The organism is Acidovorax sp. CCYZU-2555, assembly GCF_018413525.1.
Lineage (GTDB): Bacteria > Pseudomonadota > Gammaproteobacteria > Burkholderiales > Burkholderiaceae_C > Comamonas.
On sequence record NZ_JAHCDD010000008.1, the window covers coordinates 56,069 to 110,371 of the forward strand.

35 protein-coding genes and 1 pseudogene (1 of these 36 running past the window's edge) are annotated in these 54,303 nt (G+C 64.5%); 11 read left to right on the forward strand and 25 right to left on the reverse strand.

Annotation, left to right across the window (positions count from 1 at the left end; all coding sequences use genetic code 11):
- Together KHY18_RS04445 and KHY18_RS04450 are read right to left on the reverse strand one after the other, a co-directional pair.
- Window positions 1-1,321, reverse strand: the 5' portion of a protein-coding gene (locus tag KHY18_RS04445; protein WP_213294752.1) for an FAD-dependent oxidoreductase. It extends 35 nt beyond the left edge of the window; the window shows 1,321 of its 1,356 coding nt (coding positions 1-1,321); it begins with the start codon at window positions 1,319-1,321; its stop codon lies beyond the left edge, outside the window.
- Between the two features lie 13 nt (window positions 1,322-1,334).
- Window positions 1,335-2,264 (reverse strand): Bug family tripartite tricarboxylate transporter substrate binding protein, encoded by a 930-nt coding sequence (locus tag KHY18_RS04450; protein WP_213294754.1) that lies wholly within the window; start codon window positions 2,262-2,264, stop codon window positions 1,335-1,337.
- 167 nt (window positions 2,265-2,431) lie between these two features.
- Between KHY18_RS04450 and KHY18_RS04455 the strand changes: the two genes are divergently transcribed.
- A complete protein-coding gene (locus tag KHY18_RS04455; protein WP_249728908.1) occupies window positions 2,432-3,313 on the forward strand; it encodes a LysR family transcriptional regulator in 882 nt (293 codons plus the stop codon).
- Between the two features lie 108 nt (window positions 3,314-3,421).
- Here the strand turns inward: KHY18_RS04455 and KHY18_RS04460 are convergent, their stop codons facing one another.
- From KHY18_RS04460 to KHY18_RS04470, 3 genes are all read right to left on the reverse strand, one after another.
- Window positions 3,422-6,520 carry an efflux RND transporter permease subunit gene (locus tag KHY18_RS04460; RefSeq protein ID WP_213294758.1) on the reverse strand — a complete coding sequence of 1,033 codons (3,099 nt, stop codon included), beginning with the start codon at window positions 6,518-6,520 and terminating at the stop codon, window positions 3,422-3,424.
- Entirely contained in the window at window positions 6,513-7,628 is a 1,116-nt protein-coding gene (locus KHY18_RS04465) for an efflux RND transporter periplasmic adaptor subunit (RefSeq protein ID WP_213294760.1), read from the reverse strand. The genes KHY18_RS04460 and KHY18_RS04465 overlap by 8 nt, the downstream gene beginning before the upstream one ends.
- 73 nt (window positions 7,629-7,701) lie before the next feature.
- Window positions 7,702-8,319, reverse strand: a complete 618-nt coding sequence (locus KHY18_RS04470) for a TetR/AcrR family transcriptional regulator (protein ID WP_213294762.1) — start codon at window positions 8,317-8,319, stop codon at window positions 7,702-7,704.
- Between the two features lie 88 nt (window positions 8,320-8,407).
- Between KHY18_RS04470 and KHY18_RS04475 the strand changes: the two genes are divergently transcribed.
- The 3 genes from KHY18_RS04475 (at window position 8,408) to KHY18_RS04485 (ending at window position 11,777) form a co-directional block, all read left to right on the forward strand.
- Window positions 8,408-9,880 (forward strand): efflux transporter outer membrane subunit, encoded by a 1,473-nt coding sequence (locus tag KHY18_RS04475; RefSeq protein ID WP_213294764.1) that lies wholly within the window; start codon window positions 8,408-8,410, stop codon window positions 9,878-9,880.
- Window positions 9,881-9,997: 117 nt separating this feature from the next.
- Complete coding sequence (locus tag KHY18_RS04480) at window positions 9,998-10,327, forward strand: DUF4148 domain-containing protein (RefSeq protein ID WP_213294766.1); 330 nt, start codon at window positions 9,998-10,000, stop codon at window positions 10,325-10,327.
- A gap of 214 nt (window positions 10,328-10,541) precedes the next feature.
- Entirely contained in the window at window positions 10,542-11,777 is a 1,236-nt protein-coding gene (locus KHY18_RS04485) for a multidrug effflux MFS transporter (protein WP_213294768.1), read from the forward strand.
- Between the two features lie 102 nt (window positions 11,778-11,879).
- On the opposite strand, the gene KHY18_RS04490 is transcribed toward KHY18_RS04485, so the two are convergent.
- The 5 genes from KHY18_RS04490 to KHY18_RS04510 all read right to left on the reverse strand — a co-directional run bounded on the left by KHY18_RS04490 (window position 11,880) and on the right by KHY18_RS04510 (window position 18,605).
- Window positions 11,880-12,620 carry an ABC transporter ATP-binding protein gene (locus tag KHY18_RS04490; RefSeq protein ID WP_213294769.1) on the reverse strand — a complete coding sequence of 247 codons (741 nt, stop codon included), beginning with the start codon at window positions 12,618-12,620 and terminating at the stop codon, window positions 11,880-11,882.
- Entirely contained in the window at window positions 12,617-13,387 is a 771-nt protein-coding gene (locus KHY18_RS04495; RefSeq protein WP_213294770.1) for an ABC transporter ATP-binding protein, read from the reverse strand. The genes KHY18_RS04490 and KHY18_RS04495 overlap by 4 nt, the downstream gene beginning before the upstream one ends.
- Window positions 13,384-15,324: an ABC transporter permease gene (locus KHY18_RS04500; RefSeq protein WP_213294771.1), complete on the reverse strand. Its 1,941-nt coding sequence runs from the start codon at window positions 15,322-15,324 to the stop codon at window positions 13,384-13,386. Before KHY18_RS04500 ends, KHY18_RS04495 begins: the two co-directional genes overlap by 4 nt.
- 33 nt (window positions 15,325-15,357) lie before the next feature.
- Complete coding sequence (locus KHY18_RS04505; protein ID WP_213294772.1) at window positions 15,358-16,563, reverse strand: ABC transporter substrate-binding protein; 1,206 nt, start codon at window positions 16,561-16,563, stop codon at window positions 15,358-15,360.
- Window positions 16,564-16,892: 329 nt separating this feature from the next.
- Window positions 16,893-18,605 carry a tannase/feruloyl esterase family alpha/beta hydrolase gene (locus KHY18_RS04510; protein WP_213294773.1) on the reverse strand — a complete coding sequence of 571 codons (1,713 nt, stop codon included), beginning with the start codon at window positions 18,603-18,605 and terminating at the stop codon, window positions 16,893-16,895.
- A 455-nt stretch (window positions 18,606-19,060) separates the two neighbouring features.
- Between KHY18_RS04510 and KHY18_RS04515 the strand changes: the two genes are divergently transcribed.
- Window positions 19,061-19,963, forward strand: coding sequence for a tripartite tricarboxylate transporter substrate binding protein (locus tag KHY18_RS04515; RefSeq protein WP_249728915.1), 903 nt, complete (start codon window positions 19,061-19,063; stop codon window positions 19,961-19,963).
- 380 nt (window positions 19,964-20,343) lie between these two features.
- On the opposite strand, the gene KHY18_RS04520 is transcribed toward KHY18_RS04515, so the two are convergent.
- The 3 genes from KHY18_RS04520 to KHY18_RS04530 are packed head-to-tail and all read right to left on the reverse strand — an operon-like array spanning window position 20,344 to window position 22,056.
- Entirely contained in the window at window positions 20,344-20,766 is a 423-nt protein-coding gene (locus KHY18_RS04520; protein ID WP_213294777.1) for a hypothetical protein, read from the reverse strand.
- Window positions 20,732-20,938 carry a hypothetical protein gene (locus tag KHY18_RS04525; RefSeq protein WP_213294779.1) on the reverse strand — a complete coding sequence of 69 codons (207 nt, stop codon included), beginning with the start codon at window positions 20,936-20,938 and terminating at the stop codon, window positions 20,732-20,734. The genes KHY18_RS04520 and KHY18_RS04525 overlap by 35 nt, the downstream gene beginning before the upstream one ends.
- Window positions 20,935-22,056, reverse strand: a complete 1,122-nt coding sequence (locus tag KHY18_RS04530) for a helix-turn-helix domain-containing protein (protein ID WP_213294781.1) — start codon at window positions 22,054-22,056, stop codon at window positions 20,935-20,937. Before KHY18_RS04530 ends, KHY18_RS04525 begins: the two co-directional genes overlap by 4 nt.
- A gap of 219 nt (window positions 22,057-22,275) precedes the next feature.
- On the opposite strand from KHY18_RS04530, the pseudogene KHY18_RS04535 reads away from it, so the two are divergent.
- Window positions 22,276-23,780, forward strand: a pseudogene (locus KHY18_RS04535) (DASS family sodium-coupled anion symporter).
- 52 nt (window positions 23,781-23,832) lie between these two features.
- On the opposite strand, the gene KHY18_RS04540 reads toward KHY18_RS04535, so the two are convergent.
- The 3 genes from KHY18_RS04540 to KHY18_RS04550 all read right to left on the reverse strand — a co-directional run bounded on the left by KHY18_RS04540 (window position 23,833) and on the right by KHY18_RS04550 (window position 27,116).
- On the reverse strand, window positions 23,833-24,819 hold the full coding sequence (locus tag KHY18_RS04540; RefSeq protein ID WP_249728909.1) for a tripartite tricarboxylate transporter substrate binding protein: 987 nt from the start codon (window positions 24,817-24,819) through the stop codon (window positions 23,833-23,835).
- Window positions 24,820-24,956: 137 nt separating this feature from the next.
- Window positions 24,957-25,388 (reverse strand): peptidase dimerization domain-containing protein, encoded by a 432-nt coding sequence (locus tag KHY18_RS04545; protein ID WP_213294786.1) that lies wholly within the window; start codon window positions 25,386-25,388, stop codon window positions 24,957-24,959.
- Between the two features lie 21 nt (window positions 25,389-25,409).
- Complete coding sequence (locus KHY18_RS04550) at window positions 25,410-27,116, reverse strand: zinc-binding metallopeptidase family protein (protein WP_213294788.1); 1,707 nt, start codon at window positions 27,114-27,116, stop codon at window positions 25,410-25,412.
- 322 nt (window positions 27,117-27,438) lie between these two features.
- On the opposite strand from KHY18_RS04550, the gene KHY18_RS04555 reads away from it, so the two are divergent.
- Both KHY18_RS04555 and KHY18_RS04560 read left to right on the forward strand, forming a co-directional pair.
- On the forward strand, window positions 27,439-28,218 hold the full coding sequence (locus tag KHY18_RS04555; RefSeq protein ID WP_213294790.1) for an SDR family NAD(P)-dependent oxidoreductase: 780 nt from the start codon (window positions 27,439-27,441) through the stop codon (window positions 28,216-28,218).
- Between the two features lie 210 nt (window positions 28,219-28,428).
- Window positions 28,429-29,988: a sensor domain-containing diguanylate cyclase gene (locus KHY18_RS04560; RefSeq protein WP_213294793.1), complete on the forward strand. Its 1,560-nt coding sequence runs from the start codon at window positions 28,429-28,431 to the stop codon at window positions 29,986-29,988.
- A 111-nt stretch (window positions 29,989-30,099) separates the two neighbouring features.
- Here KHY18_RS04560 and metC read toward each other — a convergent pair whose 3' ends face one another.
- The 7 genes from metC to KHY18_RS04595 all read right to left on the reverse strand — a co-directional run bounded on the left by metC (window position 30,100) and on the right by KHY18_RS04595 (window position 37,606).
- The gene (metC, locus tag KHY18_RS04565; protein WP_213294795.1) at window positions 30,100-31,302 is read right to left on the reverse strand and encodes a cystathionine beta-lyase; all 1,203 of its coding nucleotides are present in this window, start codon (window positions 31,300-31,302) and stop codon (window positions 30,100-30,102) included.
- Window positions 31,303-31,307: 5 nt separating this feature from the next.
- Window positions 31,308-33,008: an alpha/beta fold hydrolase gene (locus KHY18_RS04570; protein ID WP_213294798.1), complete on the reverse strand. Its 1,701-nt coding sequence runs from the start codon at window positions 33,006-33,008 to the stop codon at window positions 31,308-31,310.
- Window positions 33,009-33,043: 35 nt separating this feature from the next.
- The gene (locus tag KHY18_RS04575) at window positions 33,044-33,649 is read right to left on the reverse strand and encodes a cysteine dioxygenase family protein (protein WP_213294801.1); all 606 of its coding nucleotides are present in this window, start codon (window positions 33,647-33,649) and stop codon (window positions 33,044-33,046) included.
- Between the two features lie 2 nt (window positions 33,650-33,651).
- A complete protein-coding gene (locus KHY18_RS04580; RefSeq protein ID WP_213294804.1) occupies window positions 33,652-34,647 on the reverse strand; it encodes a Bug family tripartite tricarboxylate transporter substrate binding protein in 996 nt (331 codons plus the stop codon).
- Between the two features lie 64 nt (window positions 34,648-34,711).
- Window positions 34,712-34,909: a RidA family protein gene (locus KHY18_RS04585; RefSeq protein WP_213294807.1), complete on the reverse strand. Its 198-nt coding sequence runs from the start codon at window positions 34,907-34,909 to the stop codon at window positions 34,712-34,714.
- Between the two features lie 24 nt (window positions 34,910-34,933).
- Window positions 34,934-36,544 (reverse strand): rhodanese-like domain-containing protein, encoded by a 1,611-nt coding sequence (locus KHY18_RS04590; RefSeq protein ID WP_213294809.1) that lies wholly within the window; start codon window positions 36,542-36,544, stop codon window positions 34,934-34,936.
- Window positions 36,545-36,631: 87 nt separating this feature from the next.
- Complete coding sequence (locus KHY18_RS04595; protein WP_213294811.1) at window positions 36,632-37,606, reverse strand: LysR family transcriptional regulator; 975 nt, start codon at window positions 37,604-37,606, stop codon at window positions 36,632-36,634.
- A gap of 266 nt (window positions 37,607-37,872) precedes the next feature.
- Here KHY18_RS04595 and KHY18_RS04600 point away from each other — a divergent pair, with 266 nt between their 5' ends.
- The gene (locus KHY18_RS04600) at window positions 37,873-39,477 is read left to right on the forward strand and encodes an amidohydrolase (RefSeq protein WP_213294812.1); all 1,605 of its coding nucleotides are present in this window, start codon (window positions 37,873-37,875) and stop codon (window positions 39,475-39,477) included.
- A 4-nt stretch (window positions 39,478-39,481) separates the two neighbouring features.
- Here the strand turns inward: KHY18_RS04600 and KHY18_RS04605 are convergent, their stop codons facing one another.
- Window positions 39,482-40,717, reverse strand: coding sequence for an MFS transporter (locus KHY18_RS04605; protein WP_249728910.1), 1,236 nt, complete (start codon window positions 40,715-40,717; stop codon window positions 39,482-39,484).
- Window positions 40,718-40,826: 109 nt separating this feature from the next.
- On the opposite strand from KHY18_RS04605, the gene KHY18_RS04610 reads away from it, so the two are divergent.
- Window positions 40,827-41,441 carry a TetR/AcrR family transcriptional regulator gene (locus tag KHY18_RS04610; protein WP_213294813.1) on the forward strand — a complete coding sequence of 205 codons (615 nt, stop codon included), beginning with the start codon at window positions 40,827-40,829 and terminating at the stop codon, window positions 41,439-41,441.
- Window positions 41,442-41,465: 24 nt separating this feature from the next.
- Here KHY18_RS04610 and KHY18_RS04615 read toward each other — a convergent pair whose 3' ends face one another.
- Window positions 41,466-51,656, reverse strand: coding sequence for an Ig-like domain-containing protein (locus KHY18_RS04615; protein ID WP_213294814.1), 10,191 nt, complete (start codon window positions 51,654-51,656; stop codon window positions 41,466-41,468).
- A 447-nt stretch (window positions 51,657-52,103) separates the two neighbouring features.
- Between KHY18_RS04615 and KHY18_RS04620 the strand changes: the two genes are divergently transcribed.
- Window positions 52,104-54,275 (forward strand): bifunctional 2',3'-cyclic-nucleotide 2'-phosphodiesterase/3'-nucleotidase, encoded by a 2,172-nt coding sequence (locus tag KHY18_RS04620; RefSeq protein ID WP_213294816.1) that lies wholly within the window; start codon window positions 52,104-52,106, stop codon window positions 54,273-54,275.
- The last annotated feature ends 28 nt before the right edge of the window (window positions 54,276-54,303 follow it).

A 54,303-nucleotide genomic window follows, 5' to 3' on the forward strand; every position in this document is an offset into this window, starting at 1 on the left:
CGCGCTGTATGCGCTGGGGGTCCAACTGCTGCACGGCCGAGCTGCCGGCCAGCGCAGCGGCCGTCCCCGCAGCCTGCCCCATGACAAAGCAGCCTCCGCTGGCACGCGCTGCGGACTGCCCTTCATGTGTCATGGAAGCACAGCGTCCGGCGACGAGCAGGTTTTCCACGCCCTGGGGAACAATCATGCGCCATGGCAGATCGTTGTAAGCGCGCTCGGGATCGGTTGGAAATCCCCAGGAAATGCCGCCTGCGCGGTGCAACTCCATCGGCCAGGCATTGATGCCTATGGTGTCGTCGAAGCGTGCCGATTGAAGAATGTCGTCGCCGGTGAGTGCATACAGTCCCCGGATGCGGCGCGTTTCGCGTATGCCGACCTGCGGCGCGATTTCGACGATGCGCGACTGCGCAAAGCCCGGCACCTGCTCGCTCAGGAAGCGGAAGTACGCGATGACCTGGCGCCGGCCCTCGATTTCGCCGGCGCTGAGTTCGGCCGCATCCACGGCGTTCATTGCCTGGCCTGCAGCATTCGCGATCTGCGTCACATTCGCGCGCCATTCCGAGGCATGGATCTGCGGCCGCACGATGGCGCCCTCGCGCGGAAATCGGTAGCGTCCAGGATGCTCCTTCTGCGCACGGTCCATGAAATCGTTGATCGCACTGAACTCGCCGATGGCCGCCGATGCCGCGTCGGCATCGACATGACCGATGCGGAACATGGTGGACGGATACAGGCCGCTGCCTTGCCCATCGCCCACTTCAAAGGGCACGCCGGCAAATGTCGCCACATCGGCATCGCCCGAGCAGTCGATGAACATGTTGGCGCGTATCGCCTGGCGCCCCGACTTGGTCTCCACCACCAGTGCAGAAATGCGTGCTCCGTCCATCAGCACCGACGAGGCCCTGGCATGGAACAGCAGGTTCACGCCGCTGGCCAGCATCCATTGGTCCGCGGCGCATTTGTAGAGGGATGTGTCGTAGGAGCGTACGCGAATGCGTCCGGCCATGCCGTCCTGCGGTTGGTTCAAGCCGCCCATGGCTTGCAGTCGTGCCAGAAGTTCATCGACGGCGCCGTGCACCAGCTGCCGCATCTCGCCCTTGTGGCGCCCATACAGACCGGCGAAATTGGTGACGCCGCCGGCCGTGCCCATGCCGCCCAGAAACCCGTAGGACTCCACGAGCAGGGTACGGGCGCCAAGCCGCGCGGCGCTGGCAGCCGCGGCCAGCCCTGCGGGGCCGCCGCCGATCACCACCACGTCATATTCGCCTTGCACCCGCAGATGGCGGGCGGGCTCGAGCATGATTTGTTGCGAGGATTTCATCATTGTTTTCCTGTCAATCCAGATTGATCTTGTTCTTTTCCACTACCGGTTTCCAGCGCGCAACGTCGGCTGCCAGCAACGCATTGAACTGCGCGGGCGTGTTGCCCACGGGGTCCATGTACTGCAGGCGCAGCTTTTCCCTGAGCTCCGGTTCGGCAAGCACCTGCACGATCTGCGCATGCAGGCTCCTGACGATGGCGGCCGGCGTCTTGGCGGGCGCGATGAAGCCGATCCAGGCGTCGCCCTTGACCTCAGGCAGCCCTGTCTCGCTCAGCGTGGGCAGGTCGGGAAGCGAGGCGGATCTGGCCGATGACGCCACCGCCAGCGCGCGCAGCTTCCCGGCCTTGACATGCGGCATCACTGCCGCCGCGGGCAGCAGCGCCATGTTCACCTCACCGGACAGCAGCGCCGTCACCGCGGCGCCCGAGCCGCGGTATGGCGCGTGCACCGCATCGCCACCGGCCTGCGCGACCAGCGCGGCCATGGCCAGATGGGAGATCGAGCCCGCACCTATGGATGCATAGCTGATGGGCGTTCTTTGCTTGAGCATGGCTGCCAGTTGCTTGGCAGTCGATATGGCAGAGCCGCCCCCGACGACCAGCACCGAGGGCTGCGATACGGCGACGCTCACCAGCGCGATGTCGCTGGCAACGTCATAGGGCATTTTTCTGAAGAGCAGGCCATTCACGCCCAGGGGCCCGGCGATGCTGACGCCGACGGTGCGGCCGTCGCCAGGGGCCTTGGCCACCATGTCCGTGCCGATGTTGCCCGAGGCACCGCTCTTGTTTTCCACCACGAAGGGCTGGTGCAGCCTGGTGGACAGGCGTTCGCCGATCAGGCGCGCCGCCAGGTCGGGCGTCGAGCCCGCGTCAAATGGCACCACGAGCTTCACGGGCGCGCTGGGCCAGTCCTGGGAAAAAGCCGGCGTGCCGGCAACCGACATTGCGGCCAAAAGAAGCGGGGCAAGCAGATGCGATTTCAAGTATGTCTCCAGATATCTTATGGTTGGAAAGCAGGTCGCCAAAGACCTTGCGCCCACTTTAGGCAGCCATCATCATGGAGTCGATCGATAATCGGTAATAGGCTCCAGCAGGAATTCGAATAATGGATATGAAGTTGCTCGCCGTCTTCGACGAGATCTACAAGACCCGCAGCGTGAGCCGCGCCGGCGAGAACCTGGGCATGGCCCAGACCTCGGTCAGCCTCGCCTTGGCGCGCCTGCGGCTTATCTTCGATGACCCGCTTTTCGTGCGCACCGGTGAAGGCATGCTGCCCACGCCCAGGGCAGCGGCACTGGTGCCGCAGCTGCGCGCGGCGCTGGAACTGCTGCAGACGGCGACCAGGCAGCAGCCAGCGTTCGATCCGGCATCGTCGTCCAGGACCCTGCGCATCGCCATGACGGACATCAGCCACCTGGAGTTTCTGCCGACGCTGGTGAACAAGGTGACGAACGCGGCCCCCGATGTCCACATTGAGGTGCTGCGCATCACGCCCGACACCGCGAAGCTGCTGGAGTCGGGGGAGGCCGATCTGGCGATCGGCTACATGCCGGAGTTGGAGAGCGGCTTCTACCAGCAAAAGCTCTTCGACGACGGGTTCGCCTGCGTGGTGGGCCAGCAGCACCCGCAGATCAAACAGCGGATGACGCAAAAGATGTTCAGCAATGCACGCCACGTCAGGCTGGCGGCACCGGGCACCGGCAACGAAATTGTCGAGCAGGAACTCAAGCGCAGAGGGGTGCGACGCAAGGTCGCACTGTCGCTGCCCACGCTGCCCGGCGTGGGCAATCTTCTGGCGAACACGGAACTCATCGCCACCGTGCCGCAGCGCGTGGCCCAGACCTTGGTGAAGATCGCCCATGTCAAGGCATTGGCCCCGCCCTATGCGTTCCCGGAGTTTTCCATCAAGCAGCATTGGCACGAGCGCTATCAGCACGACCCCGCGAACCGCTGGCTGCGCTCCACGGTGGCCGAGCTCTTTCTGGAAATCTGAGGGCTGGGCCGCCGCCAGCGCCATTGTCCAGGACCGTTGCCACCCCATCGGTCAGCGGCCGCGAGGCGAGTCCCGCAAGCGCGCTGCGCTGGAGGAACGCGCTCTGTTTCATGCGTGGATCAGCCTGGGGATGTCTTGCGGGGCAGCGCCGCTTCCAGGCCGGATGCGAAACCATATGGCGTACATGGCGGGCAGGAAGACCAGCGTCAGAACCGTGCCTGCCAGCGTGCCACCGATGAGGGTGTAGGCCAGCGTGCCCCAGAACACCGAATGGGTCAGCGGGATGAACGCCAGGATCGCCGCCAGGGCCGTCAGGATCACAGGCCGGGCGCGCTGCACGGTGGCTTCCACCACGGCCTGGAAGGGGTCCATTCCGTCCTGCTCGTTCTGCTGGATCTGCCCGATCAGAATCAGCGTATTGCGCATCAGAATGCCCGACAGCGCGATCAGCCCGACCAGGGCATTGATGCCGAATGGCTGCTGGAACAGCAACAGGGTCGGCACCACACCGATCAAGCCCAGGGGGCTGGTCAGGAACACCATGACCATGGCCGACATCGAGCGCACCTGCAAGATGATGATGATGAGCGTGATGGCGATCATGATGGGAAACAGCGGCGCCATGGCAGCCATGGCCTTGGCCGACTCCTCGATCGCGCCCGCCTGCTCGATGCGATAGCCCGGCGGCAGCGCGTCTTTTATCGGCTTGAGCAGGCGCGAGATTTCGGCCGAGACATCGGGCGGCTGAAGTTCCTCAGCGATGTCGCCGCGCACCGTGATGGTGGGCACGCGGTCGCGGCGGCGCATCACGGGCTCTTCCATGCGCACGCTGAATTCGCCCACTTGTGACAGCGCAATGCGCTGGCCGCTGGCGGTGGTCAACGTGAAATCGCCCACTTTGGCCAGGTCCAGGCGGCTGCCGCCTGCGGAGCGCGCCGTCACCTGCACGCTGCGTATATCTTCGCGCACAGTCGTCACCGGAACGCCGCTGAGCAGGAATTGCAGCTGCTGCGCCACCGCCGCGGACGTCAGCCCGACAGACTGCAGGCGGTCCTGCTGCAGCGTGAAGTGCATCACCGGCGTGCGCACGCCCCAGTCGGAGTTCACGGTGCGCATCATCGGGCTGTCCTGCATCACCTGCTGCACCTGGCTGGCAATCGCGCCCAGCTTGTCGGCATCCGGCCCCGAGACGCGGTAGGCCACGGGAAACGGCGAATACGGGCCAAACACCAGTTGCGTGACGCGCACCTGCGCTTCGGACGCCAGGCCTTGTGCGATGGCTTCACGCAGCCGCAGCTTGAGGGCCTCGCGCTCCTGCTGGCTGTCGGTGCGCACCACGATCTTGGCAAACGAGGGGTCGGGCAACTCGGGCGAGATGGCCAGATAGAAGCGCGGCGCGCCCTGGCCCACATACGCGGTGACGATCTTCGACTCGGCCTGCTGCGCCAGCCAGGCCTCGACCTTCTGCGTCGCCGCATCGGTACGGTCTATGGAAGTTCCATAGGGCATCTGCACTTCGACCAGCACCTCGGGGCGGTCGGAGATGGGGAAGAACTGCTTCTTCACCACCGCCATGCCCAGCACCGCCGCGGTCATGAGCCCGACGACCGCCGCCGCGACCAGCCACTTGCGCGCAATGATGCTGCCCAGCAGCGCGCGAAAGCGCTGGTAGCGCGGCGTGCCATACATGGCCGCATGGCCGCCTTCGACCTTCTTCATTTCCGGCAGCATCTTGACGCCGAGATAGGGGGTGAACACCACGGCAACGACCCAGGACACGATCAGCGCGATGCCCACGATCCAGAACATGTTGCCGGTGTACTCGCCGGCGGTCGAGCGCGCAAAGCCGTTGGGCATGAAGCCCACCGCCGTCACCAAGGTGCCGGAGAGCATAGGGGCGGCGGTGTGGCTCCAGGCGTAGGCCGAGGCAGACAGCCGGTCGTAGCCCTCTTCCATCTTCACCACCATCATCTCGATGGCGATGATGGCGTCGTCCACCAGCAGGCCCAGCGCCAGGATCAGCGAGCCCAGCGTGATGCGGTCGAAATTCTTGCCCGTGGCCGCCATGATCACGAACACCGCGGCCAGCGTCAACGGCACGGCGGCGGCGACCACCACGCCCACGCGCCAGCCCATGCTGACAAAGCACACCACCAGCACCACCACCAGCGCGGCAAAGAACTTGAGCATGAACTCGTCGACCGACGCGCTGATGTTGTCCGACTGGTCCGTGACCTTGGTCAGTCCCATGCCCAGCGGCATCTCGGCGTTGATCGCGCCGACTTCCTTGTCCAGCGCCTGGCCCAGATCGAGGCCGTTCCAGCCGTCGCGCATGATCACGCCCAGCAGCAAGGCCGGCTCGGCGCCGTTGCGAATGATGAAGGTCGACGGATCTTCGTAGCCGCGCGTGACGCTGGCGATGTCGGAGAGCTTGAGCGTGCGCCCCTGCGCCGCGATCGGCGTGTCGCGCATCTTCTGCAATTCATCAAACGCGCCGTCGATGCGGATGAAAACCCGCGGACCATCGGTTTCGACCGAGCCCGCGGGCGTCAGGGCGTTCTGCTGGTTCAATGCCGAGAAGATATCCTGCGGACTGATTCCCAGCGTGGCCAGGCGCTCGTGCGAGAACTCCACGTAGATGCGCTCGGACTGCTCGCCGACGATATTGACCTTCTTCACGCCGGGCACATGCAGCAGGCGCTGGCGCAGTGTCTCGGCGTCGCGCACCAGTTCGCGCTGCGCCTCGCCGCGGGCCTTGAGCGCATAGAGCGCAAAGGTGACGTCGGCATATTCGTCGTTCACCATGGGCCCGAGCACCCCCGCGGGAAGATTGACGGCCTCGTCGCCGAGCTTCTTGCGCGCCTGGTAGAACTCCGCCTGCACTTCCTGCGGCGGGGTCGAGTCCAGCAGCGTGAGCGTGGTGAACGCCAGACCCGGGCGCACGAAAGTCTCGGTGCGTTCGTACCAACGCAGCTCCTGCAGGCGCTTTTCCAGTTTCTCGGCCACCTGGTCCTGCATTTCCCGGGCCGTGGCGCCAGGCCAGGCCGTGATGATGGTCATCACCTTGACGGTGAAGGCCGGGTCTTCGGCGCGGCCGAGCTTCAGGAACGAAATCACGCCCGCCAGCGAGATCAAAATGATCATGAACAGCGTGATGGAGCGCTCACGCACGGCCAGTGCAGAGAGATTGAAACGGCCCTTACTCACGTGCGCCTCCTGCGGACACGACCGCGTCGGCCGCCTGGCCAGCCACTCGCACCTGGGTGCCTTCGCTCAACAGATGGGCGCCGAGCGCGACGATTTTCTCTCCTTGCCTGAGCCCGCCCGTGACATGCGCCTGATCGCCTTCGATGCGCGCGATGGTCACCGGCTGGCGCGCCACCTGCGGGCCCTTGACCACCCAGACGCCAGGACCGTCACCGCTGTCGAGCAGTGCACTCAGAGGAACCTGCATGGCGCCTGGGATGGACGGCGGCGTGCCCGCCATCTTCAACGTGACCGTGCTGCCCAGCGGCGCATCGGCCATGCGGTCTTCCAGCACGTAGCGCGCTTCAAAGGTGCGGGTCACCCGGTCGGCCACATCGGAGAGCTGGCGCAAGCGGGCCTGAACGACCCGCTCCGGCGTGCCGAACAGGCTGGCCGTGGCCAACGAGCCCAGGGCCGGGCGCAAGGTTTCCGGCAGGTGGACCACGGCTTCGCGTTTGCCGGCTTTGGCCAATCGCACCACCACCTGGCCCGCGGCAACCACCTGGCCGGGCTCGACCAGTGTTTCCAGCACGACGCCATCGACATCGGCCAGCAACTGCGCATAGCCGCTGGCGTTGCGCGTGACCTGGGCCTGGGCCTGCGCCGCCCGCAGTTGCGCGCGCGCGGCGTCAGCCGCCGCCTTGACCTGGTCATAGGCCGAGGCGGAGATCGCGCCGGTGCCGCGCAAGTCACGGTAGCGCGCCTCTTCGTCCATTGCCTGCCGGGCCTGGGCCTGGACCGCGGCCACCGCGTCGTCCTGGGCCTGCGCGGCAAGCTTCAGGTCCGCGGGATCGATGCGCAGCAGGGGCTGGCCGCGTTGCACGGTCTGCCCGGTATCGACCAGGCGTTCAAGCACCTTGCCGGAAACGCGAAAACCCAGATCGCTTTGCACGCGCGCAGCGATGGTGCCGGTGAAGGCGCGTTCGCTGGAGGCCGCAGGCAGTACGTCGATGGTGCGCACCAGCGGCAGCGCGGTGCGTGGATCGGGTGGCGAGCTTTGTCCGCAGGCGACGAGCGCAAGCGGCAGCGTGCATAGAGCGGCAATAGACAGATGGCGGTGCCGAAGCATGGGAGTCCCGAAAAATGAGCAGGACCCGATTTTTTGACTTGTGACTAATTTTGTCAATAGTCACAAGCAAAATTCACGGCGATAAACTTCGCAGCACCAGGCCCGCGAGCTGGCCCGGCGCCTGTTCGGCATGCGCGAGGCTGTGCTGCAGCAGCAAGGGATCGAGGTAGGGGCGCATGGTCAGGAAGATCGCTGCGGCCGCCTCGTCCAGCGGCGTCTTGCGCTCGAAGTCGCCCGACTGGCGGCCCGCTTCCAGGATGTCCAGCAGCAACTGGTGGATGCGCTCCTCATAGGTGCGTGCCGCCTGCCAGCGCTCGGTGGACGCCGAGGTGGCGATTTCATACAGCTTTCGATCCTCTGAAAAAAGGCGCAGCGTCACCGTCACCATCGCCTTGAAAAGCCGCCGCAGCTTCTCGGGTGGACGCTCGGCCTCGGCCACGGCCTGGCGTATTTCCGCCTCCATCTCGATCAGGCAGTTGGAGCAAATCATTTCTCCTATCACCTGCTTTGATTCGAAGAACTTGTAGATGTATGCCTTGGAAAAGCCGATCGCCTTGGCCAGGTCGGAGACCGTGGTCTTCTCGTAGCCATAGCGGCTGAAGTGCTCTTTGGCGGCAGTGACGATCTGCGCGCGCACATCGTGGTCGACAGGCCCGCGTGCCGAAACGGGATAGACGTTGGGGATATTCATGGGCACAAGCTTACCCCGATCAAAAAAAACTCACAACGAGTGACTAAATCGTAATATAGTCACAGCGTCATCCCCTTCTTTATCGACCATGCCTCGCCTTCCAACCCTTGCCGCCCTGATCGTGTCCAGCCTGTGTGCCGGCTGTGCCGTGGGTCCCGACTACCTGCGGCCCGCATCGCCCATGCCCCAGGCCTATATGGGGGCCCGAACGCAGGCACAGGCAAGCACCGCGTCGACCGACAGCGATCTGTCGGCCTGGTGGCTGGCGTGGGGTGATCCGCAGCTCACGCGGTTCGTGACCTTGGCCTTGCAGCAGAACCTGGACCTGGCCCAGGCGATCGCCCGCGTGGGCCAGGCGCGCGCGCAGCTGGACGCAGCGGGCGCCGCGCTGCTTCCAGCGGGCAATGTCACCGCCCAGACATCCCGCGGCTACCAGTCGCTGCAGACGCCTTTGGGCCAGGTCCTCAATGCCGTGCCGGAATTCGCGCGCTACGGCAACGCGCACGAAGCCAATCTGGGCGTGAGCTGGGAAGTGGATCTGTTCGGTGGATTGAAGCGCGATCAGCAGGCCTCGCTGGCTGAATACCAGGCCACGCAGGCGGATGCAGTGGCGGTGAGGCTTTCGGTCGCCGCGCAGGCCGCCGACACCGTCCTGCAGATCCGCGGCCTGCAGACCCGGCTGGCAATTGCGCGCCAGCAGGTACAGACGCAGCAGCAATTGCGCTCCACCATCGAACTGCGCTGGCAAAAAGGGCTGGCCGCCGAGCTGCAGCTGCGCCAGGCGCAAGGCGCACTGGCACGCGCCCAAGCCACCATTCCCCCACTCGAAGCCGCGCTGGAAACCGCGATGAACGCCATGGACGTGATGCTGGGCGACATGCCCGGCACCCACAGGACAGCGTTTGCGCAGCTGCAAGCTTCACCCGGCCTGTCTGGCCTGCCCGGAATGTCGCTGGGCGGCACGCCCGCAGACCTGCTCAGGCGCCGCCCCGATGTGATTGCGGCCGAGCGGCGGCTCGCCGCCTCGAATGCCCGCATCGGTGCGGCGATTGCCGAGTACTACCCGAAGATATCGCTCAGCGGCCTGCTCGGCAGCGCCACCTCTCTCTCCAGCGGCCAGCTTTTCAGCGGCGGCGCTTCGCAGGCCGCCGCCGTGGCCGGCCTGCGCTGGCGGCTTTTCGACTTCGCACGCATCGACGCCCAGATCGCGCACGCCAAGGCAAGCGAAGCGCAGGCGCTGGCCGCCTACCGACTCGCGGTACTGCGGGCCACGCAAGACGTGGAAAACGCACTGCTGGCGCGCGAACGCCGGCAGGAACTCGGCGCCGTGCTGGCACAAGGCGAGCATGCCATCGCGCGCGCGCGCGATGCATCGGCGGCGGCCTACGACAAGGGCGTGGTCAGCCTGATCGAAGTGCTGCAGGCCGATGAAAGCCTGCTGAGCGTGCGCGATGCCCAGGCCCAGGCCGGCACCGAATCGGCGCGCGCGCTGGTGGCGATCTTCAAGGCGCTGGGCGGCGGCTGGACGCCGGAACAAGCGCCGCTTGTGGTGAGCCAGTAGCCACCGCACCGCCATGAATCCCCACTCAGTGGAGCGCCGCCATGACGTAAAACCCAGCCCCCTCTTTTTCAGCCTTGGCGCCCAAGCCGCGCCCCTCCCATTCTTGTCAGGAATACCATGTCGAATCACCTCACTCCAGCAGCCCGCGCCAAAGGCGCGCGTAGCGTCCAGGCGTTCGCCGCCGCAATGGCCTTGACCGCCGCGTTCGCGGCAAGCGCCGCCACCCCAGCAGACCGCCCGGCCACGCCAGGCAATGCAGGACTCACGCGCGCTGAAGTGGTCGCGGATCTGGCGCTCTGGCGGCGCGCGGGATTGGACCGCTACGACGTTTTGGCCACCTCACACGGCCTCGAAACCCAGGCCTACCGTGCCGCCCAGCAGGAATACCTGCGCCTTCGCAACAGCGAACAGTTTCAGATCGAAGTGCAGAAGGCGCTCAAGGAGTGAACCCCACAGCGCATGCCGTCACGGGCGTGTGCCACCGGCATGCGCTGGCGAAGTCGCCGGGCCGACAGGGACGTCGGCCAAGGCAAGGCACCATCCACGGACCACATTACGCAATGGCATGCAGCAGGCGCCGCGCGCAGGGACGCAGGCTCCCTGGACCAGCGCCAACGCAGTGGCACATTGAACAACTCGAACCGCTAACGGAGCACCCTGCATGACTTCCAACGCAGATCGGAACACAGGTGCGCGGCCCGCCACCGAAGTCGGCGCCCGTCCAGCCGAAACGCTGTCGGGCCCATTGCTGCTGTTGCTGGCCAGCCTGGCGGCGCTGGGCTCGCTGGCGACCAACATCATCTTGCCGGCCTTTCCGGAGATGAGCACCGACCTGGGCACGTCGGTCAAGGACCTGAGCGCCACCCTCAGCACCTTCTTCGTCGCATTTGCCTTTGGTCAGCTCTTTGTCGGCCCGCTGTCGGATCGATTCGGCCGCAAATGGCTGGTGCTCGGCGGTCTGGTCACGTTTGTCGCCGGAAGCGCCCTCTGCGCGTTTTCCACGACGCTGACGGAACTGCTGGCCGGACGCGTCATTCAGGCACTGGGCGTCTGCGCGACATCCGTTTTGTCGCGCGCCATTGCGCGTGACCTGTTTGACGGCGCGGCGCTGGCGCGCGCACTTTCGCTCACCATGGTGGCCATGGCGGCGGCGCCCGGTTTCTCACCGCTGCTCGGTGGCGCCATCAACAGTTGGCTGGGCTGGCGTGCGACGTTCGCCATGGTGGCGGTGCTGGCTGTGATGCTGGCCTTTTTTTACACCCGTCGCCTGGATGAGACGCATGCGGCGGACAAACGCTCGCCCCTGTCTGTCTCGGCGGTATCCGCCAGCTATTGGCAACTGCTGCGTGACCGACGGTTCATCGCGCCGGCGCTTTCGGTCAGCCTGGTCATCGGTGCGCTTTACGCCTTCTTCTCGATGGCGCCGGCCATCTTGATGACGGGCTTCGGGTTTTCGTCGTTCGAGCTGGGACTGCTCTTTGCCTCAACGGTGTTTGTGGTGTTCGGTGCCGGCTTTCTGGCGCCACGACTTGCGCGCCGCTGGGGCCATGCGCCGATGGCGCGCGCGGGGATTCTTGTGGCCTTGGCGGGAAGCATCGCACTGCTGGCCGGGCCGGGCAGCTTTTACTTTTTTGCGGCCTCGCTGACGGTCTTTCTGCTGGGCATGGGACTTGTCAATCCGCTGGGCACGGCCATCGCCTTGCAGCCTTTCGGCCGGCAGGCGGGCGCGGCTTCTGCGTTGCTTGGGTTTCTGCAGATGGGTTGCGCCGCCTTGGCCAGCAGCATGGCGGCGGCGCTGGACCTGCCGGCCCAGGTCTCCCTGGGCATCATCCTCACTGCAAGCCTGGGGATGTCCCTTTTCGCCTTCATTGTGCTGGGCCGCAGCACAGCGCCCTGATGAACCGCTTCTGTGCCCGGCCCTGCACGGCAGCAATGGGCGCAGCCCGGCGCAAAGCGACTGTGAACACGCTGTCGGCGCTGCGCTTTGCGCCCGACAGTATCAGACGCTGAGATACGCGCGCCGCACTTCCTCGTTCTCTTCGAGTTCCTTGATCGATGCCTGGTAGCGTATCTGCCCCTTCTCCAGAACATAGGCGCGGTCGGACACCAGCGCCGCGAAGTGCATGTTCTGTTCGGACAGCAGAATGCTCACGCCCTGGCTCTTGAGCGCCAGAATCATATTGGCCATCTGTTCGACGATCAGCGGTGCAACGCCTTCGGACGGCTCGTCGAGCAGTACCAGATAGGGATTGCCCATCAAGGTGCGCGCCACGGTGAGCATCTGCTGCTCGCCGCCGCTCATGCGCCCGCCCGGGCGATGGGGCATTTCGCCCAGATTGGGGAACAGCGCGAACAGCCGCTCGGGCGTCCACGCCGGCGCGGCCGTGCCGTCGGACCAAAGGCGCGCGCCCTGACGCGCGACCTCGAGGTTTTCGAGCACCGTCAGGTCGGTGAACACGCGGCGGTCTTCGGGCACGAAGCCCAGGCCCATGCGGGCCGCGTGGTGCGGCTCGGTGGTCGAGATGTCCTCGCCGCGGAACGTGATCCGGCCCTTGCGCTTGGCCAGCATGCCCATCACGGTCTTGAGTGTGGTCGACTTGCCCGCGCCGTTGCGGCCCATCAGCGCCACGACTTCGCCGCGCTTCACGTTCAGATCGACGTCGTACAGAATCTGCGCCGCGCCATACCAGGCCTGCAGGCCCTTGGCTTCGAGCAGCACTTCATTGGTCGTGGCCATCATGCAACCTCTTTCTCGAATGTCTTGCCGCTGCCGAAGTACACGGCCTGCACCTTGGGGTCGTCGCGCACTTCCAGCGGCTTGCCTTCGGCGATCAGCCGGCCGCGCGCCAGCACGATCATGCGGTCGGAGTAGGCGAACACCACGTCCATGCTGTGCTCGGTGAACAGCACGGCCATGCCGCGGTCTATCACCAACTGCTTGGTCAGCGCCATCAGCGAATTGCGCTCCCGGGGCGCCATGCCGGCCGTGGGTTCGTCCATCAGCAGCAGCTTGGGCGCATTGGCCATGGCCATGGCGAGCTCCACGCGCTTGACGTCGCCGTAGGCCAGCACGCTGCAGGGCCGGTCGGCCTGGGGCTTCATGCCCACCTGGTCGAGCAGCGCCAGCGCCTCCTCGCGCTGGTAGTCGCCCGCGCGGCGCCACATCGAGAACAGCTTGTCGCCATGCGAGATCAGCGCCATCTGCACGTTCTCGACCACGGTGAGCGATGCAAAAGTCTCGGCGATCTGGAAGGTACGGCCCACGCCCTGGCGCCAGATGGCGCGCGGGCGCAGGCCCACGAGTTCCTGGCCTTCGAGCTGGATGGAGCCGCGGTCGGCGCGCAACTGGCCGTTGACCATGTTGAACGTGGTGGACTTGCCCGCGCCGTTGGGGCCGACGAGGGCCAGCAACTCGCCCTTGTGCAACGTGAAGTCGATCCCGTCGACGGCCTTCACGCCGCCGAACGATTTGCCGAGACCGGATACCTTGAGCAGCGGCGCGTTCATGCCTTCACCTCTTGATCGACAGATTCACCCAGGGCCGCCGCGCGCGAGTTCGCGCTGCGGCGTTCGAACAGTTGGCGCGCATAGCCGGCGATGCCCTGCGGAAACAGCAGCACCAGCAGCAAGATGATGCCGCCCAGCATGGCGCGCCAGTAGTCGGTGTTGCGCGCCACGGTGTCGTGCAGCCAGTTGAAGGTGACCGCGCCGACCACCGGCCCGGCCAGAGTCTGTATGCCGCCCAGCAGCACCATCACCAGGCCGTCGACCGAGCGCGCCACGCTCATGGTCTCGGGCGAGATGCTGCCCTTGGAGAACGCGAACAGCGCGCCCGCCAGACCCGCGACGGCGCCGGCGATGACAAAGCCCGCCCACTGCATGCGCTTGACGTCGATGCCGATCGCATCGGCGCGCAGGCCCGAATCGCGCCCGGCGCGCAGCGCATAGCCGAACGGCGAGAACAGCACGCGGCGCAGCCACAGGATGCCCGCGCCCACCAGCGCCAGCGTAAGCCAGTAGTAGTTGATCTTCGACGACAGCCACTCGGCGGGCCAGACGCCCGTGAGGCCGTTGCTGCCGCCCGTGAAGTCGTCCCACTGGTAGACGATGGCCCAGGCGATCTGCGCGAAAGCCAGGGTCAGCATGGCCAGGTACACGCCCGACAGCCGCACCGAGAACCAGCCGAAGACCAGCGCGCCCAGCGCGGCCAGCACGGGTGCGCCTATCAGCGCGACTTCCATGGGCACGCCCGCGGCGCGCACCAGCAGCGCCGCGCCATAAGCGCCCAGGCCGAAGTACGCCGCATGGCCGAAGCTGTGCATGCCCGCAGGGCCCATGATGAAGTGCAGGCTGACCGCGAACAGCGCGGCGATCAGCAGATCGATGGCCAGCACGGTGACGTAAGGCATGCCCGCGGTCATCAGCGGCAGCAGCACCAGCCCCCCGGCCAGCACGCCCACCGCCACCAGATAGCTTTTGGCCGGGCGGCGCAGCGGCGCCTCGGCCACGCCCTGGGCGCGCGCCGTGCTCTGCGGCCGGCCGAACAGCCCCCAGGGACGCCACACCAGCACGGCGGCCATCACCAGGAATTCGACCACCAGCGTCATCTTGGAAAAAGAGATCGACATGCCGAAGATCTCGACCACGCCCAGCCAGATGCAGATCGCCTTGACTTCGGCGATCAGCAGCGCGGCCACATAGGCGCCGGGAATCGATCCCATGCCGCCCACCACCACCACCACGAAGGCCGCGCCTATGGCGGTCATGTCCATTTCCAGATTCGCGGGCTCGCGCGGCAGCTGCAGCGCTCCGCCCAGGCCGCCCAGCAGCGCGCCCAGCGCGAACACTGCCGTGAACAGCCAGGCCTGGTTGATGCCCAGCGCGCTGACCATTTCACGGTCCTGCGTGGCGGCGCGCACCAGCGTGCCCCAGCGGGTGCGCGTGAGCAGCAGCCACAGCAGTCCCAGCACCACGGGCCCGACGACCACCAGGAACAGGTCATACGAAGGGAACTGGCGGCCCAGAATCTCGACCGAGCCCTTGAAGCCCGGCGCGCGCGGCCCCAGCAGCTCTTCGGCGCCCCACAGCCACAGCGCCGCGTCCTTGATGACCAGCACCAGGGCGAAGGTGGCCAGCAGCTGGAACAGCTCGGGCGCCTTGTAGATGCGCCGCAGCAGCGTCATCTCTATGACCGCGCCTATGGCCGCGACCACCAGCGCGGCCAGCGGCACGGCGAGCCAGAAGCCCGCCGGCCCCATCACGGAACTCAGCTGATTCACGAGCGCATAGGCCACGTAGACGCCGAGCATGAAGAACGATCCATGCGCGAAATTGACGATGCGCGTCACGCCGAAGATCAGCGACAACCCGGCCGCGACCAGGAATTGGGACGATGCGCCCGCCAGCCCGTTGAGCAGCTGGACGACGAAACCTGAGAAGTCCATGATGAGAGACCTTAGCGAAAGGGGAAACGACGCTCAGTCGGCCGGACGCATTTGCTTGACTTCGGCGTCCGACGGCTGGAACTTGGCGCCGTCGAGGTAGACGTAGTCCACCATCCGGCCCTTGCCACCCTCGTTCTTGGTCTTGCCCACGTAGGCGCCCATGGTCGACTGGTTGTCCTGGGCGCGGTAGGTGATCTTGCCCATGGGGGTATCCACCGGCAGGCCCTTGAACGCGACGACCAGCTTTTCGGTGTCGGTGCTGCCGGCCTTCTTGATGCCCGCAGCGATCGACTTCACCGCGCTGTAGCCGACCACCGAGCCCAGGCGCGGGTAGTCCTTGAAGCGCGCCTGGTAGGCGCTCAGGAAGGCCTTGTGTTCGGGCGTGGCCACGGTGGCCCAGGGGTAGCCGGTGACGATCCAGCCGTTGGGGGCTTCGTCCTTGAGCGGGTCCAGGTATTCAGGCTCGCCGGTCAGCACGCTGACCACGCTGGTCTTCTCGAACAGGCCGCGCGTATTGCCTTCGCGCACGAACTTCGACAGGTCGGCGGCGAACAGCGCGTTGAAGATGGCGTCCGGCTTGGCATCGGCGATCGCCTGCACCACACTGCCCGCATCGACCTTGCCCAGCGGCGGCGCCTGCTCGGCGACGAACTCCACGTCGGGCTGGATGGCCTTGAGCAGCTTCTTGAAGGTCGCGGCCGACGACTGGCCGTATTCGTAGTTGGGATAGACGATGGCCCAGCGCTTCTTGTTCAGCTTCGCGGCCTCGGGCACCAGCATCGCCACCTGCATGTAAGTCGAGGGGCGCAGGCGGTAGGTGTACTTGTTGCCGTTTTGCCAGACGATCTTGTCGGTCAGCGGCTCGGCCGCCAGATAGAAGAATTTCTTCTGCTTGGCGAAGTCGGTCAGCGCCAGGCCGGTGTTCGACAGGAAGGAGCCCATCAGCACGTCGACTTTCTCGCGCGCGATCAGTTCCTCGGCCATGCGCACCGCGTCGCCGGGGTTGGCATTGTCATCGCGGGTGATGATCTCGAGCTTCTTGCCGATCACGCCGCCCGCGGCATTGATCTCTTCGATCGCCAGCTCCATGCCCTTCTTGTAGGGCTCGAGAAACGCGGCCTGCGCCTTGTAGCTGTTGATCTCGCCGATTTTCACGGTGGCTTGCGCAAACGCGGGAGATGCCGAAATGCTCGCAATGACAGCGGTTGCACATGCAATGATTCGATTGAGCTTGTCCATAGTGCCTCGATTGAAAGTTGACGTTCGATTCCAATGCCCTCTTCATGGATCACTGCATCTGGCCGGCAATCCATTAAAGCGTACGCACTTGATATAAAGCAACTTCCGGGCCAGCTGCAGCTCGACGTTCTCCTTTGCCTTTCACATTGAGGGATCGATAAAGTGTGGTGGTGCACTGGATAAGGTCGTGCGCCGCACCATGCCGGCGTACCGATATTGAGGCGCATCATTAGGGTGCATACGCTTCAATATGGAACAAATGCACCGGGCCCCCAGGGGTGTTGCGCAGCACGCCAGCCCCGGTCTGAGCGTGCTGCGCCGCTTGCGGATCAGAGCGCGGCGGCCGGCGCCTTGCAGCTGAAGTTGGCGGCGACTTCGGGGTCGCCCGTGCCGTTGTAGATTGCTTCGGCGGGGTAAGCGCACAGCGGGCGCGTGCGGCCGGGGTGGGGCGAGCCCGCCGCAGCGCGCGCCGTGGCGATCATGGCATCGGGCGCTGCCCCCTCCTCGGCCCATTGGCGTACCGCGCCAAAGGCATCGAACTGGTCCGTGCTGCCGGCGCCGCCCGAGCAATGCGCCATGCCCGGCACGTAGAAGGCGCGCACGAAGTCCTGGGCCTTGGAGACGCCGCCGTAGCGCGCGCTGACCTTGTCGTAGTAGGCCGTCACATCGTGCATCGAGAAGGCCGTGTCGCCGCCGCCGTTGAAGATGATCAGCTTGCCGCCGCGCTGCTTGAACGCATCCATGTTCGGCGACTCGGCGTTGGTGAAGTCATTGCCCGAACGCTGGAACGTGGTGGTCGTGGCCGAGAGCTTGCGGAACTCGGTCTCCATGTCGGCAGTGAGCGCATACTGCAGCAGATCCGACGTGAGCGTAGGCGGCGAAGTGTAGATGTGCGAAGCTTCGCCCGCGAAGATGCTGTAGAACGGGTTGGAGAACTGCGCCACCATCGCGGGGTCGTAAGGCCAGGGCGCGTAGATGCGCTCTCCCGCGGCGGTCTTGGGGCCGGCGAAGATATCCTTGACGTACTGGGCCTTGTCCTGACTCAGGCAGCTGTCGGTCTGGCCCGGCTTGCAGGCCCATTCCAGCGGATCGGGCTGGCAAGCGCTCAAGCGGTTAACCATGCCGTCGGCCAGGCCGTCCAGCGCATCGCAGGCGCCCAGGATCTTCTGCGCGACCAGGGTTTTTTCGCCGGCCGTCAGTCCCAGCGTGATGTCGGGCGAGCCGTCGGCCTTCTTGGGTGCAATCTGCGCCGTGCGCTGCACCTGGTAGATCGATCCCTGGATGGAGGCCTGCGTCAGCCGGAAGCCCGGCGCCGCCGCGACGATGCCGTCGAACAGATCGGGGTATTTCTGGGCCGCGATCATCGCCTGGCGACCGCCGTTCGAGCAGCCGACGAAGTACGAGTGCTTGGGCGCCGATCCGTAGACCTTTTGCATCAGTGCCTGCGCCGCCGCGGTGACCTGGGGAATCTGCTGGTCGCCATATTCGTCGCGCGCCTGCGGGTCGGCGCCGAAGAGGAAGGCGCCATTGCCCGCGACGGTCTCGGCGATATGACCGGAATCGGTGGTGACGACCGCATAGCCGTCGAGCAGCGCATTGCGCTCATTGCCGCCTCCGCTGTAGTTGCCCAGCGCGGTGAACAGGCTGCCATCGACGCCGCTGCCGCCCTGGTAGTAAAAGCGCGCATTCCAGACCGCGGCCTCGGGCAGGCGCAGCTCGAACTGCAGCGCATAGGGTTTGCCGTCTATGCCCGTGCGCTGGTTCATCGCGCCGCGCACCAGGCAGTGGCTGGGCCAGGACGTGGCGGAGACCGCGCCCTCGCTGGCCGCCGTCGGCACTGCCTCGGTGACGGCCCCGCCCGGCACGGCCGTGCCGACCAGCGCCGCGCAGGTCTGGGCAAACGTGGGCGCCGATCCGCCGCCGGGCGACTGCGCGCCGTCCTTCTTGTCGCTGCCGCCGCAGGCCGACAGCAGCGTGGTCAGCGAGGCCGCGAGCAGGAGTGCAGGTACGGGGGAACGGGCTGCTTTTCTGGCGTTGTTCATTCTTGAGCGAAGTCCATGGAAAGCGCTTGACGCAGCGCAGTCGACGGAAGAGAACGAGCGTGTACTCTTCAACAAGACCCCTTAGCAAGCTTCATTCCCGCAACTTATGCGCCAAAAATGGGGTGCATGCACCATTCTTGCGCGCTGACTGCCGATGCGCGCGGCGGTAGATATCGGCACAGCGACGCCACGGCGGTGCGACCCAGGCCAGCATACGCAGGCATGGCGGGCGGCTTCTCGCGCACGAGGAATCGCATCAAGCCGTTGAAATCGACGCCCGGACATTGGCTTGCAGCAGACTTCTGGCCGGCTCGGAAAGCGAAAACACGCGCTGATCCTGGACAATACTTGGCTACCAATAAATTGAGGAGACTGATCCGATGATTCTTCGACGCACCGTGATGGCCTGCGCAGCAGTGGGCGCTTTGTGCAGCGGACTGGGCAATGGCCTGGCCATGGCGCAGACCGTGGGCAACTGGCCTGCCAAGCCCATCACTTTTGTCGTGCCGCAAAGTCCCGGCGGCGCCAACGATGTGATTGCCCGTGCCGTGGCCCAAAATCTCGGCACCACGCTGGGCCAGCCCGTGATTGTCGAGAACCGCCCCGGCGCCAACGGCAATTTGGGCACCAGCCAGGTGGCACGCAGCGCTCCCGATGGCTATACGTTCCTGGTGACCGCGCAAAGCGCCTACACCATCAACCCCGCGCTCTACTCCAAGATTCCATTCGACCCCATCAAGGACTTCACGCCCGTGATGCAGCTGGCCGTCGCACCATATCTGCTGGTGGTCAACCCGAAATTTCCGGCCAACACGCTGGACGAATTGGTGGCCTATGCCAAGGCCCATCCCGGCAAGGTGGAGTACGCATCGGCAGGCAATGGCACGCTGAACCATCTGCTGGGCGAAATGCTGAAAAAGCAGCGCGGCGTCAACTTGCTGCACGTGCCGTACAAGGGCGCGGCAGCCGCCGCCACCGATGTGGTGGCCGGTCAGTTGCCGGTGACGTTTGGCAGTTTTCCCGGCGTGATGCCGTTCGTGACCAGCGGCAAGCTGCGCGTGCTGGGTGTCGCCTCGGACAAGCCCACGCCACTGGCGCCGGAGATCCCCGTGCTCAAGGATCTGGCCGTGACCTCGTGGTACGGCCTGCTGGCGCCCGCCGGTACGCCCCAGCCGATTGTGGACAAGGTCTACACGGCCATCACCCAGGTGCTGAGCACGCCGGCGATGCACGAGCGCCTGAAGACGCTGGGCGCCGAGCCCGTGCAGTCCAGCCCGGCCAGCTTTGCCGCGGGCTTGCCCGCCGAATTGGCCCACTGGAAGAAGGTGGTCGACGCTTCGGGGGCGCGCATCGACTAGGGCTTGTCCACGCTGAGATTGCCTGTCGGTTCTACCGGCCGTCCCGGGAGGCTTACATCGGATTGGCGCTCTTTCATGAAGAGCGTCATGACATGAAGGCCTTCCCCAACGCCTACAACCCAGACATGGTGGCGTTCATGCAGCGGGCCATGAATGGCTACGCTCAGCGAAACCTCCGATGTTTGAAAGGCAGCGCTTCCCGAACAGTGGCTTTCGATACCCGCCATGGCCCATGGCCGATGGCGGGCGATGAACGCATGGTCGGGGAGCGGCATATTGATTCAAGGCGGTGCTGAACAGCCTACCCGACAACAAAGGAACGGCAGGCCAACGCCAATCCTGCGTATCCAGCCCCGTCAACTCTCATAATGCGGCGCCTATCACGGCTCCGAGCCAAAAATCCGGACAAATTCCCTACGCTTCGCTTGAAGCCACGTCTGCGTCAAGTCTCCGTTGCGCTCCAGTGCATCGTAGATTTCACGCACCAGATCATTGGTCACAACCCTGGCTGTCTTCAGCTTGGCGAGTAATTCAAACCCGTGCCACACTTTTAGCCCTGCTTCTGCAGCCAAAGTGTGCATACCCAAATCGTCGGTCACAACCACTGCATTTTTGACTTGAGCATAGGCCAACAGCCAGCAATCCGTCGCACCGGGCGGCTGCCGACCGTTTGAGGTGTACTTGTCCACCTCCATTTGCACCATGCCCAGCAACACGCTCTGCACCAGCAACATTGCCGCCTTGTCTTCCGAGGTCAGCTTTTTCTGTTTAGCCAAACGCTCCTGCGAAAAACTCGGGTTCATCAAACCACGGATTGTGAAACTTGAGCCTTGGGCTGCGATGTACCTCGTCTTCCACTGCCTTCAAGATCACCACAACGTAAGGCACCTGTCCAAACTGGCGCCCCACTGCTGGCCGAATGCGCTTGGCAAGCCGCAGGTAGGTGTTGGTATCCAGAAGAACTTCTGTGGTCACCGGGTCAGCTCCCCATACAGTGCCAAGGCATCTTGCATGGGGATATCCATCACTTGCTGGACATAACCCGCGCCAGTGCCCTTCTCCTGAATCATCCGACGCAAGGCGTGGAAAAAATCACTGTGAAACTGACGCTCCGCCGCTGCCAAGTAAGGTGCAGCCTCGGGAGGCATCGGTGCGAACAATGTCTCGCTCACCAACTTGCCACGCTGCATGCTGCGCCGCTTGTGTATTTCCAATGCCGAGTGCTTCAGGGCTGGCAACCCCTGGAAGTCGGCAAAGCGATTGACCTCTTGAAAGACCGTATTCAAAGAGATGCCGTGCTCATCTGCACACGCTTGCAGAACCTTGGCTTCATGGGCTTTTGACTGCCCAGCGACCTGCGAATAGGCCACGCAAGCCAACTCTTTGGGAAACAACAAAGCGGCGGCGAAAGCATCTGCAAAGTCTTCTCCCTCTTCGTGGCCAGCCAACTGGGGCGTGAACACATATGCCAGTTCATGGGCCATCCAGAACTTAAAATCCTCTCGGTACGTGTCCAAGTTCAAGAAGATGAACGTCACCCGCTCCTGCGGCAGCAGGATGTGTAAAGCATTCTTGTGGTTTTGCAGTGCCCCCCACATGACCGGGACCACCACCGCACCGTTGTCCGCAAACTCGCTCAGCAACTGCTCGTAGTGCAATACGCCAGCATCGCCCAGACCCAAACTCTTGCGCACCTGCGCAGCTACGTCCTGCAATGCAGCGTACTCGGTAGATGGCTCCACCAACTGGCGTCGAAGTTGGGGGATGGCAGATAAAAATGGCACCAGCGCTTTGAGCAAAGCGCCCATGGTCATGGCCTTCAGCACATGCTCATCTTTGGTCTTGGCGCCGGCCTTTCTTCGGAACGCCACCACAGGCTGGGCTGCTTGGGGCAACTGCACCAAGTCGGAAAAACCCAGCTTCAGTGTCGTTGCCAGCTTGAGCAGCTTGTCCGGACGCGGAAAATCAGTGCCCTTCATCCAATTCGTGACAGCCTGCCCGGTCACACCGAGCTGCGCCGCCAAGTCCTTTTGCGTCCACCCCAACGCCTGGATTGCGTTCTTGACATTGGCGGTGTTGATAACTTTTTGCATAGCCTAAGGATTATCGGGCCAGATCAGCAAAAATCAAGTTTAATCAAGTAGCGTGCTTTTTATGCTGACGACGCCACTCAGGCCGGCAGCTGCGGCTGTGGCATCGACGCCGGCTTGCCGCGCTGCCGTCCCTGAAGTCGGCAGCGCGCGGCCTGACCCGCAGCGTGAACCCCAGGCAAGGCCCTGGGGACAACAAAAATTTCTAGAGAGGTTGGGGATATGTGGAATGGTTTGCTCGCGGCGCTGCGCTACTTTCAATCGGCCGTGCCATTTCGCCTGGGCCCGGTCCTGATCACGACGGCGGTGCTGGCAGCGCTGCTGCTGATTCCGACGCCGGACGGCCTGTCGGACCCCGCCTGGAACCTGGTGGCTATCTTTCTGACCACCATCGTGGCCATCATTGTCAAAGTGATGCCCATCGGGGTCATGGCCTTGATGGCCATCGTGATCGTTTCGCTGTCGCAGGTCACCGCCAATTCGTCCAAGGGAGCGATTGCCGATGCCTTGAGCAGCTTCTCCAGTCCGCTGATCTGGCTGATCGTGGTGGCCATTTTGATTTCACGCGGTCTGAAGAAGACCGGGCTGGGCAACCGCATCGGCCTGCAGTTCATCGCCCTGCTGGGCAAGCGCACGCTGGGAATAGGCTACGGCCTGACGCTGTGCGAACTGATACTGGCGCCCTTCACGCCCAGCAATACGGCGCGCGGCGGCGGCATCGTCCACCCGATCATGAAGTCGATCGCCTCGGCCTTCGACTCCGATCCCGCCAAGGGCACCGAAGCCAAGGTCGGCACCTACCTGGCGCTGGTGAATTACCACGCCAATCCCATCACGTCGGCGATGTTCCTCACGGCCACCGCCCCCAATCCGCTGGTCGTCGATTTCGTCGCCAAGGCCACCAACCAGACATTTCAGCTGAGCTGGACCACCTGGGCGCTGTGCATGCTGCTGCCCGGCCTGCTGTGCCTGCTGCTGATGCCGCTGGTGATCTACCTGCTGTCGCCGCCGCAGCTCAAGGCCACGCCCAACGCCATCGACTACGCACATGCCGAGATGGCGAAGATGGGGCCGCTGTCGGGCAGCGAGAAAGTCATGCTGGGCACTTTCGGCCTGATGCTGCTGCTGTGGGCCAATGTGCCGGCCATGCTGCTGGGCCCGGCGTTCACGCTCGATCCCACGGTCGTGGCCTTTCTGGGCCTGTTCATACTGATCATCACCGGCACCATCAACTGGGACGATGTGCTGTCGGAAAAAAGCGCCTGGGACACGCTGGTATGGTTCGGCGCACTGGTGATGCTGGCCGAGCAGCTCAACAAGCTGGGCGTGATCAGCTGGTTCTCGCTGGGCATGAAGGACGCCATCGTCGCCAGCGGCATCGGCTGGCTGGCCACGGCCGCGGTGCTGGTCGGCGTCTTCGTCTTCTCGCACTACCTGTTCGCCAGCACCACGGCCCACATCAGCGCCATGATGCTTGCCTTTATCATGGTGGGCGCGCAGCTGATTCCCGGGGAATATGTCGTGCCCTTCATGCTGCTCATGGCGGCCGGCTCGGCCATCATGATGACGCTGACGCACTATGCGACCGGCACCTCGCCCATCATCTTCGGCAGCGGCTTGTCACGCTGGGCAACTGGTGGCGCGTGGGCGCGGTGATGTGCGTGCTCGAGCTGCTGGTGTTTGCGGGCGTGGGCAGCGTCTGGTGGAAGCTGCTGGGCTATTGGTGAGCGCTGCGCGGCACCGCCAGAAACTGCGTCGGCCTGACGTTGCGCAGGCCGCTCAATCAGCGCTGGCACCCGATGCCTTGACGATTCGGCCCCATTTTTGGATTTCGCTGGCGACAAAGCGGTCGAACTCGGGCCCCGTGGTCGGTGCGGGCTCGGAGCCCCTCTCGCGGATGAACTGGGCCATGCTGTCGCTTTTGAGAATGTCCGTGACTTCGCGGTTCAGGCGGCTGGTGATGTCTGATGGCGTTCCCTTGGGCGCCATCAGTCCCAGCCAGCCTACGGCTTCAAACTCCTTGAGCTCGCGCAGGCCGCTTTCGCGCACCGTGGGCACGTCGGGCAGCTGCGACGAGCGCGTGGCCGACGTCACGGCCAGCGGCACGGCGCGCCGGGATTGAATATGCGGCAGCGCGGCCGTGACTGAATCGACCATCAACGGCACCTGGGCGCCCAGAAAATCGGCCTGCGCCGGTCCGCTGCCGCGGTAGGGAATGTGCGTGATGAACACGCCCACCTGGTTCTTGAGCATTTCTCCCGACAGATGCTGGGTGCCGCCTATGCCGGCGCTGGCGTAGTTCAATTGGCCGGGCGCGGCCTTGGCCTTGGCCACCAAGTCGGCGATGGAAGTAATGCCCGAGCCCGGCGTGGCCAGGAAGATCAGCGGCACCTTGGCAATCAGCGAGATGCCGACCAGGTCCTTGGTGGGATCGAAATTGATCTTGCTGTACAGCGTCTGGTTGACCGCCATGGCGCTGCCTGCGACCAGCAAGGTGTAGCCATCGGGCGCAGCCCGCGCCACCAGTTCCGAGCCGATGTTGCTGCCGGCTCCGGCGCGGTTGTCGACAATGACGCTTTGGCCCAGCCGTTTTCCCAGCTGATCGGCAACGGCGCGCGCGAAAATGTCCGTGGCCTGCCCGGGCGGGAATGGGACGACCAGCTTGATCGGTTTGTCAGGCCAGGCGGCATGCGCGGGATGCAGCCAAGCGCCGAGCGTCAACACCAGGCCGATGGCGGCGCCGCGGAAAAATCGTGGTTTTTTCATTCGGTTCTCAAGGAAGGCTTTGCAGGAAAGCATGTTGTGCCCGGGCAGCGCCAGCAACCGTTGCCCCGGTTGCCAACGAAAAATGCCAGTCAGGGTGGCACTGACTGGCATCGCTGCCCGTGGCCAAGGGCTGGCGCTTATTGCGGCTTGACCGCGTAGCGGATGTCCGCTGGAGCGCCCGCGGTCAGGTCGCCGGCCTTGACATTGCGAAAGGCATTTTCGGCGGCGGTGCCGGCCTTCGCGGCCTCGGTCACCTTGGCCAGAAAGTCGCTGGCCGATACGCCCGAGCTGGCGTTCAGCGTCGCCACGAACTTGCCGTCCGATGCGATGCTGTTGACCGAATTGCCGCCGGCGAGATCGGTCACCGCATAGCTGCCCGCGGGCAGGCCCGATTTCTGCAGCGCCATCACGGAGCGCGCCGCCGCGTGCAAGGCGCTGGTGCGGCCGTAGTTGCTGCTGCTGTGGCCTCCCGGGCCCTGGAACTCGACCAGGATGGTGCTTTGCGCCTGGGCCAGGCCGGCGCCGGCGGCCAGGCCGGAGAAGACAAGGGTAGAGATCAGTTTTTTCATGGTGTCACCTCTTGTTCTGGCTTACTTCACTTCGCGCGTACGCACGCCGATGGGATCGAGCGCCGGAGCGATCACGCTGCCGTCGGCCAGGTTGTAACCCGAGGCGATCAGCACCGCAGTCAAGGCGCGCTGAATGCGCTGCGTCTCGCGGGCGGGATCGCCCTTGGTGCCCCACTCCCAGAAAGCATGGGTGCCGCCGCTGGCCACATTGGAGGCCAGCGACCAGTTATAGGTGGGCACGCCGGTGTTCGCCGGCACGTTGTCGTTGAGGCTGCTGGAGCCCGTAGGCACCTTGGCCACCTCGTCCACGCCCACGCTCTTGGCCGCCTGCCAGCCGGCCTGCAAGGCGATGTTGGCCGTGTTGCCGTTGACGAATGCCGGGCGCAAGCCATACCAGACCTGCTCCAGGCCCACCGCGTCACCCGCGCCATCGACCTTGGCATAACGGGCGTTTTCCGCCGCGACGCCGGCCTTGAAGGTGGGCTCGATGCCGGCGCGGATTTCGTTGAGCGTATCGGTGCGCTCGCTGCGCATGTCGACCAGCAAGGTACAGCTCGGTATCACATTGGAGCCCGCCACAGGCGCCTCGCAGCTCGACTGGCCCACGGTATAGGTGGTCTTGACCGCATCGGTGCGCAGCTCCGAAGGCGTCTTCAGATCGGCGATCCTGGCAATCGTTGCCGCCATGGCTTCGACCGCACTCGGGCCATTGCCGGGGATGGCGGGCGCCTTGAACTTCATCTCGAAGCGATAGCTTCCCGTGAAGTTGATCGCGCCGCCGCCTTCCGAGCCGAAGTTGGCGACGATGTTCAGCGGGTTCGATCCCGTGCCCTTGTCCTGGTCGAAGCCATACAGCTGCTTCATGCCGGCCAGATTGCCCTTGCCCTCTTCGCCCGCCGTGCCGCAGATCCAGACGTCGTACACCGGCTTGAGCTGGTATTTCTTGAACATCTGCGCCAAGGTGAACAGACTGGAGGTATTGCCCATTGCGTCCGAGTAGCCGGGCACATACATGCGCACCGCACCGCCCTGCTTGGCCGCGGCCTCGGTCGCAAACCAGCGGCTGGCCAGCGCGTAGTTGGCGTCCTGCACAATGCGGCCACGGTCGTCGAACGCCAGCTCGCTGGAAATCGCGGCCAGCTCCTCGGGCGTGTTGACGACAGCCTCAGTCATCGGCTGCAGCTTGATCGGCAGATAGGGTTTGCTCGCAGGCGGCAGCACTTCGGGATTGACCACATCGATGTGCGACTCGATCAGCACCTTGGGATACTGGCCGTTGTAGGCCTTGGCTCCGGGCGAGCTGGAGTAGCTGCCCTTGATTTCCACGCAGGCGTTGTAGACCGGCAGTCCGTCGACGATCTGCACATCCGAGCCGGGAAGATTGCCGTCGGCGCGGGTCTTGACCTCGCTGGCCGCAAAGCCCCATTCGGCCACCATGCGGCGGTGCACTTCCGCCGCCATGCGGTGCTCGTAGCGCGACGGCGAAGCGATGCGCACCAGCTCCATGTGCTGGTTGAAGCGCGCCTTCTCGCTGGCCGGCGTCTTCAGATCCGCCACGATGGCCTGGATATTCTTGTCAGCGACCAATTTCTGCGCGGCCGAGGCAATCGCCGGGTCGATCGCGGGAACACCATCGACAATGTTGGTGGACTTGGGCAGGGTGTTTTCACCCGCGTTGTCGCCGGAACCGCCGCCTCCGCACGCGCTCAGCAGCAGGGCTGTAGACATCGCGTAGAAAAGAGGTGACCTGCTCAAGATTGGCTTGCTGATCATGCTGATTACTGCTCCCAAGAAAGTGCCTGCACTCTATACCCCGCCATGGAAACAGCAATGCATCCATGCCGAGACCTATTTGCCTTATCGATAGTGCGCTGGCGTGGCAACAAAGAGCTGTCGCCAAAACGTCAAACTAGGGACAAACCATAATCAACGGCCTGCGCTTTCGCCTGCTTGGCCTTGCGCAGTGTTGCGCGGGCCGAGCTCGTCAACGCCGCAGGCCGAAACCGTGTCGCAAACCGATTCACAATGCCGTCTTTATTGGAGGAACAGCATGCCCCTTGAAATTGCCAGCACCGGTACAGCCTTGGTGACCGGAGCCAGTTCAGGATATGGCGAAGCGCTGACGCGCACCCTCGTCGCCAACGGCTGGAACGTGATCGCGGCGGCGCGGCGCCTCGACAAGCTGCAGCAACTGCAGTCCGAGCTGGGTGACGCGGTCTACCCGCTGCAAATCGATGTCTCGGACCCAGCCGCGGTCGATGGCCTGCTTTCACGCCTGCCCGCCTCGCTCGCCCAGGTTGACCTGCTGGTGAACAACGCGGGCGTGGCGCTGGGCCGCGAGCCGGCGCAGCAAGCGCGCGCCGAAGACTGGGCCCAGATGATTGCCGTGAATGTGGCGGGACTGGCCCATGTCACCCAGGCCTTGCTTCCCGGCATGGTGGAGCGAGGCCGCGGGCATATCGTCAACATCGGCTCCATCGCCGGCCAGTTTTCCTATCCAGGGGCCAACGTGTACGGCGCGACCAAGGCCTTCGTGCGCCAGTTCACCATGAACCTCAAGGCCGACCTGCTGGGAACGCCGGTGCGCGTGTCCGTGGTGGAGCCGGGAATGACCGAAGGCACGGAGTTCTCCAATGTGCGCTTCAAAGGCGACGACGCGCGCGTGGCCGCCACCTACGAGGGGACCGAGGCGCTGAAAGCCGATGATGTGGCGCAGGCGGTGCTGTGGATGATTTCGCGCCCGGCGCATGTGAATGTCACCTGCATACAGCTGATGCCTGTGTGCCAGGCGCCGGCGCAAGTGGCCATCCACCGCAAGCCCAGGAACTGATGGTCGGCCCGCGGATGGCGGCGACCTCGCTGTGCCATCACCGGCAGCGGTAGTCCGGCGGGTTAAAGTCAGCCTGTGCAAGCCAAGGCCAACTACCATTGGCCACTCGCCGGTCGGGCCACATTGCGGTGGCCGGCCCCCACGAAACCCGGTGTCATTCCATCGAACCGTGCAGAGGGAGATCAGGCACTTGTCAATGCAGCTTCCACAATGAAATCCAACCATACCGGCGTTGCGCACGACCCGCAGACATTGCCGCGTCCGGCAGGACGGCCCTTCCTCGCGGCCGGGGTCTTGCTCGCGCTGCTGACCGTCGTGTTGATCGCCACCAATGTGTGGCTTGCATCGCGGACCTATGACGCGGCCTGGTCACAGACCACCAAGACCTCCAGGAATCTTGGCCACTCGGTAGCCAACCAGCTCGACAGCGTTTTCAGCGAAGTCGACCGGCTGCTCAACACGCTGAGCTATATGCTGGAGCGGCGAGAGTTGACAGCCGCCAACCTCGAGCCGCTGCAACCCATCATGGTGACGCACCTGAGCCAGGCAGAATACCTCCATGGGCTGTTTGTCTACGGGGATGAGGGCCAGTGGCTGGTGCACACCCAGCCGGCCCAGGCGCTGCAAGCCAACAACTCCGACCGCGAGTATTTCATCGCGCACCGCGAAAGCCGAAGCACGCGCGTGCTGATCAGCAAGCCGGTGCAAAGCCGCTCGACGGGCGAATGGATCATTCCGGTCTCCAAGCGCATAGACGACGCCGATGGCCGCTTTGCCGGCGTGCTGCTGGCCACCGTTCGGGTCGGCTACATCCTCAAGCTGCTCAATGGTTTCGACATTGGCGAAAAAGGTGCGATATCGCTGGGCCTGGCAAACGGCACGATCGTGCTGCGGCGGCCGTATGCGATGGAAGACCTGGGCCGGCTGATCGCCAACAATCCCCTGATGCCAGCGGTCAACAGCGCGCGCGCCGGCATCATCCGCATCACCTCACCGATTGACGGCATCAAGCGCCTGGTGGCGTATGAGCACCTGCCCAACAACCCGCTGTTCGTGACCGTCGCGCTGTCCGAGGCGGAAATTCTGTCCGAGTGGCGCGGCGCGGTGCAGGTGCAGTTCGCCTGCATGCTGCTGGTGGTCTCGATCATCGGCGTTTCGGCCTGGTACGTCTTTCGCAGCATGAAGCTGCGCCAGGCTTCCGACCGCGCGCTGCGCATCGCCCATGAGCAGATCGTGCAAGCCAATGCCCAGCTGGCAGACCTGGCGGAACATGACGGTCTGACCGGCATATTGAACCGCCGGGCGTTCGACCACCGCTTCGAACAAATCCTGGGGCAAAGCCGAAGATATGGCAGCCCGGTTTCGGTACTCCTTTTCGATGTCGACCACTTCAAGGCCTACAACGACCACTACGGCCATCCCGCGGGCGACGAGTGTCTGCGCCGTGTCGCGGCGGCGCTCTCCAAGGCGGTACGCCGTCCGGGAGATGTGCTGGCGCGCTATGGCGGCGAGGAGTTCGTCGCCATCTTGCCCGACACCGCCGCCGCCGGCGCCCTGGAAGTCGCCAACGCGGCCAAGGAAGAAGTCGAGCGGCTGGTGCTGCTGCATAGCGCGAGCGTGGAAGGCATCGTCACCGTCTCCATTGGGGTGGCATCGGCCAATGGGGCAGCGGTGGATTGGACGACAGGCGCGTTGATCGATCAGGCGGACAAGGCGCTGTATCGTGCCAAGCATGAAGGGCGCAACAGGGTGGTCGTAGCGGGAGCCTAGCTGCAAGCCACTCGGGCCAGGCCATCTTCGTCGCAGCCTCCATGCGCAGCGTTTCAAAGGGCAACCCGAGGCCGCTGCGGCATCCGTGTGCTTGCTGGCCGCAGAACCCAGTCAACCCGCCAGCCCCTCGCCCAGGCGCGCCAGCGCAGTTTGCAGGTCGTGAATCAGATCGGCCGGGTCTTCAAGACCCACATGCAAGCGAACCACGTTGCCACGGCCCTGCCAATGGCTCAGACTGCGCACCGCCGCGGGCGACACGGGCAAGGCCAGGCTCTCGTATCCACCCCACGAATGCCCGATGCCAAACAGCTGCAGCGTCTCGACGAACGCGTCTACCGCCTGGGCGCTGACATCGGTTCTGAACTCGCAACTGAGCAGGCCATTGGCGCCTGAAAAGTCGCGTTTCCAGATGGCATGGCCCGGATCATCGGGCAGTGCCGGATAGAACACCGTGGAGATCAACGCCTGCTTTTGCAGCCATTGCGCCACCTGCAAGGCGGTGTCCTGCTGCTGGCGCATGCGCACGGACAAGGTGCGCACGCCGCGCAGCGCCAGGTAGGCATCGTCGGGGCTCACGCAGTGGCCCAGAAGGTCGCCCATATCCGCGAGCGCCGTCCAACGGTCCTGGTGGGTCGTCACCGCGCCCAGCATCACGTCCGAATGCCCCACCAGGTACTTGGTCGCCGCGATGACAGAAATGTCGGCGCCCAACCGCAACGGGCAATACATCAGCCCCGAACCCCAGGTGTTGTCGACAGCGACCACCACGTTGTCATGCGCCTTGGCCAATGCCACCAGTGCCGGCAGATCACACATCTCGAACAGGATGGAGCCCGGGCTCTCGGTCCAGATGAGCCGGGTGTTCGGACGAATCTTCGCTTTCAGATCGCTCAGATCCGGCTGGAAGAAACTGCAATCCACGCCCATCTGCTGCAGATACTGCACGCAGAATTTCCGCACGGGTTCATAACAGGAATCCACCACCAGAACATGATCGCCGCTGCGCACCACCGACAGGATGGCGCAGGTGATGGCAGCCAGACCCGAACTGAAAAGCCGGCTGCGGTGGCCGCCCTCCAAGGCGCAAATCACCGCTTCCAGCGACTCGCCAGTGGGGCTGCCCTTGCGGCCGTACACCAGTCCGGTTTCGTGACGCGCCCGACCAGCAACCGCCTCCCGCAGCGTCGCCATGGAGTCGAACACCACCGTACTGGTGCGTGCGACCACGGGGTTGACCGTGACCTTGCACCCCTTGGGCCGACCGGCATGCGTGATCAGCGTGGCGGGCTGCAAGCTGCTGTGGGGCTCGTTCATACGCTTTACTTTCCCAAGAATGCGGCGGCTTCGCGGGCCAGCGCCACGGGCTGATCGCCCCAGATCGTGTGGCCACAGTCCGAGAACTCTATGAGTTCGGCTTGCGCAAACTGCTCGAGCAATTTCAATGCATTGGGACGTGACAGCACATGGGAATCTTCGCCACGCAAGATCAGCACCGGTGCGCGCACCGCCGCAATGGACGCGGATTGGTCCACGCGCAACTCCTTGAACGTCTGCAAAATCGGCTCCAGCGCATAGCGCCATTCGAGTTCGCCGTTCGCCACTTCACCCAGATCGCCTTGCAGCGTGAACGCATGCACTTCGTCGGAGAACCGCTGGCGCTGCGGCAGGCTCTTGGAAAACTGCAGGGCAGCGTTGTCGTCGGCAAAGGTGCGCGGGCGAGACAGATGCAGGGCCACATACTTGTCTATGGCATCCTGATCGATCAGGCAGCTCGGGTCGGACAAGAGGAGCTTGTCCACGTTGTCTGGATACTTCGCCGCAAACTCTATGGCGACCTGGGTGCCCAAAGAGCTGCCGATCAGGCTGGCTCGCGCCACGCCCAATGCATCCAATACCTGCTTCACATCATCGGCATAGTCGCTGAGCTTGTAGCCCGATGGCGGCTTGTCGGACTTTCCATGGCCGCGCATGTCCAGCGCAATCACGCGGCATTGATTTTTCAGCGCACTGCCCAAAGCCGTCCAGGCGCTGGACTGCATCGACGTTCCATGCAGGCAAAGCAGTACCGGAAGATGCGCCGCGCCCCATTCGCGCGCCGAGAAGTTCATGGACGCGGTACGGATGCTCAGCTCTTTTCCCTGCGCATAGGGCACGTCGTAGGGATTCACTTCGGCCGGATTGGACTGAAGCATGTTCACCAATGCATTGGCCGTGAACTCGGGGTTGTCGCCCCAGATCGAGTGGCCGGCATTGGGCACGTCGACGATCTGCACGCCCTGGAATTCCTTTTTCAAGCGCTCCACCGTCGAGGGAATCAGCACGTCGCTGTCGGCACCGCGCAGAATGACCGTAGGCGAACGCACGGCCTGCACGGAATCCCACATGTCCTTGGCCGCACAGCGCAAGGTTTCTATCGCCGCATCTTTCTCGTAACGCCATTCCCATTGACCATCCGCCAACTGGCGCAGATCGCCTTCGAGCGTGCGGCGGTGGATTTCATCGGAAAACCGCAGGCGCTGCGGCAAGGTCTTGGAGAACGCGACCGCGGCTTCAAAGTTGGCGAATGTGCGCGGGCGTGTGACGTGGGCGTGCACCATGTGCTCGGACGCCTCGATCGGCATCTCGAAGCTCAGATCCAGCAGGCCCATGGAAGTCACGCGCTCGGGATGGCGGGCGGCGTAAAGCAAGGCGACGCGGGAGCCCAGAGACGAGCCCACGATGGAGAAGCGCTCCAGGCCCATTCGGTCCGCAAAGGCCTCCAGATCGGCGCAATAGTGCTCCACGGAATACTGGCCGGGTGCGACACGATCCGAGTCGCCATGGGAACGCTGGTCCAGACCAATCAGTCGATAGTCCGAGGGCAGCGCCTGTGCGAGCCAATACCAGACACGGCCGTGCAGCGAGGTTCCGTGCAGAGCCACGACGGTCTTAGGACCGTGCCCCCACTGCTCGTAGTGAAGTTGCAGACCGTTCGCCTGAACAAAGCCATCGCCGCGTTGATCGAGAATTGATGTCGCCATATGTGTACCTATTGAAAGATCGGGCATGTGCCCACTTAGTTAACGCCTTGGATGATTGGGAAGGGCCGGCTGGCCCCAGTCGCGAGATCGAAAATTCTTCTGTCGCTCAGATGCGCGAAGCCTTTTCCGTAGAGATGAAGGTGCAAAGCGTTCTCCGGCCCCAGCACCTCGATGGCATGGATATCGTCCGGCCCCAGGGCCAGCACATTGCCCTGGCCCACGGTGATATCAGCCAGGTGTTCGACGCGCGCCGTTGGCTCTTGTGCATGGAGTGCATACAGCGCGTTTTTCTCCCGGCCGCGCACTCCCGCGATCACCGCCCAGGTGGTGTGGTTGTGCGGCGGTTGCTGATGCCCGGGCTTCATCGCCACGGCATACATGGCGTAGCTGCCATCGGCGTCTTCGTGCAATGCATAGGCCTGCCAGAGCTTGTCTTGCGGGACAGGGAAATCGGCGTCGCGCCACAAGGCAAGCTGCGCGGCCAGCGCTTGCATCAATACGCCAATGCATTGCGCCGCGGCCACACCGATGTTTTGCTCGCCACGCGCCAGCGCCCGCACACGTTCCACCGTTTTGGCAATTTCGGCCGCGCGCTGTGCCGCAATGGCCGCGCTGTCGCTCGCTGAAACTTCGCAGTTCATGCTCATTCCATCCTCACATTCGCGGCCTGGGCGGCGAGCTTCCACTCTTCAATTTCGGCCGCGACCAGATCGCGCGTGGCCTGAGAGCCCAGGAAGGTGGGCACAAAGCCCAAGGCCTGCAGATGCGATCGAAAATCCGGTGTCGCGGTGAGCTTCTCGATCTTCGAAGACAGGCTGCTGGCAATCTCCGGATGGATGGCCGCGGGCGCAAACAGTCCCACCCAGGTTCCACGACTGAAGGGGATGCCCGCTTCGGTCAGCGTGGGGACTTTGGGGAATGTCGGGTGGCGGTTGGGCCCGGCAATCGCCAGGATGCGCGCCTTGCCCGATTGCACGTGTGGAGCCACAGAAAAGGCATCGACGACACACAGGTCGGACAAGCCGCCGATCAGATCCGTCACCGCTGGCGAGGCCCCGCGATACGGTATGTGGCGCATCTCTATGCCCAGATCCGACTTGATGATTTCGCCGGTCAGATGCCCGAATGTTCCCTGCCCACCCGTTCCGTAGGTGAGTTCCTTCTTTTCCTTGGCCAGTGCGACAAGATCCTTGATCGCCCTGCAGCGGCTGCTCGCGGCGACGGCAACCACCAGTCCGCCTTGGGCAAACATGGCGATGGGCGCCAGGTCGCGTGCCGGGTTGTAGGGCAAGCCGGGGTGGATCGCCGGCTGCACCGACATCGTGGCGGCGATGCCCAGCACCAGCGTCTGTCCATCGGCCGGACTCTTCACCACCGACTGAATTCCGATCGAGCCGCCCGCACCGGCGCGGTTCTCGATGATGAATCGCTCCATCTGCGCCCGGTTGAGCGCGTCCGCCAGCAGTCGCCCCGCCGAATCCACCGACCCGCCTGCCGCCGTCGGAACCACGATCTTCACGACTTTGGTGGAGCCCGATTGCGCATGCAAAGCGGGCGGCAGCGCCGTCAATGCGCCAAGCGCTGCCGCTTGCCTCAGCAATATGCGCCGTTGAATCATCTGCTTTTCTTCGAACTGCATTTTTCGACCTCGTTGGGTGGAGAAGAAGAATGGGCTTATCTCGCCACACTCACGACGGAATCGTTCAAACGGACATGCGATGCCACACCAGCTCCGCCTGGGCGTCAAAGCTTTCGGGCACGCTGCCGTCTGCGCGCAAAGGCGTTTGGCCCGAGAGCTGCAGCAATTGGTTGGCAGCGGGAATGACCAAGGCTTGCGAATACGGCCCCAGTGGCTTTCCGAGTTCCGCAGGGTTGATGCATTGAAACGAATAGGCGGCCATGGTGACTTCCCTCAAGAAAATGAATCACAACACCGAAAAATGGATGCCCGGCTCCGTTGCCACGCGTTGTGCAAGCCCCACCTCCCAGTCGATGTACTCGCGCATGGCTTGCTTTTGCAGGTGAGGCGCCACTTCGTACGGCGAGTACCAGATATCGTTGGGCGCGCTCAGCTGGCGAACCGCGCCTTGCTCCAGCGCAAGTCCCAACTCCAACCAAGCCGGAGTGCCGCCAATCAAGCACTTGGCATGCCAGCCCAAAGCCTGCGCATCGGCGGCGGCAAACCGGGCCATTGCGCCGTCGCCGGCGGTGAACACCAGTGTCGTCACCTCGGCAGGCAAATCCTTCAAGCCTTCGGCCAATGCAGACCGGGCGCAAAAGAAAGCCCCGGGAATATGGCCGCGGCGAAACGCTATGCTGTTCGCGCAATCGATCACGGCAAGCCGCGGATCGGGCTGCAGCTGCTGCAGCTCATGTGGCGCAATCGACTCCACCGAAGCCGGCGCTTGCGGCCAATGCGCCCGCTGAGGTGGCGCGGCCTCCAGCGCCGGAGCCGTCGCGGGATCGAGCACATCCGCCTGCCAGCCCATCTGTCTCAACCAATGGGCCGTCATGGGTGCCTGGACCAGATCGGTATCCGCCAGCACGATGCGCGCATGGCGCACCGGTGCGAAAAAGTCCGTGCTTTGCACCAGCTCGCCGCCTGGGGCGTTGCGCGCACCGGGAAACGCGGCTTGCAGATAAGCGCCAGGCAGCCGCACATCATAGAAGTAGGTCGTCACACCCTGATCACGCAGATCTGCCTGCAACTGGCTCCACGAAATGATGCGCCCGCCACCGCGCTCCAGCAGCTTTCTTGCGGTCGCGCGGCTGGCTTGCAGTTGCGTTGGCGCCGGCACTTCTTCCAGCATCGCGAGATGTCCGCGCTGCAAATCGTGGCCGTCCAGATGCCAGCCCATGGTGCCGTTTTCGAGGGCGAATACCGGACAAGCAATCTCCGCATTGATCAGCGATTGCGCGCCGATAATGCTGCGCGTGCGGCCCGCGCAGTTCACCAGCACGACACTGTTCTGCCGTATCACTTCGGGTACGCGCAAGGCCAGTTCGGCGCCGGGACAACTCAGCGCCCCCGGCAACGAGAAATCCACGAACTCCTCAGGCGTTCTGCTGTCCAGCATCAGCAGATCGACACCTTTGGATTTCAGCGCAATGAGTTCCTGCGTGCTGATGTGCGGCGTCTTCTTCGCGGTTTCCACCACCTCGCCGAATGCCTTGCTGGGAACAAATTTTCCACTGAACCAACCCAGTCCAGCCGCTTCACATTCCGCCCGTGACGCGGCCAGAACCGATACACGGCCATATTCGACGCAGCGCAACAAATGCAGTGCGCGTTGAATCCGCTGCGCATCGCCTCCGACCAGAATGATCCGCGTGCTCTTGAGCGGCACTCTCCAGAGTAAATCCAGCTCCAGGCGGCCTATGGGCAGCGACGCGGCCAGCAGCAGATGGCCTTGGGTGAAATCGCCTTCTTCGCGCAAATCCAGCAACGCGACTTCAGCGCCATCACTCAATATTTCACGTAGCTGGACTGCATTGATTTGAACGGATGACATGGCAATCGAGAGGCTGTGCGCCATCGCTTGAAAAGAAGATGTTGCACAGCTTAGGTCTCGTCACCAATTCAGGATAATTCTATTTTTTCCGATCCGTATGCCAAAAACGGTTCACTCCTTGATGCCGCCAGGCATGGTTTGCTGCTGCACGATTTTCTGCAAGGCATTCAACAAGGCGACGGTCGCGGGTGGATGACTCGAATCCTTGCGCACGGCCACCACGTGCGGGCCCAATGGACTGCCCAGCGACATCGGAAGAATGCGCAGCGCTCCGCGCTCGGCATAGCTCTGAGCCACTGTGCGCTGCATGAAATTCAGATAGCCGTAGTGCTCGATCAACATCAAATTGGTCGCCAAGGAGGTCGTGGATTCAACGACATCTACGGGCAGTCGCCCAATCTGCGTCAGAAACAGCGCTTGCACATGGTTGTAGAGCACGCCGCTGGAGTGCGGCAGCACCCAAGGCGAATCGATCACGTCCGCCATCGTGAGGCTCTTGGCGCGCGCAAGCCGGTGATTGCGCGCTGCGACCAGAACGAAATCGTCGTCAAACAAGGGCGTTTGCACCAGGTGTTCGGCGGCGCCGGCATCGGTCACCAGCCGGCACAAGATGACATCCAGGCTGCCCTCGCGCAACTTGGCCACCAGCGGTGGCTGAGGCAGCTGATCGATCGATACGCGCAGCCGGGGGTATTGCCGCTTCACTTCGCCTATGGCCATGGGCAGCAGCTTGAAAGCCGACGAAAGCAGCGCCCCCACCCTGACAAACCCATGTGATCCGGATCGAAGCGCCTGAATCTCATCATGCGCACGCTGGACATCGAACAGCAATTGACGCGCGTGCCGGATCAAGGCCTCGCCGAAAACGGTAGGCGCCATGCCGCGATGCGAGCGCTCGAACAACTGCACCCCAAACGCCGACTCCAATTCCGAGATCGCGCGCGTGGCCGCAGGCTGCGTCAGATTGGCGACCAGCGCTGCCTTGCGCAGCGACTGAGAGTCTGCGAGCGCATCGAGCAATACCATTTGCCGAAATTTGAGCCTGAACGGCAGCGTCACGGAGTCCGGCGTAAAAATGGTGCTCATATTGCCTCTCAAGGTGAATCGTTTTTCGGATAGTTTTATGCCGAATAACGATTATTCGTGGATCAAGTAACGCCCCAGAATTTAACCACCCTTCGGCATTGCCTGCGAGATGAGTACATGCCCTAGTGGTTGACATCAATCCACAACGACTGGGGACAAGCCAATGAATAGCAAGCTACGTACCGGATATGTCTTGATGGCCGGTTGCCTTGTGGTCTGCGCAGCCCATGTTGGCACCACGCACTCTTTCTGAACAAGGACGCTCCATGAATATGCGACATTCATTTGCGCTGGGTCTGGCGTGCCTGCTCGTGACAGCAGGCAGCCACGCCCAGCCCACCCCATCGGTCGGCTTGTCTGCTGAAAAGCTTTCACAGCTCAAGGCTGCAGTTCAGCGCGAAGTCGCTTCGCAGCAGAAACTGGCACAGGTGATCAACGACACGCTTTTCAGTTATGGCGAACTCGCGTTTCAAGAGCACGAAACATCCAACTACCTGACCACGCTGCTCGAAAAGCATGGCTTTCAGGTGGAACGCAATATTGCGGGAATGCCCACCGCATGGAAAGCGCAATGGGGCAATGGCCGGCCCGTCATCGCACTCGGAAGCGACATCGACAGCCTGCCCAAAGCGTCGCAAAAACCAGGCGTCGCCTACCGCGAGCCCCTGGTGGAAGGCGCGCCAGGGCATGGCGAGGGGCACAACTCGGGACAGGCGGTGAACATCGTCGCCGCGCTGGCGCTCAAAACCATCATGCAGCGCGAACGCCTGCCCGGAACCTTGGTGCTGTGGCCGGGCGTGGCCGAGGAACTGCTGGCGGGCAAGGCGTTCATGGTGCGCGACGGACTGTTCCGCGGCGTGGATGCCGTGCTCTACAACCATGTGAGCAACAATTTGCGCACCACCTGGGGGCAGGCCGACGGCACGGGAATGGTGTCGGTGCAGTACAACTTCAAGGGGCGCGCGGCGCATTCCGCTTTGCTTCCGTGGAAAGGGCAAAGCGCGCTCGATGCCGTCGAGCTGATGAACGTCGGCTGGAATTTCCGCCGAGAACATCTTCGCCCGGAGCAGCGCTCGCACTATGTGATCTCCAACGGCGGCGACCAACCCAATGTGGTGCCCGACGAAGCCTCGGTCTGGTACTTCCTGCGCGAAATGGACTTCGAGAACATCACGGCGAATGCCGCCATCAACTGGAAGATCGCCCAAGCCGCGGCTGACATGACAGACACCACCGTGACGCGCACCCTGATTGGCGCTTCGGCACCGCGCCACTTCAACCGCCCTATCGCCGAAGCGATGCAGGCCAACATCGCCAGCGTTGGCTTGCCCGCATGGACCGATGACGAGCAGACCTTCGCCAAAGCGGTGCAGACACTGGTGAGCAGCAAGCCCACGGGGCTCAACACCACCGCCCCCGCGACGCTGGCCGCACCTTCATCTCCGGCCAGGAGCGGCGGCTCGGACGATATTGGTGATGTTTCCTGGGTCGCGCCCACCGTCACGCTTTACTACCCGGCCAATATTCCCAATGTGCCAAGCCACCATTGGGCGGCCGCCATGGCGATGGCAACGCCCATTGCGCACAAAGGCATCATCGCCGGGGCCCGCGTGACGGCGATGACGGCCGTCGACTTGCTGACCCAGCCAGAAATTCTGGTCGCGGCGCACCAGTATTTCAACGAGACGCAATTGGCAAGCCAGAAGTACACCCCACTCATCGGCCCGCAGGACCAGCCGCAGATACAAATGAACCAGGAAGTCATGGAGAAATTTCGTCCCCAAATGCGCCGCTTCTACTACGACGCAAGAAAGTACGACACTTATCTGGACCAGCTGGGAATCAAGTTTCCGCAACTCACCAAGCCGTAACCCGTCAGTGCCCTATCACTGCCGCGCTGCCGCTGCGCGGCGCGGCAGCGAATCCATGGCGGGCCGCCGACCTGGTGATCGCCAAAGCCACAACGACCAGCGCGACCACCGCCCAAGGGAACGACTGCGGCCCCCAGATATTCAGCAGCACGCCGCCGAGCAAGCCCGCAGCGGCGATGGCGCTGTTCCACACCACCACATTCATCGACAGCGCCACATCGGCGCCCTCGCCGGCCGAGTCGGCCAAGGCGGTCTGCAGCAAGGTGGCCGCGCCGCCGAAGCTCAGTCCCCATGCGGCCACACCCAGGTAGATCGCTGCCGGCACGTCGGCCCAGCCGGCGAACAGCAGGCCCACCGCGCCGAACGCCGCCAGACTGATCAGCACCGAACGGCGCAGGTGGCGATCCACGGTTTTGCCCGAAATGGCGATGCCGACCAGCGCCGCCGCACCGAACGCCAGCAGCACCAGATCCACACGCTCGCCCAGACCCGCTTGGGCCACGAAAGGCGCGACGTAGGTGTAGAGAATGTTGTGGGCCAGCATCCAGGTGAGCACCACGGCCAGCACCGGCCGCACACCGGGCGTAGTGAGCACCTTCTTCAGCGGCAGCCGCTGCGCACCCGATTGGCCAGGGTAATCGGGCACCTTGGTCAGCACCCAGACGATGAGGATCAGGGTCAGGCCCGACATGATGCCGAAGGCGCTGCGCCAGCCGACCAGCGTTCCCATCCACGTTCCCAGCGGAACGCCCAGCGACAAGGCGATGGGCGTTCCGAGCATGGCCAGCGCCAGCGCCTTGCCCTGCTGGTGCGGCAGCACCATGCGCCGCGCGTACGACGCCAGCAGGCTCCAGGCAAGACCCGCGGCCGCGCCCGCGAAGAACCGGGCCAGCAGTGTCAGCGCAAAGTGCGATGACAGCGCTGTGACGCTGTTGAACAGCAAAAAGCCCACGATGGCCAGCAGCAAGGCGTTGCGCCGGCGCCAGCCCTGGGTGGCGATGGTCAACGGAATGGCGGCAATCACCGAGCCCAGGGCATAGGCCGTGACCATCTGCCCGGCCATGGCCTGCGAGACGCCAAGGCCTTGCCCGACTTGTGGCAGCAGGCCCGCAGGCAAGGTTTCGGTCACGATGCAAATGAAGCCGGTCATGGCCAATGCCAGCAGCGCGCCTACAGGCAAGCCGCTGGCTGGCGCTTGAAGAGGCGGCGCGCAGGACGGGGAAAAGTGTTTGGAATCCATGGAAAGACCTATATATATAACGAACGGTACAAATGTAGTTGCAGGCCAATCGGCTTGTCAACAACTTTTGTACCGATTAGTATTGAAGCCTGTTTCCAGGAGATTCGATATGGCCCAGATGGGGCGCCCGCGCACGTTCGACCGAGACCAGGCCATTACCGAGGCCATGCACCTGTTCTGGGAGCATGGCTACGATGCGACTTCGCTGGCGCAGCTCAAGCAAGGCCTGGGCGGCGGCATCTCCGCGCCCAGCTTCTACTCGGCCTTCGGCTCCAAGGAGGCCTTGTTCCAGGAATGCGTGGCGCGCTACCTGTCCACGCACGGGCGTGTCACCGCGCCCTTACAGGATTTGGCGCTCACGCCACGCGATGCCATAGAGACGGCCTTGCGGCAGTCGGCCGCAATGCAATCCGAACCAGGCCACCCGCGCGGCTGCATGGTCGCCTTGGGCGGGATGAGCGCACCTTCCGTGGGCAGTGTGGAGGTGGCACACGCACTGGATGCGTCGCGTGCGCGCACGCGCGCCGGGTTTGTTGCCTGCGTGCAGCGCGGCATCGCCAGCGGCGAGCTGCGAGCCGACACCAGCGCCATGGCGCTGGCGACGGTCTTCGACAGCTTTCTGTCGGGAGTCTCCATCTCGGCAAGAGACGGCGTGCCGGCCGTGGCGCTGCAGGCCGCGGTCAGCCAGATCATGCGCCTGTGGGATGAAGCGGTGCAGCATTGAGCCGCATCCCTATCGCCTAAGCCATTAGGCGAACTCGATCCCCGTGGCCGCCAGGCCCACCAGGTCGATGCGCGTGGTGTTCAGCTCCAGATTGCTGGCCAGCACCGCCAGTTCGCCGCCCGTCACGCCCTGGGACATCATGTCGACGAAGGGTTGCAGCTGGGCCGGCGTCGCGGCGCTGCCCACGACGTTGGTCCAGATCAATTGCGTGACTTCCAGCGATGTCTTCGCGCCCAGCACCTGCAGGCCCAGCTGTGCCAGGCTTTGCGCGCTCATGCCCGCATCCAATGCGCGAATCACTTCACCGACCAGCGGTTTGTTGTCGAGGAAGGCCGCGCCGCCCAGCGCACCGAGCAGCTTGGCGGCCTGGCCCGCATGGCCGTCGAGGTCCAGCGCCACCTGGGTGTCGCTGAACGTCAAGCGCTCGACGTTGACAAATTCCAGCATCGCGCCATCGGTCATGCGCTGCAGCGTGAAGCCGTTGGCGCTGGCTTCGATATGCGTTTGGGCCAGGGTGGCGGGGAAGACGATGGTGTCTATGCCCGCACCGCCATCGATGGACCAGGCCAGGCCCAGCGCCGGAGCGATGGTGTTGTCGCCCGCATCGCCCAAAAACGCCGTTATACGTTCGGCGTTCACGCGGATGGAGCCCGCGCCTTCCATGCCGTCGAGCAGTTGCTCTGGCGTTTTGCTCCCCGCCTGTTGCGGGTACACCAGCGCAAACAGCTGGGCAACCTGCAAAGCGCTGAGGCCGTCCAGCGTCTGAATCACCGCGCCTTCGGCCTTCGTCAAATCGCGGCCCATCCATTGCTGGAACAGAAAGGCCGCGGCTTCCTCGGCCGCGCTATGGGCCAGGGTGAGTAGGGGGCCGGTCTCGAAGCGCACCTGCTCCACATCGACCAGCCAGTCCGAGATGCCGCTGGCGATATGCGTCAGCTTGATGCCCGCACCGTCCAGCGTGATCGAGTAATCGCTGCGCTTGCCTTCCTGCAGTGCCACGTCGAAGCCCGTGCCGCCATTGAGCCGGTCGCTGCCGCTGCCGCCCGACAGCAGGTCATTGCCCGCGCCGCCGAACACGATGTCGTCACCTTCATCGCCGTAGATCTGGTCGTTTCCGCCCTTGCTGCCCACGGTGTCGTTGCCGCCGCCGCCGTGGATGATGTCGTCATCGGCGCCCAGAACGATGTACTGGGCCGCGCCATCGCCTGCGGCCGTGTTCCGGCCCGCGCCGCCAATGATGCGCACCGCGCCCACCACGGCAAGGAAGTCGACATGGTCCACCTGGATGGTGCTGCCGCTGGGCAGGGAACGCGCATCCAGGATGACGGCCTGGCTGCCGTCGGCCGCATTGCTGCTGCCCGTGATCACCAGCGGCGTGTCGGGATCGAAGCCCGCACCGGCTATGGGCTTGAGGATCTGCACCGCCAGCGCCGCGCCGGACGGCAGGCCCGCATGGAACGCCTGGCCCACCGCGATCAGCCCGGCGTCGTCGCCAGCCACCTGCTCGATGCGCCCGATGAGTTCTGCCAGGGCCGTCTGCCCCATCGTGCTGCGCGGCAGGCCTTCGGCTTGCAGCCCGACGCCGGTAGGCACACCGGCCAGCACCAGGGCATGGCCGCTGGAGGACGTGAACAACGGGATGTCGGCCAGTGCCGAAGGCGTGCCCGGCGTCTCGGGCCGATTGGACGTCACCACGGGAATGGTGATGATCGTCGACCCTCCGGGGCCCTGCGTGATGGTGATGGCCACGCCATCGACGGTCGTCGGTTCGGGCTGCGGCTCAGGCTCAGGCTCAGGCTCGGGCTGCGGCGTGGCCGGGAGGGTGTTCACGCTCAGCACCAGCGGCGTGGCGGCCACGCTGGGGTTGCCGGCGAGATCGGAGAACACACCGCCACCCACGCTGACGGTCAGCGGCGCACTGCTGTTGGCGGCCGGCGTCAAGGTTGCGGTGTAGGTCGTGCCGTTACCGCTGAAATTGCTCAGCGTGCCGCCGCTGACGACGATCTGGGATGGCGTCAGCACGGCCGCATCGCTGAGCGTGAGGGTCAGCACAGCGCTCTGGCCCGGGCGCAGCGTGCCGCTGGCGTTGCTGCTGATGGTCACCGTGGGCGCCTGGGTGTCCAGCCTGTAGTCGATACGGTAGGGCGGGCTTGAATTGCCTGCGGCATCGGCCACGCGCGCCACCAGCGTGCCATTGCCGTTGCTGTCTCCGACCAGGGTTTGGTCGGCCAGGCTCCAGGTCGTTCCGCTGGTGGCAGCCGAATACCAGAATTGGCCTCCATCCAGCGACACTTGCACGCGCTCGCCGGCTGACAGCGGCGCACTGAGCGTGCCGCTGATGGTTTGCGTCGGATCATTGGTGATCAGGTCGCCTACAGCGCCGCTGTCGTTGGAGAACTGCACGCCGCCGACGGCGGCGACAGGCGCGAGCGTGTCGATCTCCAGCGATGGAATGCTGCCTGCGCCGCCGTTGTTGCCTGCCAGGTCGGTATAACCACCATTGACGGTGATAGTGGCGCTGCCGGCGCCCACCCCGAACGCAGGGGTGAAGGTGGCGGTGAATACGCGCGGATCGGTGCTGGCCGTCAACGCGCCCAGTTGGCCGCCAGCCACCGAAATATTGGCGTCCCTGAAGCCGTGCGGCGTTTCGGAGAAAGTGAAAGTAATGATGGCCGGCGTCACGCCGTTGGCCACCGGCACATTGCTGGTGATGGCGACCGAGGGCGGCGTGGTATCAAGGGTATAGGGCGATGACCAGACCGTGCCATGGTTGTCGAAGGCATCGGCCACGCGCACCTGCAACACGTCGCTGCCGCTCAGAGTCTGGCCGGCCAGCAACCAGGCATCGCTGCCAACGGTGCTGCTGGCGCTGACCCATGTAACACCGCTATCGAGCGAGACTTCCACCCTCTCGCCGCTCATCAGCCGCTCGCTCAATGTCCCCGAGATCGTCTGCAGGGGAATGGAAGTGATCAGGTCGGTATGGCTGATCCCGGTATCGTGGGAGAAGGCCACCCAGGTGACGGCGGTGCTCGGCGCCAGCGTGTAGTAGCTGATGGGCAGCATCGTCGCCGCGACGCCGGAATTGCCGGCCGCATCGGTGTAGGCGCCGCCGCCCACACCGATGGTGGCGCTGCCGCTGACCACGCCCTGGGTGGGCGTGAAGATGGCGGTATAGACGAGCGGATTGGCCGTCAGACCAAAGCCGCTGAGCACGCCCCCGCTGACACTGACATCGTTCAATGCGAAGTGCACCGGAATTTCACTGAACGTGAAGAGGATGGTGGCGTACTCACCGTGTCGCAAAGTCTGGGCGCTGCTGGTGATCTGCAGCACCGGCGGCGCGGTATCGACCGTGATCAGCGGCGAGCTGGCGCTGCCGCCGAGGTTGCCCGCAATATCGGTGTAGCGCTCGGCCGCCAGGAAAACACTCGCGCTCCCACCGTTCAGCCCGGCGCTGGGCGTCAGCTGCACCGTATACACGCGCGGGTCGACGGTGGCGGAAAACCCGCTCAGCGTGCCGTTGAGCGTCGCCAGGTCGGACTGCGCGAACCCGTGCGGAACCTCGCTGAAGGTAAAGGTCAAGGTGGCGGTTTCGCCCGCGCGCAGCGTGCTGGCGCTGCTGGTGACGACCACGGTCGGTGGTTCCACATCCAGCACATAGGCTTGCGACAGCACCGGCCCGGTATTGCCGGCACGATCGGCCACGCGCATCTGCAGCGTGCCACTGCCGACCAGCACTTGTTGCGGCATCAGCGCCCATGATTCGGGAGCGGTGGCGATCGCGGTGAGCCAGTTGGCGCCGTTGTCCAGCGATAGCTCTACCCGTTCGCCGGCCGCCAGCGGCGCAGTCAGCGTACCGGTGATGATCTGTGAAGCGAAATTGGTGATCAGATCGCTCTGACTGGCGCCGTTGTCGGCCGAGAACGCAACGGCGTTGACGGCGGTGGTCGGCGCCAGCGTATCGATGTCGATGGGCAGGCTGCTGGCGCCGGCACCGCCATTGCCGGCCGCATCGCTGTACGCACCAGGGCCTACGTGGATCACGGCCTGGGCGCTGGCAAGACCGGCCGTGGGCGTGAACAAGGCGGTAAACACCAGCCCGCCGGGGCCGGCCACCAGGTCGCTCAGTGTGCCGTTGGTGGCCGAGATATCGCCCAGAGCGAAATCAGTCGGCGCTTCGCTGAAGGTGAAGGTGATGGTGGCGGTCGCGCCGGCCTTGAGGGTGTCGTCGCTGGTAGTGATCGACAAGGTCGGCACCGCGGTATCGACCGTGATCGATGGCGAGCTGCCACCGCTGCCGCCGTTGCCGGCAATATCGGTATACAGGTCGTTGCCGAGGATGACGCTGGCGCTGCCCGTCATGCCGGGCGTAGGGGCCAGCACCACCGTGTAGACCAGGGGATAGGCGGTGGCGGTGAAGCCGCTCAGGGTGCCGCCCGAAGCAATCAGGTCGCCGATCGTGAATCCGCTCGGTGCCTCGCTGAAGGCAAAGCTGATGGTCGCCGACTGGCCGGCGCGCAGGCTGGTGCTGTCGCTGCTGATGCTGACGCTGGGCACGGTGGTGTCGAGTTCGTAAGCGTGGCTCTTGACCACGCCGTGGTTGCCGTTGCTGTCGCTGACACGCACCTGGATACTGCCTTTGCCTGCGGCCAGGGTCTGGCCGGACAGCACCCACCCGCTGCCGCCCGCGGTCGAACTGGCGCTTTGCCAGCTGGCGCGGTTGTCCAGCGATACTTGCACGATGTCGCCGACCGCCAGCACGCCGCCGGACAGAGTGCCGGCGATGTTCTGAGCGGGGACACTGGTAACAAGGTCGGTTTGGCTGGCGCCGAAATCGGCCGAGAACAGCAGCGTCCCGCTGGTCAGGCCGGGCGCCAGGGTGTCGATGTTGATCGATGGGGAGGTGAAGCCGGTGCCCGCATTGCCGGCCAGGTCGGTGTAGGCGCCGGCCGCCACGCTGATGACCGCATGGCCGCTGGCCACGTTGGCCGCCGGGGTCAGCACCGCGGTGAAGATCGCCGGATCGGCCGTCTGCACCAGCTCGCTCAACAGGCCGTTGTTGACGTCGATATTGTCCAGCGAGAAGCTCAGCGGCGCTTCGCTGAAGGTAAAAGTGACCGAAGCCGTGCTGCCCGAATTGAGGGCGCCGGCCGAGCTGGTGATGCTCAACGTGGGCGCGAGTGTGTCGATGGGAATAGGCAGCATGCTGCCGCCCACGCCAGCGCTGCCATTGCCATCGGTAAAGCTGCCGGTCGCTATGCTGAGCGCGGCAGTTCCCTGCGCCACACCGTCATCTGGCGTGAACGATGCGGTGTAGACCAGCGAATCGCTGGTGGCGCTAAGTCCGCCGAGCGTGCCGCCGTTCACCACGATGTCGCTCTCGGTGAAGCCCTCCGGGGCGCTGCTGAATTTGAAAGTGATGAGGGCCGTCTCGCCGCTGCGCAAGGCGTCGACGTCGCTGCTGATGGCCACTCCCGGGGCCACGGTGGCGTAGCTGATGGGCGCAGAAGCTGCCCCCTGGCCGTTGTTGCCAGCCGCGTCGGTGTAGCTGCCCGCCGCGACCGACACCGCGCCTGCGCCAGCGGCCTGGCCGGCGGAAGGGGTGAACACGGCCTTATAGACCAGCGGGTTGGCCGTCGCGGTCAAGCCGCCGAGCAACCCGCCGCTGGTAGAGATGCTAGCGGCGCTGAAGCCTGTCGGCGCTTCGCTGAAAGTGAAAGTGATCAGCGCGGTCTCCGCACTGTTGAGCACGCTCCTGCTGCTGGTGATCTCCAGCGTGGGCGCGATCTGGTCCAGGACATAGGCATGGCCGGACACCGCGCCGTGGTTGCCGACGGCATCGCTCACACGCACCTGCACCAGCTGGCCGACACCCGCGACCAGCGTCTGGCTGGCCAGCGACCAGGCACTGCTGCCAACGCTGGCGGTGGCCGCAACCCAGTTCAAGCCCTTGTTCAGCGAAACTTCCACCGTCTCGCCGGATGCCAGATTGGCAGACAGCGTGCCGCTGATGGTCTGCGCCGCCATGGTGGTGACCAGGTCGGTGCCGCTGGCGCCGGTGTCGGCCGAGAATGCGACACTGTCGCCGGCGGTGGTCGGCGCCTGGGTATCAATGCGCATCGCGGACAGCGTGACCCCGGCGCCTGGGTTGCCCGCGGTGTCGATGTAGCTTGCGGCAGTGATGCTTACCACGCCGATACCGCTGTTCACACCGGTGTAGGGGGTGAACAGCCCGGTGTACACCAACGGATTGGCGGTGACCGCCAATCCGCTGAAGCTGCCGCCAGTGACCACCAGGTCGGCCTCCGTAAAGCCGATCGGCGCCTCGCTGAAGGTGAATGTGATCACGGCGGTATCACCGGTCTTCAGCCCGGCGAGGCTGGTGCTGATGGTGGCCGTAGGCATCGCAGTGTCGAGCACATAGTCGCGCGCGAAGGCCGCGCCATGGTTGCCGGCGGCATCCGTCACGCGCACCTGCAGCATATTGCTCCCGCTCAGGGTCTGGCCGGCCAGGGACCAGGACATGTCGCTGCTGGTGGCGCCGTTCCAGCTTAAGCCGTTGTCAAGCGAGACCTCGATGTATTCGCCGGCGCCCAGCGGCCTGTCCACCGTGCCGCTGATGGTTTGCGCCGCGACGTTCGTGACCAGGTCGGTAGCGCTGACACCGCCATCGGCCGAGAACGAGACCGTGTCGGCCATCGCCGCCGGCGCTCTGGTATCGAGCGCCAGCGGCGGCGTCAGCGCGGCCAGCGAAGCATTGCCGGCGGCGTCGGTGAAGGCGCCCGCCGCCACGGTGATGCTGGCGCTGGTGTTCTCAATACCGGCACTGGGAGTGAACAGCGCCGTGTACACCAGCGGATTGGCGCTGGGCGCCAGGCCGCTGAGCGTGCCGGCGGTCGTGTTCACATCGGCCGCAGTGAAACCCTGCGGCGCTTCGCTGAAGGTGAAAGTGATCTGCGCCGTTTCGCCGGCCTTGAGGGCCGGACTGCTGCTGGTGATGGTCACACTGGGCGCGAGGGTGTCGATGGCGATCGGCAGCGCGGCGGCGCCCTCGCCGTCATTGCCGAACGCATCGGCATAGGAGCCGGTGGCCACCACCACGCTGGCGCTGGCCTGGTTCAGCCCTGGGGTGGGAGTGAGCTGCATCGTATAGACCAGCGGATTGGCGGTGGCGGAGAAACCGCTCAGCGTGCCGTTGTTCACCGACACGTCTCCCGGCGTGAAACCCACCGGAGCGCTGCTGAAAGTGAAGGTGATCAGCGCCGTCTCACCCAAGGCCAGCGCGCTCGCATCACGGGAGATGCTCAACGTCGGCACGCTGGTGTTGAGTGTGATCGCCAGCGCGGCGCTGGCCTGGCCGCTGTTGCCGGCCGTGTCGCTGTAGCCACCGGCTTTGACGGCGATGCTGGCCTGCTGGCCCGACTGGCCGGAGTTCGGGGTGAACAGCGCCGTATACACCAGCGGGTTGGCCGTGGCCGCCAGGCTGCCGACCGTGCCGCCCGTGACCGTGAGCGCGGACAACGTGAAATTGGCGGGCGCCTCGCTGAAGGTGAAGACCAGATCGGCCGTTTCGCCCGCACGCAGCACGGATAGGCTGCTGGTCAGCGCCACGCTGGGCGCCGTGGTGTCGAGTTGGTAGGCGGCGCTGAAGACCGCGCCATGGTTGCCGGCCGCATCCGTCACGCGTACCTGCAGCGTATCGCTGGCCCGAAGCGTCTGGCCGTCCAGGGACCACGCGGTGCCGACGCTGGTGGCACCGGTCCAGGTCACGCCGTTGTCGAGCGAGACCTCGACGAAGTCGCCGGCGTCCAGCGGACTGTCGACAGTGCCGCTGATGGTCTGGGCCGCGCTATGGGTGATGAAGTCTGTGCTGCTCGCGCCGCCATCCTGCGAGAAGCGCGCGCTGATTACGCTGGCCGCCGGCGCCACGGTGTCTATGCGTATGCCGGTCAGAGAGCCGCCGTCACCGCTGTTACCGGCAAGGTCTGTATAGCTACCACGGGCCACGTTGAGCGTGACCGCGCCGGATGCCACGCCCGTCGCGGGCGTGAGTTGCGCCGTATACACCAGTGGGTTGGCGGTGACGGCCAGCCCGCTCAGCGTGCCGTTGATCACGGTGACGTCGCCGAGGGCGAAGTTGTGCGGCGCTTCGCTGAAAGCAAACGTGATGGTGGCTGTGTCGCCGATCTTGAGCGCGCTGGCATTGCTGGTGATGGCCAGCGTGGGCGCGCGGGTGTCGATGGCGATCCGTGGGCTCACGCCGCTGGCACCCGCGAGGCTCAGGATGTCGGTGTAACTGCCGCCAGTGACCGTGATCGAGGCCGGCCCGGTGAGCTCGGCGCCCGGCGTGAACAGCGCGGTATAGACTCCGCCGCCCTGGTTGGTCAGGCCGCTGAGGGTGCCGCCGCTGACCACCACATCGGAGGCCGTGAAACCGACAGGCGTGCTGCTGAAAGTGAAGGTCAGATTGGCGGTCTGGGCGCTGTTCAGGGTCTGGGTGTCGCTGGCGATCGTCACCGTGGGCCCCAGCGTGACCGCCATCCCTGCCGAGAGGGCACCGGCGCCGCTGTTGCCCGCCAGATCGGTATAGCTGCCAGCCACCAATTGCACGTTGCCGACCACATTGCCGATGCCCGCGGAGGGGGTGTACTCTAGGGTATAGACCAACGGATCGGCCGTGGCCTGCAGGTTGCCTACAGTGCCGCCGACGCCGTTGAAGCTGGCCAGCGTCAGTCCATGAGGACGCTCGCTGAAGGTCACCGTGAGTTCCGCCGTCTGGCCGGCACCGACCACGCTGACATCGGTGTGCAGGGTGGCACTCGGCCCGCTGTTGTCCAGCACATACTGGCTGCCGACGGCGTTGCCGGCGTTGCCCGCCGCATCGACCACGCGCACCTGCAAGGTATTGCTGCCGGCGCTGAGCACCACGCCATTCAGCGTCCAGGCACTGCTGCCGGTGCTGGCGCTGGCCGTGGTCCAACTGCTGCCATTGTTGAACGAGACCTCCACATGTTCGCCGGAAACCAGGCTGGCGCTGAGCGTGCCGCTGACGGTTTGCGCGGCAGTGCGCGTGACGAGGTCGGTGTTGCTGGCGCCGGTATCGGCCGCGAAGACGACTGCGGTGCCGGTAGTCACCGGAGCGGCGCCGTCGATATGGTAGCTGGCGCTGAGCGGCGTGCTGCTGCCGCCGCTGTTGGCCACGCGCACCTGCAGCGTGCCGGCGCCGCTCAGCGTCTGGCCGGCCAGTTGCCAGGTCGTGGCGCCCACGCTGGCGCTGGCGCTGGCCCAACTGATGCCGTTGTCTAGCGAAACCTCCACCCGCTCGCCGCTGAGCAGGCCGCTGCTGAGCGTGCCGGACAGGGCTTGCGCCGCTGTTTTGGTAATCAGGTCGGTGCTGCTGACGCCCGTGTCGTTGGAAAACGCCACCGTCAGCGCGGTGGTGGTGGGGGGCACGGCCGACTGCACGGTGGTGCTGCTGTTGCTGACGATGACGCTGCCGTCGTTGACGCTGAGCGTGAACGTGGTGGTGGCGTTCAGCCCGGGCGTGGTCTGGAACACCAGTGCTTGCAGCGCTGCCTGGGCACCACCGGGCGCCGCCGCTGAAAGCGAATAGCTGACGCCGCCGTCGGTCGTCGAGAAGCCGGACATGCTCAGTGAAGCCGGCGTGAACACGCCCTTGCTTGCGCTGTCGAGCTGGATGGTGACGGTCACCACGGCGGCGACATCGGGATCGCTGAGGGTGAGCGAACCAAACGGGCGCACGGTGCCGCCGGCCGTCACCGCCTGGCCGGCCGCCGTGCCGCTGAGCACCGGCGCATTGTTGACCGAGGTGGCGTGGACCACGGTGGTGGTGTCGACGGCGCTGGAGGCGCCATGGCTGTCGGTGGCCGTCAGCGAAAACGTGGTGGCCACATTGACGCCCACCACCGCCTGGTTGGCCTTCGGCGTGAAAGTGAGGGCCTTGAGCTGCGCGCTCAAGGCGGCGGGCGTGGTGGCGCTGAGCACATAGTTGCCGGCAGTGCCTGACAGGCCGGCCCCGCTGAGCGTGCCGTTGTCGGCGTTGTAGCTGATGCGCAGGCTGACCAGGTCGTCGTCGGCATCGGCCACGGTGACGTTGGCAAACGGCTGGAGGCTGGCCTTGTCTCCCGTGCTGGCCGCGGCGGCGCCGGTGATGGTCGGCGCGCTGTTGTCGCTGGTATCGATAGTGGTCATGGCAATTCTGCAGGGCTGCGCGCGAGCGGCCGCTGAGTGGGTTGGAAGAAAACAAAAGCGGTGGAATGAACAGTGCGCTGTGTTGCATTTCAAGGCTTGCAAGAAACAGCGGTCTGGGCTCTTGCGACCAGAAACGAGGCGCGCCAGGTTGCAAATTAATTGAAAACTTACATTTGGTCAATTTAAAGATGGAATGAACCGGCCGTGAAAGTTACTGCCTCCGCGACATCGTTCCCGGGATCAGTCACCAAGCCAACGCCAACTGGTGCGCCTGCCATGCCCTCGCCACCGCATCGGCGACGCGGCAACGGCTCCGTCACACGCGCGTCAATCTTGTTCACAACAATGGAACTGCAGCGCTTGGCTGGCATGGCCGGCCCGCTGCGGGGCGCCACCATTCCAATGGTCTGCGCCCGTTTCCCGCATTAACAACCAAGAGGCTTCTCGATGTCCCTTCACGTATCTGGTTCGCGCGATCCGCAGCGCCACCGCTTGCCGTCCCTGTTGGCGCTGACCGCCACGCTCGCGCTGACGGCCTGCGGCGGCAGCGACAACGACACGCCGGCGCCTGCGCCCACACCCGAACCGGTGGTGCAAAACGCCACGGCTCAGTTGGCGCTGCTGGAGACGACCGACCTGCACTACTACGCGCGCAGCTACAACTACTACTCGGACAAGGAAGACAAGGCCGTGGGCCTGGAGCGCACGGCCACGCTGATCCGCAAGGCGCGCACCGACTTCCCCAACAACCTGCTGGTGGACAACGGCGACACCATCCAGGGCACGGTGCTGGGCACCTACGAAGCCCAGGTCGCGCCGCTGCCGGCCACGCAGCAGCTGTCCATGTACAAAGCCATGGCCACGCTGAAATACGATGCCGGCGTGCTGGGCAACCACGAGTTCAATTTCGGCCTGCCCTATCTGAGCCAGATCCTGGGCGGCGGGCTGGACGTCGCGGGCGTGGACCCGAAGATCGGCACCAAGGACAAGGGACCGGGCTTTCCCATCGTGACGGCCAACGTCACCAGCCTCAAGAGCAACAAGCCGCTGGTCGACCCCTACGTCATCCTGGAGCGCAACATCACCGCGACCCAGGCGGACGGCAAGTCCGTCACGCTGCCGATCAAGATCGGCGTGATAGGCCTGACCACGCCCGGCATCCTGAACTGGGACAAGGACAAGCTCGAAGGCAAGATCAGCACGCAGGACGGCCGCGACACCGCCGCCAAATATGTGCCTGAAGTGCGCGCCAAGGGCGCCGACCTGGTGTTCGTGCTGCTGCACGGCGGCATGAGCGCCAACGGTTACTTCGCCAACATGGAGAACCCCGGCTACTACATCACCAAGGAGGTGCCGGGCATCGACGGCATCGTGATGGGCCATGAGCACAACACCTTCCCCGACCGCAGCGCCAACCCCTTCTACAAGTTCGCGGGCGCCGACAACGCCAAGGGCACCGTCAACGGCGTGCCCGCCGTCATGGCCAGCTCGTGGGGCAAGGGCCTGGGGGTGATCAACTACGCGCTCAAGTGGGACGCCGCGGCCAAGAAATGGACGGTCGACACCGCCAAGACCGACGTGCAGGTGCGCACCACCGACTCCAAGGACGCGGCCGGCAAGACGGTGTACGTGGACTCCGACCCGGCCGTGATCGCCGCGGTGCAGGAACTGCACGACAAGACCCGCAGCTACGTCGCCTCGCCCATTGGCACCAGCGACTTCCGCCTGAGCTCGATGTTCGCCGACGTGGGCAACGTCGGTGCCTTGCAGATCGTCAACCAGGCACAGCAGGAGTACGTGGCCAACTACGTCAAGGCCAGCCTGCCGCAGTACGCCAATCTGCCCGTGCTGTCGGTTACCGCGCCTTTCAAGGCCGGCTACTCCGACAGCAGCGACTTCACCGACGTCGCGGCCGGCACCATGACGGTCTCGGCGGCGGCCGACCTGTACCTGTATGACAACAACACCATCCATGCAGTGAAGGTCACAGGCGCGCAGATCAAGCTGTGGCTGGAAAACGCGGCCAACCGCTTCAACCAGATCGACCCGACCAAGGCTGAAGACCAGTGGCTGCTCAATGACAGCAAGACCGGCGTGCAACCCGGCTCGTCCTTCCCCGGCTACAACTTCGATGTGTTCACCACAACGGACATCAGCTACGAGATCGACGTGACCCAGGCCAAGTACAACGTCAACGACCCGGCCAAGGGCGGCGAACGCATCAAGAACCTGCGCTACAAGGGCCAGCCCATGGACAACGCGCAGCAATTCATCGTCGCCACCAACAACTACCGCGCCAACAGCAGCGCGCCGTTCATTCTGGGCACGGGCAAGGCGTTCGACATCGTCTGGGCATCGCCCGACGCCAACCGCGAAGTGGTGCTGAACTACGTCAAGGCCAAGAAGACCGTCACGCGCGCCGCCAACGGCGCGACCAGCAGCTGGCGCTTCGCCAAGGTCGCGACCACGGGCAAGGTGCTGTTCAAGTCGGCCAAGAACGAACTGGCCGTGGCCCAGGCCGCAGGCCTGACCAACATCAGCGTGGACCGCGCAGACGACACCGGCGTCAACGGCGGCAACGGCAGCTACGGCATCTACCGCATCGCGCTGGACCAGTGAAGACCGTCACAGCTTGCGACTGACGCTG

What these genes read in the sequence shown, in the direction of transcription:
- KHY18_RS04450 (WP_213294754.1), bottom strand. Translation starts at nt 2,264, where the DNA reads ATGTCGGTTGCCGGCACGCCGGCTTTTTCCCAGGACTGGCCCAGCGCG.
- KHY18_RS04455 (WP_249728908.1), top strand. Translation starts at nt 2,432, where the DNA reads ATGAAGTTGCTCGCCGTCTTCGACGAGATCTACAAGACCCGCAGCGTG.
- KHY18_RS04465 (WP_213294760.1), bottom strand. Translation starts at nt 7,628, where the DNA reads ATGCTTCGGCACCGCCATCTGTCTATTGCCGCTCTATGCACGCTGCCG.
- KHY18_RS04470 (WP_213294762.1), bottom strand. Translation starts at nt 8,319, where the DNA reads ATGAATATCCCCAACGTCTATCCCGTTTCGGCACGCGGGCCTGTCGAC.
- KHY18_RS04475 (WP_213294764.1), top strand. Translation starts at nt 8,408, where the DNA reads ATGCCTCGCCTTCCAACCCTTGCCGCCCTGATCGTGTCCAGCCTGTGT.
- KHY18_RS04480 (WP_213294766.1), top strand. Translation starts at nt 9,998, where the DNA reads ATGTCGAATCACCTCACTCCAGCAGCCCGCGCCAAAGGCGCGCGTAGC.
- KHY18_RS04485 (WP_213294768.1), top strand. Translation starts at nt 10,542, where the DNA reads ATGACTTCCAACGCAGATCGGAACACAGGTGCGCGGCCCGCCACCGAA.
- KHY18_RS04490 (WP_213294769.1), bottom strand. Translation starts at nt 12,620, where the DNA reads ATGATGGCCACGACCAATGAAGTGCTGCTCGAAGCCAAGGGCCTGCAG.
- KHY18_RS04495 (WP_213294770.1), bottom strand. Translation starts at nt 13,387, where the DNA reads ATGAACGCGCCGCTGCTCAAGGTATCCGGTCTCGGCAAATCGTTCGGC.
- KHY18_RS04500 (WP_213294771.1), bottom strand. Translation starts at nt 15,324, where the DNA reads ATGGACTTCTCAGGTTTCGTCGTCCAGCTGCTCAACGGGCTGGCGGGC.
- KHY18_RS04505 (WP_213294772.1), bottom strand. Translation starts at nt 16,563, where the DNA reads ATGGACAAGCTCAATCGAATCATTGCATGTGCAACCGCTGTCATTGCG.
- KHY18_RS04510 (WP_213294773.1), bottom strand. Translation starts at nt 18,605, where the DNA reads ATGAACAACGCCAGAAAAGCAGCCCGTTCCCCCGTACCTGCACTCCTG.
- KHY18_RS04515 (WP_249728915.1), top strand. Translation starts at nt 19,061, where the DNA reads ATGGCGCAGACCGTGGGCAACTGGCCTGCCAAGCCCATCACTTTTGTC.
- KHY18_RS04520 (WP_213294777.1), bottom strand. Translation starts at nt 20,766, where the DNA reads ATGAACCCGAGTTTTTCGCAGGAGCGTTTGGCTAAACAGAAAAAGCTG.
- KHY18_RS04530 (WP_213294781.1), bottom strand. Translation starts at nt 22,056, where the DNA reads ATGCAAAAAGTTATCAACACCGCCAATGTCAAGAACGCAATCCAGGCG.
- KHY18_RS04540 (WP_249728909.1), bottom strand. Translation starts at nt 24,819, where the DNA reads ATGAAAAAACCACGATTTTTCCGCGGCGCCGCCATCGGCCTGGTGTTG.
- KHY18_RS04545 (WP_213294786.1), bottom strand. Translation starts at nt 25,388, where the DNA reads ATGAAAAAACTGATCTCTACCCTTGTCTTCTCCGGCCTGGCCGCCGGC.
- KHY18_RS04550 (WP_213294788.1), bottom strand. Translation starts at nt 27,116, where the DNA reads ATGTCTACAGCCCTGCTGCTGAGCGCGTGCGGAGGCGGCGGTTCCGGC.
- KHY18_RS04555 (WP_213294790.1), top strand. Translation starts at nt 27,439, where the DNA reads ATGCCCCTTGAAATTGCCAGCACCGGTACAGCCTTGGTGACCGGAGCC.
- KHY18_RS04560 (WP_213294793.1), top strand. Translation starts at nt 28,429, where the DNA reads ATGAAATCCAACCATACCGGCGTTGCGCACGACCCGCAGACATTGCCG.
- metC (WP_213294795.1), bottom strand. Translation starts at nt 31,302, where the DNA reads ATGAACGAGCCCCACAGCAGCTTGCAGCCCGCCACGCTGATCACGCAT.
- KHY18_RS04570 (WP_213294798.1), bottom strand. Translation starts at nt 33,008, where the DNA reads ATGGCGACATCAATTCTCGATCAACGCGGCGATGGCTTTGTTCAGGCG.
- KHY18_RS04575 (WP_213294801.1), bottom strand. Translation starts at nt 33,649, where the DNA reads ATGAACTGCGAAGTTTCAGCGAGCGACAGCGCGGCCATTGCGGCACAG.
- KHY18_RS04580 (WP_213294804.1), bottom strand. Translation starts at nt 34,647, where the DNA reads ATGCAGTTCGAAGAAAAGCAGATGATTCAACGGCGCATATTGCTGAGG.
- KHY18_RS04585 (WP_213294807.1), bottom strand. Translation starts at nt 34,909, where the DNA reads ATGGCCGCCTATTCGTTTCAATGCATCAACCCTGCGGAACTCGGAAAG.
- KHY18_RS04590 (WP_213294809.1), bottom strand. Translation starts at nt 36,544, where the DNA reads ATGGCGCACAGCCTCTCGATTGCCATGTCATCCGTTCAAATCAATGCA.
- KHY18_RS04595 (WP_213294811.1), bottom strand. Translation starts at nt 37,606, where the DNA reads ATGAGCACCATTTTTACGCCGGACTCCGTGACGCTGCCGTTCAGGCTC.
- KHY18_RS04600 (WP_213294812.1), top strand. Translation starts at nt 37,873, where the DNA reads ATGAATATGCGACATTCATTTGCGCTGGGTCTGGCGTGCCTGCTCGTG.
- KHY18_RS04605 (WP_249728910.1), bottom strand. Translation starts at nt 40,717, where the DNA reads ATGGATTCCAAACACTTTTCCCCGTCCTGCGCGCCGCCTCTTCAAGCG.
- KHY18_RS04610 (WP_213294813.1), top strand. Translation starts at nt 40,827, where the DNA reads ATGGCCCAGATGGGGCGCCCGCGCACGTTCGACCGAGACCAGGCCATT.
- KHY18_RS04615 (WP_213294814.1), bottom strand. Translation starts at nt 51,656, where the DNA reads ATGACCACTATCGATACCAGCGACAACAGCGCGCCGACCATCACCGGC.
- KHY18_RS04620 (WP_213294816.1), top strand. Translation starts at nt 52,104, where the DNA reads ATGTCCCTTCACGTATCTGGTTCGCGCGATCCGCAGCGCCACCGCTTG.